At 67.4% G+C, this 50,584-nt stretch carries 46 protein-coding genes, 3 tRNA genes and 1 rRNA gene (1 of these 50 only partly in view); 25 read left to right on the top strand and 25 right to left on the bottom strand.

What is annotated here, in order from left to right:
• The 3 genes from ABC728_RS17310 to ABC728_RS17300 all read right to left on the bottom strand — a co-directional run.
• Positions 1-1,415 (bottom strand): 16S ribosomal RNA (locus tag ABC728_RS17310) (it extends 74 nt beyond the left edge of the window).
• A 1,011-nt stretch (positions 1,416-2,426) separates the two neighbouring features.
• Complete coding sequence (locus tag ABC728_RS17305) at positions 2,427-3,284, bottom strand: class I SAM-dependent methyltransferase (protein WP_416621071.1); 858 nt, start codon at positions 3,282-3,284, stop codon at positions 2,427-2,429.
• A 189-nt stretch (positions 3,285-3,473) separates the two neighbouring features.
• Positions 3,474-3,559, bottom strand: a tRNA-Leu gene (locus ABC728_RS17300).
• Positions 3,560-3,562: 3 nt separating this feature from the next.
• Between ABC728_RS17300 and ABC728_RS17295 the strand changes: the two genes are divergently transcribed.
• Entirely contained in the window at positions 3,563-4,306 is a 744-nt protein-coding gene (locus ABC728_RS17295) for a disulfide bond formation protein B (RefSeq protein WP_416621070.1), read from the top strand.
• Positions 4,303-4,938: a demethoxyubiquinone hydroxylase family protein gene (locus tag ABC728_RS17290; protein ID WP_416621069.1), complete on the top strand. Its 636-nt coding sequence runs from the start codon at positions 4,303-4,305 to the stop codon at positions 4,936-4,938. The genes ABC728_RS17295 and ABC728_RS17290 overlap by 4 nt, the downstream gene beginning before the upstream one ends.
• A 39-nt stretch (positions 4,939-4,977) precedes the next feature.
• Here ABC728_RS17290 and ABC728_RS17285 read toward each other — a convergent pair whose 3' ends face one another.
• Together ABC728_RS17285 and ABC728_RS17280 are read right to left on the bottom strand one after the other, a co-directional pair.
• Positions 4,978-5,403: a YccF domain-containing protein gene (locus ABC728_RS17285; protein ID WP_416621068.1), complete on the bottom strand. Its 426-nt coding sequence runs from the start codon at positions 5,401-5,403 to the stop codon at positions 4,978-4,980.
• A gap of 46 nt (positions 5,404-5,449) precedes the next feature.
• Positions 5,450-6,817 (bottom strand): sodium-dependent transporter, encoded by a 1,368-nt coding sequence (locus ABC728_RS17280; protein ID WP_416621067.1) that lies wholly within the window; start codon positions 6,815-6,817, stop codon positions 5,450-5,452.
• A 266-nt stretch (positions 6,818-7,083) separates the two neighbouring features.
• Between ABC728_RS17280 and ABC728_RS17275 the strand changes: the two genes are divergently transcribed.
• A complete protein-coding gene (locus ABC728_RS17275; RefSeq protein ID WP_416621066.1) occupies positions 7,084-7,314 on the top strand; it encodes a hypothetical protein in 231 nt (76 codons plus the stop codon).
• A gap of 79 nt (positions 7,315-7,393) precedes the next feature.
• On the opposite strand, the gene ABC728_RS17270 is transcribed toward ABC728_RS17275, so the two are convergent.
• Positions 7,394-8,146: a hypothetical protein gene (locus ABC728_RS17270; protein WP_445376651.1), complete on the bottom strand. Its 753-nt coding sequence runs from the start codon at positions 8,144-8,146 to the stop codon at positions 7,394-7,396.
• An 11-nt stretch (positions 8,147-8,157) separates the two neighbouring features.
• The gene (locus ABC728_RS17265) at positions 8,158-8,742 is read right to left on the bottom strand and encodes a hypothetical protein (protein ID WP_445376625.1); all 585 of its coding nucleotides are present in this window, start codon (positions 8,740-8,742) and stop codon (positions 8,158-8,160) included.
• Between the two features lie 241 nt (positions 8,743-8,983).
• On the opposite strand from ABC728_RS17265, the gene ABC728_RS17260 reads away from it, so the two are divergent.
• From ABC728_RS17260 to ispG, 12 genes are all read left to right on the top strand, one after another.
• A complete protein-coding gene (locus ABC728_RS17260; RefSeq protein ID WP_416621064.1) occupies positions 8,984-9,391 on the top strand; it encodes a TIGR02300 family protein in 408 nt (135 codons plus the stop codon).
• A gap of 122 nt (positions 9,392-9,513) precedes the next feature.
• Positions 9,514-9,589, top strand: a tRNA-Ala gene (locus ABC728_RS17255).
• 248 nt (positions 9,590-9,837) lie between these two features.
• Positions 9,838-9,913 (top strand) — tRNA-Ala (locus ABC728_RS17250).
• Between the two features lie 194 nt (positions 9,914-10,107).
• Entirely contained in the window at positions 10,108-10,233 is a 126-nt protein-coding gene (locus ABC728_RS17245; protein WP_416621063.1) for a hypothetical protein, read from the top strand.
• A complete protein-coding gene (locus ABC728_RS17240) occupies positions 10,208-10,999 on the top strand; it encodes a trypsin-like serine peptidase (RefSeq protein WP_445376624.1) in 792 nt (263 codons plus the stop codon). Before ABC728_RS17245 ends, ABC728_RS17240 begins: the two co-directional genes overlap by 26 nt.
• A gap of 105 nt (positions 11,000-11,104) precedes the next feature.
• Positions 11,105-11,407 carry a flagellar motor switch protein FliN gene (gene fliN / locus ABC728_RS17235; RefSeq protein ID WP_416621061.1) on the top strand — a complete coding sequence of 101 codons (303 nt, stop codon included), beginning with the start codon at positions 11,105-11,107 and terminating at the stop codon, positions 11,405-11,407.
• Between the two features lie 21 nt (positions 11,408-11,428).
• Entirely contained in the window at positions 11,429-12,100 is a 672-nt protein-coding gene (locus ABC728_RS17230; RefSeq protein WP_416621060.1) for a response regulator transcription factor, read from the top strand.
• Entirely contained in the window at positions 12,100-12,690 is a 591-nt protein-coding gene (locus ABC728_RS17225) for a YcbK family protein (RefSeq protein ID WP_416621059.1), read from the top strand. Before ABC728_RS17230 ends, ABC728_RS17225 begins: the two co-directional genes overlap by 1 nt.
• Entirely contained in the window at positions 12,687-13,388 is a 702-nt protein-coding gene (locus ABC728_RS17220) for a hypothetical protein (protein WP_416621058.1), read from the top strand. Before ABC728_RS17225 ends, ABC728_RS17220 begins: the two co-directional genes overlap by 4 nt.
• Before the next feature lie 177 nt (positions 13,389-13,565).
• Positions 13,566-15,869 carry a phosphoenolpyruvate--protein phosphotransferase gene (gene ptsP, locus ABC728_RS17215; RefSeq protein ID WP_416621072.1) on the top strand — a complete coding sequence of 768 codons (2,304 nt, stop codon included), beginning with the start codon at positions 13,566-13,568 and terminating at the stop codon, positions 15,867-15,869.
• A 135-nt stretch (positions 15,870-16,004) separates the two neighbouring features.
• On the top strand, positions 16,005-17,204 hold the full coding sequence (locus ABC728_RS17210) for a helix-turn-helix domain-containing protein (protein ID WP_416621057.1): 1,200 nt from the start codon (positions 16,005-16,007) through the stop codon (positions 17,202-17,204).
• 26 nt (positions 17,205-17,230) lie between these two features.
• Positions 17,231-18,352, top strand: coding sequence for a flavodoxin-dependent (E)-4-hydroxy-3-methylbut-2-enyl-diphosphate synthase (gene ispG, locus ABC728_RS17205; RefSeq protein ID WP_416621056.1), 1,122 nt, complete (start codon positions 17,231-17,233; stop codon positions 18,350-18,352).
• A gap of 108 nt (positions 18,353-18,460) precedes the next feature.
• Here ispG and ABC728_RS17200 read toward each other — a convergent pair whose 3' ends face one another.
• Positions 18,461-19,858, bottom strand: coding sequence for an NAD(P)H-dependent flavin oxidoreductase (locus ABC728_RS17200; protein ID WP_416621055.1), 1,398 nt, complete (start codon positions 19,856-19,858; stop codon positions 18,461-18,463).
• Between the two features lie 176 nt (positions 19,859-20,034).
• Here ABC728_RS17200 and ABC728_RS17195 point away from each other — a divergent pair, with 176 nt between their 5' ends.
• On the top strand, positions 20,035-20,472 hold the full coding sequence (locus ABC728_RS17195) for a VOC family protein (RefSeq protein ID WP_416621054.1): 438 nt from the start codon (positions 20,035-20,037) through the stop codon (positions 20,470-20,472).
• A gap of 17 nt (positions 20,473-20,489) precedes the next feature.
• Here the strand turns inward: ABC728_RS17195 and ABC728_RS17190 are convergent, their stop codons facing one another.
• From ABC728_RS17190 to ABC728_RS17165, 6 genes are all read right to left on the bottom strand, one after another.
• Positions 20,490-21,269, bottom strand: a complete 780-nt coding sequence (locus ABC728_RS17190) for a gamma-glutamyl-gamma-aminobutyrate hydrolase family protein (protein WP_416621053.1) — start codon at positions 21,267-21,269, stop codon at positions 20,490-20,492.
• Between the two features lie 14 nt (positions 21,270-21,283).
• On the bottom strand, positions 21,284-21,919 hold the full coding sequence (locus tag ABC728_RS17185; protein WP_416621052.1) for a LolA family protein: 636 nt from the start codon (positions 21,917-21,919) through the stop codon (positions 21,284-21,286).
• Between the two features lie 31 nt (positions 21,920-21,950).
• Positions 21,951-22,667 carry a carbonic anhydrase gene (locus ABC728_RS17180; protein WP_416621051.1) on the bottom strand — a complete coding sequence of 239 codons (717 nt, stop codon included), beginning with the start codon at positions 22,665-22,667 and terminating at the stop codon, positions 21,951-21,953.
• 246 nt (positions 22,668-22,913) lie between these two features.
• Positions 22,914-25,979: a ligand-binding sensor domain-containing diguanylate cyclase gene (locus ABC728_RS17175; RefSeq protein WP_416621050.1), complete on the bottom strand. Its 3,066-nt coding sequence runs from the start codon at positions 25,977-25,979 to the stop codon at positions 22,914-22,916.
• Positions 25,980-26,050: 71 nt separating this feature from the next.
• Entirely contained in the window at positions 26,051-26,695 is a 645-nt protein-coding gene (locus ABC728_RS17170; RefSeq protein ID WP_416621049.1) for a LysE family translocator, read from the bottom strand.
• Positions 26,692-29,022 carry a mechanosensitive ion channel domain-containing protein gene (locus tag ABC728_RS17165; RefSeq protein WP_416621048.1) on the bottom strand — a complete coding sequence of 777 codons (2,331 nt, stop codon included), beginning with the start codon at positions 29,020-29,022 and terminating at the stop codon, positions 26,692-26,694. The genes ABC728_RS17170 and ABC728_RS17165 overlap by 4 nt, the downstream gene beginning before the upstream one ends.
• 204 nt (positions 29,023-29,226) lie before the next feature.
• On the opposite strand from ABC728_RS17165, the gene ABC728_RS17160 reads away from it, so the two are divergent.
• The 5 genes from ABC728_RS17160 (at position 29,227) to leuC (ending at position 36,406) form a co-directional block, all read left to right on the top strand.
• A complete protein-coding gene (locus ABC728_RS17160; protein ID WP_416621047.1) occupies positions 29,227-29,886 on the top strand; it encodes a sulfite oxidase-like oxidoreductase in 660 nt (219 codons plus the stop codon).
• A 449-nt stretch (positions 29,887-30,335) separates the two neighbouring features.
• Positions 30,336-32,630: a ribonuclease R gene (rnr, locus tag ABC728_RS17155; protein ID WP_416621046.1), complete on the top strand. Its 2,295-nt coding sequence runs from the start codon at positions 30,336-30,338 to the stop codon at positions 32,628-32,630.
• Between the two features lie 264 nt (positions 32,631-32,894).
• On the top strand, positions 32,895-34,448 hold the full coding sequence (locus tag ABC728_RS17150) for a S41 family peptidase (RefSeq protein ID WP_416621045.1): 1,554 nt from the start codon (positions 32,895-32,897) through the stop codon (positions 34,446-34,448).
• 146 nt (positions 34,449-34,594) lie between these two features.
• On the top strand, positions 34,595-34,762 hold the full coding sequence (gene rpmG, locus ABC728_RS17145) for a 50S ribosomal protein L33 (RefSeq protein WP_029012212.1): 168 nt from the start codon (positions 34,595-34,597) through the stop codon (positions 34,760-34,762).
• 240 nt (positions 34,763-35,002) lie between these two features.
• On the top strand, positions 35,003-36,406 hold the full coding sequence (gene leuC, locus ABC728_RS17140; protein ID WP_416621044.1) for a 3-isopropylmalate dehydratase large subunit: 1,404 nt from the start codon (positions 35,003-35,005) through the stop codon (positions 36,404-36,406).
• A gap of 307 nt (positions 36,407-36,713) precedes the next feature.
• Here the strand turns inward: leuC and ABC728_RS17135 are convergent, their stop codons facing one another.
• On the bottom strand, positions 36,714-37,493 hold the full coding sequence (locus tag ABC728_RS17135; protein WP_416621043.1) for a substrate-binding periplasmic protein: 780 nt from the start codon (positions 37,491-37,493) through the stop codon (positions 36,714-36,716).
• A gap of 252 nt (positions 37,494-37,745) precedes the next feature.
• Here ABC728_RS17135 and ABC728_RS17130 point away from each other — a divergent pair, with 252 nt between their 5' ends.
• Positions 37,746-38,420 (top strand): RibD family protein, encoded by a 675-nt coding sequence (locus ABC728_RS17130; protein WP_416621042.1) that lies wholly within the window; start codon positions 37,746-37,748, stop codon positions 38,418-38,420.
• Here ABC728_RS17130 and ABC728_RS17125 read toward each other — a convergent pair.
• Positions 38,386-38,982 carry a hypothetical protein gene (locus tag ABC728_RS17125; RefSeq protein WP_416621041.1) on the bottom strand — a complete coding sequence of 199 codons (597 nt, stop codon included), beginning with the start codon at positions 38,980-38,982 and terminating at the stop codon, positions 38,386-38,388. The two genes, ABC728_RS17130 and ABC728_RS17125, sit on opposite strands and share 35 nt — an antisense overlap.
• A 190-nt stretch (positions 38,983-39,172) precedes the next feature.
• Between ABC728_RS17125 and ABC728_RS17120 the strand changes: the two genes are divergently transcribed.
• Positions 39,173-40,240: a Fe(3+) ABC transporter substrate-binding protein gene (locus ABC728_RS17120; RefSeq protein WP_416621040.1), complete on the top strand. Its 1,068-nt coding sequence runs from the start codon at positions 39,173-39,175 to the stop codon at positions 40,238-40,240.
• A gap of 26 nt (positions 40,241-40,266) precedes the next feature.
• On the opposite strand, the gene ABC728_RS17115 is transcribed toward ABC728_RS17120, so the two are convergent.
• Together ABC728_RS17115 and ABC728_RS17110 are read right to left on the bottom strand one after the other, a co-directional pair.
• Positions 40,267-40,461 carry a DUF1289 domain-containing protein gene (locus ABC728_RS17115; protein ID WP_416621039.1) on the bottom strand — a complete coding sequence of 65 codons (195 nt, stop codon included), beginning with the start codon at positions 40,459-40,461 and terminating at the stop codon, positions 40,267-40,269.
• Positions 40,455-41,483, bottom strand: a complete 1,029-nt coding sequence (locus ABC728_RS17110) for an NAD(P)/FAD-dependent oxidoreductase (protein WP_416621038.1) — start codon at positions 41,481-41,483, stop codon at positions 40,455-40,457. Before ABC728_RS17110 ends, ABC728_RS17115 begins: the two co-directional genes overlap by 7 nt.
• A 161-nt stretch (positions 41,484-41,644) precedes the next feature.
• Between ABC728_RS17110 and ABC728_RS17105 the strand changes: the two genes are divergently transcribed.
• Positions 41,645-43,147, top strand: a complete 1,503-nt coding sequence (locus tag ABC728_RS17105; protein ID WP_416621037.1) for a sensor histidine kinase — start codon at positions 41,645-41,647, stop codon at positions 43,145-43,147.
• A gap of 15 nt (positions 43,148-43,162) precedes the next feature.
• Here the strand turns inward: ABC728_RS17105 and panD are convergent, their stop codons facing one another.
• The 5 genes from panD to ABC728_RS17080 form a co-directional block, all read right to left on the bottom strand.
• A complete protein-coding gene (gene panD, locus ABC728_RS17100; protein ID WP_416621036.1) occupies positions 43,163-43,621 on the bottom strand; it encodes an aspartate 1-decarboxylase in 459 nt (152 codons plus the stop codon).
• A gap of 32 nt (positions 43,622-43,653) precedes the next feature.
• Entirely contained in the window at positions 43,654-44,976 is a 1,323-nt protein-coding gene (gene deoA, locus ABC728_RS17095) for a thymidine phosphorylase (RefSeq protein ID WP_416621035.1), read from the bottom strand.
• Between the two features lie 12 nt (positions 44,977-44,988).
• Entirely contained in the window at positions 44,989-46,017 is a 1,029-nt protein-coding gene (locus tag ABC728_RS17090; RefSeq protein WP_416621034.1) for a TAXI family TRAP transporter solute-binding subunit, read from the bottom strand.
• Between the two features lie 133 nt (positions 46,018-46,150).
• Positions 46,151-46,369, bottom strand: coding sequence for a hypothetical protein (locus ABC728_RS17085; RefSeq protein ID WP_416621033.1), 219 nt, complete (start codon positions 46,367-46,369; stop codon positions 46,151-46,153).
• 165 nt (positions 46,370-46,534) lie between these two features.
• On the bottom strand, positions 46,535-48,115 hold the full coding sequence (locus ABC728_RS17080) for a lysine--tRNA ligase (RefSeq protein ID WP_416621032.1): 1,581 nt from the start codon (positions 48,113-48,115) through the stop codon (positions 46,535-46,537).
• A gap of 165 nt (positions 48,116-48,280) precedes the next feature.
• Between ABC728_RS17080 and ABC728_RS17075 the strand changes: the two genes are divergently transcribed.
• Positions 48,281-49,129: a hypothetical protein gene (locus ABC728_RS17075; protein WP_416621031.1), complete on the top strand. Its 849-nt coding sequence runs from the start codon at positions 48,281-48,283 to the stop codon at positions 49,127-49,129.
• Here the strand turns inward: ABC728_RS17075 and ABC728_RS17070 are convergent.
• On the bottom strand, positions 49,088-49,963 hold the full coding sequence (locus ABC728_RS17070) for a sterol desaturase family protein (RefSeq protein WP_416621030.1): 876 nt from the start codon (positions 49,961-49,963) through the stop codon (positions 49,088-49,090). The two genes, ABC728_RS17075 and ABC728_RS17070, sit on opposite strands and share 42 nt — an antisense overlap.
• Positions 49,964-50,100: 137 nt before the next feature.
• Positions 50,101-50,523, bottom strand: coding sequence for a DUF4167 domain-containing protein (locus ABC728_RS17065; protein ID WP_416621029.1), 423 nt, complete (start codon positions 50,521-50,523; stop codon positions 50,101-50,103).
• Positions 50,524-50,584 lie beyond the last annotated feature (61 nt).

The following is a 50,584-nucleotide window of genomic DNA, read 5'->3' as shown; positions in this document are numbered from 1 at the left end:
TGGTCGGCTGCCTCCCGAAGGTTAGCGCACCGGCTTCAGGTAAAGCCAACTCCCATGGTGTGACGGGCGGTGTGTACAAGGCCCGGGAACGTATTCACCGCGGCGTGCTGATCCGCGATTACTAGCGATTCCAACTTCATGCACCCGAGTTGCAGAGTGCAATCCGAACTGAGATGGCTTTTGGAGATTCGCTTCCATTCGCATGGTCGCTGCCCACTGTCACCACCATTGTAGCACGTGTGTAGCCCAACCCGTAAGGGCCATGAGGACTTGACGTCATCCCCGCCTTCCTCCGGCTTGTCACCGGCAGTTCTGCTAGAGTGCCCAACTGAATGATGGCAACTAACAGTGGGGGTTGCGCTCGTTGCGGGACTTAACCCAACATCTCACGACACGAGCTGACGACAGCCATGCAGCACCTGTGTCCCGGTCCCCGAAGGGAAAACCACATCTCTGTGGCGGTCCAGGCATGTCAAGGGTTGGTAAGGTTCTGCGCGTTGCTTCGAATTAAACCACATGCTCCACCGCTTGTGCGGGCCCCCGTCAATTCCTTTGAGTTTCAACCTTGCGGCCGTACTCCCCAGGCGGTCGGCTTAATGCGTTAGCTGCGACACTGAAACCCTAAGGGCCCCAACGTCTAGCCGACATCGTTTACGGCGTGGACTACCAGGGTATCTAATCCTGTTTGCTCCCCACGCTTTCGCGCCTCAGCGTCAGTTACCGTCCAGTGGGCCGCCTTCGCCACCGGTGTTCTTCCCAATATCTACGAATTTCACCTCTACACTGGGAATTCCACCCACCTCTCCGGTACTCTAGCCTGCCAGTCTCAAGCGCAGTTCCCAGGTTAAGCCCGGGGCTTTCACGCCTGACTTGACAAGCCGCCTACGCGCCCTTTACGCCCAGTAATTCCGAACAACGCTAGCCCCCTTCGTATTACCGCGGCTGCTGGCACGAAGTTAGCCGGGGCTTCTTCTCACGTTACCGTCATCATCGTCACGTGCGAAAGAGCTTTACAACCCGAAGGCCTTCATCACTCACGCGGCATGGCTGGATCAGGCTTCCGCCCATTGTCCAATATTCCCCACTGCTGCCTCCCGTAGGAGTCTGGGCCGTGTCTCAGTCCCAGTGTGGCTGATCATCCTCTCAGACCAGCTACTGATCGTCGGCTTGGTAGGCCGTTACCCCACCAACTACCTAATCAGACGCGGGCTGCTCCTTTGGCGATAAATCTTTCCCCCACAGGGCTCATCCGGTATTAGCGTCCGTTTCCAGACGTTATTCCGAACCAAAGGGTACATTCCCACGTGTTACTCACCCGTGCGCCACTCACCAGTCCGAAGACCAATGCGTTCGACTTGCATGTGTTAGGCCTGCCGCCAGCGTTCGTTCTGAGCCAGGATCAAACTCTCAGGTTTTATGCGGCTCGCTCGCCTAAGCAAACAAACCTCGTTGACGGATACGAAAAAACGCCAAACTTCCCAATCGTCTGCCCTAACCCATCCACCATCCATAGACCCGATAAGGTCAATAGCGTGGATGGCGTATAGAGCAACATGTACCAGGATGCTCAAGCGCCATACGTATCCATACGAACCAGACCCTCCAGCTCATAAAGACCCGCCGCCTGCGCATCCCTTCTCAACAAATTCACTTGTCCAAGAACCTTGGCCGCCACAAGGCAAGCCAAACGACACCCGCCAACCGGCTCAACACCGGCCAACCAAACCCCAACATAAAGAAGAGGAAGGCATCAATGGCAGCGACCCCAAGGCCACCGCCCGACCCCTTCTCATCTAGGCCTTCCGGTCTAAACCGTCAAGCCCCAAATCCAGGGATCATTCAACCATCGCCGCCAGAGCGTCTCCGGCGCGTCGGTGGGGCGCTTTCTACTCGCTCCACCAAACCCTGTCAACCAGTCTTTTCAGCTTTTTTCGCCGCCCTTGCAGGCACCAAAAAAATCAAAAACAAACCAGCCAAATCCGACAATCAATCAGCAGTCCTTAACGAACACTGAACAATCATCAGCCAGGCGATGATCAAATCTATCTTAACTTGTCCGGCCAGCTTACTGACCAAAGAACCAACGGATACTGGAAAAATCCACCATCCAACTCCCCCTGCGCTTCAGAAGATAACCTCCAGCCCAAGCGGGAGCCGGGGTATAGGACAACACATCCTCCCAGCGCAACAGGTTTTTTGCGCCCAAATCTCACTTTCTTGAAAACAACCATCCCTGGTGCCAGCACAAACAACATATGGGGCTCGCCACCCAGCCACCGGGCAACAAAAAGCCCCGGTCCAACGGGACCGGGGCTTCACAGGGGGAAGAGAACCTATCTCGTCGCTTCGAGGAAATCGTTGGCCTTGTCGTCCGTGACGATAAATCCGCGGACCACATCCATCCCGCGTTCTTTGGGCGGCGGCGATCAGTCGGCCGGCTTCACGAAGCGCAGGGTCATGCGATCGCTTTCGCCAATGGCCTGATACTTGTCGCGGTCCTGGTCCTTCAAGCCCAGGGTCGGGGGCAGGGTCCAGACGCCACGCGGATGGTCCTTCGTGTCCCGGGGATTGGCATTGATCTCCGACAGGGCCACCAGCTTGAAGCCGGCGTCAGTGGCCAGCTTGATCACATGATCCTCGCGGACATAGCCGGAGGCGGCCTTGGGGTCCTGCGGCTGGTCCTTGGAAGCGCGATGTTCCACCACCCCCAGAACACCGCCGGGCTTCAGTGCCTTGAACATGGCCTTGAACGCATCTTCCGCCCAGCCGGCGGCCATCCAGTTATGGACATTGCGGAAGGTCAGCACCCGATCCGCACTGCCTTCCGGCACGACATCCAGGGCGCGGGGGCCGAAAGCCGCCAGCTCCGCCTTGCCATAGAGATCGGGATTGGCGGCCAGCTTGTCCTTGAAACGCTGAATGCCAGCCAGCATGTTCTCCGACGCGCCATTCGGATCAGCCGCCGCGGCGATGTAACGGCCTTCCCCATTCAGCAGCGGAGCCAGCACCTCTGTATACCAGCCGCCGCCGGGTGAGATCTCCACCACGGTCATTCCCGGCTCCACGCCGAAAAATTCAAGCGTTTCAACCGGACGGCGCCAGACATCGCGGGCCTTGTTCGCATCCGACCGGTGAGCCCCCGACAGAATCGGCCCCAACCGGTCCGACAGGGACGGGCCGGCAGCCTGCGCGACCTGGTTGTCGGCGGCAACGGCCGGCGTCAGGGGAGCGGCCATCACGGCTGCCAGCAACAGCGCCTTCAGGATGGTGGCGTCTTTCTTCATGGGGCATTTCCTTCCGGGGTAAGCGGGATGGCGCCGCAAAGGGCGGCTTTGGGTCCGGAAGGCTACCCATGACAACAGCCGGCGCCAAGACGCCGGTTCGGCCTATGAAAGACGGACCATGCCGGAACAACGGCTTTTGCCGGACCTGTCCGCCACACGAATATTGAGATGTCAGTATTGAAGATAAATTGGTGCCCCCGGTCGGACTCGAACCAACACGCCCTTTCGGGCAACAGATTTTGAGTCTGCCGCGTCTACCATTCCGCCACGGAGGCACCGTGCGTTTGAACGCGAGGCGGCACTATAATGATGCCGGGAGGCCGGTCAATGAAATCCTGCGGGCTGCCGGCGAAAAGCTGAGCGCCACGATCCGCTGCACCATCGGGCCGCTGCACCATCGGGCCGCTGCACCGTCGGGCGGCGACCCGGTGCCCTTGCCATGGTGCCCTTGCGGCATGGTGGGCCTTTCCGGCCGCACGGGCCGGGCCTATAGTCGGGGGATGAAGACGGATACCCCATCGCCCCTGCACAGGCTGGCCACCGGCCGGCGGTTGCCATCCATCCTGCTGGTCCTGGCATCGCTGGGAGCGCTGGGGACGGCGTTTGCGTCCCAATATTGGGGCGGGCTTCCGCCCTGCGAGATGTGCTGGTGGCAGCGATATGCCTATATGGCAGCCATCGTACCGCTTCTGCCTTCCGCCCTGCTGCGGCTGGATCGGGCCTGGCGGCGCATCAGCCTGCTGACGGGCGGCCTGGTCTTTCTGGTCGGGGCCGGTATCTCCGTCTTCCATGCCGGTGTGGAGCAGAAATGGTGGCAGGGGTTCACGGCCTGCACGGCCCCGCTGGCCAGCGGCAGCCTGGAGGATCTCCGCGCTGCCATCCTGGCGGCGCCCGTCGTGCGCTGCGACGAGATCCCCTGGTCACTGTTCGGCATCTCCATCGCCGGCTTAAGCGCCATTGCCAGCCTGATGCTGGCCCTTTACGCCGTGAAGGCCGCCTTTTCAACGGAGTCGACGCGATGAGCCCCCACCAGCCCGGCATGCAAGCCCACCTTCTGTCCCCGCGGCCGCTGAAGGACGGTCCCGCAGTGCAGCCGGCCGGCGACCAGTCCGGACCAGGCCGGCCGCGGCACCTGCCGGGGGATCCCATTGCCCCGCTGGAACGGATGATCCGCGTCGATCAGGCCGGCGAATATGGCGCGGCCCGCATCTATGCCGGTCAGTTGGCCGTGCTGGGCAAGGGTGAAAAGGGGCCGATGATCCGTCACATGGCCCAGCAGGAGCAGGAACATCTGGACACGTTCAACCGGTTGGCGCGAGAGCGTGGCGTGCGGCCCACGGCGCTGCAGCCCTTCTGGCATCTGGCCGGCTGGGCCCTGGGTGCCGGCACGGCGGCCATGGGCAGCCGTGCCGCCATGGCCTGCACCGTAGCCGTGGAAGAGGTGATCGACCAGCATTATGCCGAGCAGGCCGCCAGGCTGGGGCCGGAGGAGGAGGCGTTGAAGGCCACGATCGAGAAATTCCGCGCCGAGGAGCTGGAACACCGCGATATCGGCCTGGCCCATGAGGCGGAACTCGCCACGGGCTATCCCGTGCTGTCCGCCCTGATCAAGGCCGGATCCCGCACGGCTATCTGGCTGTCGGAACGCCTTTGAAGGCCGCCGGGCCGGGCCAAGAGCCCGGCCGGCCCGGTGTCAGCGATAGCGCATGGCGTCGGCAATTTCGCGGTCCACGATGGTCTTGCCGATGGGGGCGAAGGCCAGGCCAGCGAACTTGAAGTGCTGCAGGCCGAACGGGATGCCGATGATGGTCAGGCAGAAGCCCAGGCCCAGCAGCAGATGGCCCAGGCCCAGCCAGATGCCGCCGAACAGGAACCAGATCACGTTTCCGATGAAGCCCAGCGGGCTGGTGCCGATATCTTCCCGCCCGGTCAGCGCTTCCCGGTCGATGGCGATCCGGCCGAACGGCCAGAGCATGAAGATCGCGATGTTCACGGCCGCCCGCGCCCAGGGAATCCCGACGATCGAGATGACCATGATGATGGCCGCCCCCAGCCAGCCCAGCGCCGCGGTCCATCCAAACAGGATCAGCCACAGGATATTCATCAGCAGGTTGATCATGGCAGCGCCTCCACCGGGTCCTTAATGACAAGGGCATTATCACCCGTCAGGCGATATTGGAAATGACCGTTACGACCACGCCGATTGGTGCCACTACGCGCACCAGCAGGTGCCAGAGGCGATAAAGCAGCGGGTTTCTGAAGCCCAGCGCCTGCACCGAGTCGGCCCGCGTGACGATCCAGCCCGCGAACAGGGCCAGCAGCACCCCGCCGACCGGCAGCAGGATGTTGGAGGTCAGGTAGTCGATCCAGTCGAACCATGTGCGGGTCCCGCCCAGCGGATGCACATCCGACCAGATGTTGAAGGAAAACAGCGTCAGGAAGCCAAGGGCCCAGGTGACGAGGCCGCCCGTCCAGGCCAGCGCCGTCCGTGAAAGGCGCGTCCGGCTGGCAAAGGCCGCCACGATGGGTTCCAGCAGCGATACCGACGAGGTCAGCGCCGCAATGGCCAGCAGCATGAAGAACACCGTCCCGACCAGCGCCCCGCCCGGCATGGCGCCGAAGGCCACGGGCAGGGTCACGAACACCAGCCCTGGTCCTTCCGACGGGTTCAGGCCATTGGCGAAGACGATCGGGAAGATGGCGCCGCCGGCCAGCACCGCCGTGAGGATGGCGGCGAAGACGATGACGACGGAAGTGCGGGGGATGGAGACATGCCCCGGCAGATAGGCACCATAGGCCAGCATGGTGCCGAGCCCCACCGACAGGGAGAAGAAAGCCTGCCCCGTGGCGGCCAGCACCACATCCATGGTGATGGCCTCGAAATCCGGCTTGAACAGATAGACCATCCCGGCCGCGAAATCCCCTTCCACCGCGGCATAGAGCACCAGGAAGACCAGCAGGGCAAACAGCAGCGGCATCATCCAGACCACAGCCTTTTCAATACCGGCCTGGATGCCGCGTGCAACGGGGATGATGGTCAGCAGCATGAACAGCGCATGCCAGAATGCCAGCGCCCAGGGGTCGGCCAGCAGCGCGCCGAAGGTGGCGGCCGTCTGCTCCCCCGAGAGGCCCGACATCTGCCCCGTCAGCAGTTTGGGGATATAGGCCAGCGACCAGCCGGCCACAACGGAATAGAAGGACAGGATCAGCACCGCGGCCAGCACGCCCAGACAGGCGATGGCCCCCCAGCCGGCCTTGCCGGTATAACGGCGCCCCAGGGATACCAGCGTATCGATCGGGCCCTGCCGCCCCATGCGCCCCAGCGCCAGTTCAGCCATCAGGATGGGCAGGCCCACCGCCATGACGCAGGTGAGATAGACCAGCATGAAGGCCGACCCACCGCTCGTGCCGATCATGTAGGGGAACTTCCAGATATTCCCCAGCCCGACCGACGACCCGATGGCCGCCATCAGAAAGGCGAAACGCGACGACCATTGCCCGGCGGGAACGCCGGCATTCTGCGCAGATTGCAAGTGCCCTTACCCCTGTTCCGCGGTCCTTGGCGTCCGTCCGGGCGGTATGGACCGTCATTCTGTCCGATGGGCAAGCAATAAACCCTGATCTTGCCCAACAGCAAGGACAAGTGTCCGCCGCCGGCTCCGTCCGACCGGCACCGGCGCACGGCCCTTGCAAAACCGCTCCTTGCGCAGTGCATGACGCACGGTTCCGCCCTGCGCGCCGATCCATTGACGGCCGGTGGTGCTTGGGCGTAATTTAGCGACAACAAGTGAGGTGTGTGATGGCCATCAGCGGCGTTTCCGCTTACAGCTCCGTGTTTCAGACTCCGGGCGTCCGTCCGGCCGATACCGCGCGGGTGCAGCCCGTGCCGCCGGCCGAACAGGAAGCGCAGCAGGCTGCCACCACCCAGCAGGAAAATCAGCAGACCAACACAAACCCGACCGATAACGAGCGTCAGGAGGCGTTGACCGCCGGCCGGACGCGCGGAAGTTTTGTCAATATCACCGCCTGATCCTCCCGGAACAGGTTGAAACCTGCATGAAGGCGTAGCCCCCAGGGGCTGCGCCTTTTTTGTTGGGGGTATCACCGGCTCAACCGGCGCCCACCGCATCCATTGCGGTATCGATCCGGGCGCCAGCACCGTTCAGGGCCGCGACAGCCGCCGCCAGCCGGTCGCAGGATGGCACCTGCGTCACCCGCCCGCCGGCCCGGCATCCGCCGCCGAACACCGACAGCGCCAGCGCCAGGCCGGCGTCGCCATGGGCCGGCAGGTCGATGCCACCCCGCACCGGCCCGCCCGCGCCGTCGATCACCAGCCGGGCACCGGTGCGCAGCACGCCGACGCCGGCCGCCGCCAGCGCCTGTTCCAGGCAGGCCAGCCGGCGGATGATATCGGCTGGCAACCGGTCCAGCCCGTCCAGGACGCTGCGCCCGGTCGCAAAGGCGGCGGCAACCAGAAGGGCCGGCAGGTCCGGGGCCACCGCCCCCACCTGGTCGGCGGACAGGGCCGTGCCGCGCAGGCCGCCGCCCTGGATCGAAAGGTCGGCCGCCAGGCCATCCGGTCCCCCCACGCCGATCCGCGCGCCCATGCTTTCCAGCGCCGGCAACAGACCCGCGCGCAAGCGCGGTCCCCCAGCCCCCGGCAATGACAGCCGGCTGTCGGGCCGCAGCAGGGCGGCGACCAGCACGGAACCCGCCGGAAAGGCATCGGCCGGCACGCAAAGGGCGCCTCCGGCCAGATCGGCATGGCCGGTGATGCTGGTGGCGCGGCTGCCATCACGGCAATGGCTGTCCACCGCCGCGCCGAAACGGCGCAGCAGACGGGGCATGGAGCCTTCCGCCATCCCCAATTCGGTTACGCTGGTGCGCCCGGCGATATTGGCACCGGCCAGAAGCAGGGCCGCCGCGGTCCAGTCCTCCCCCGGCGGCATGGTGTGCAGGGCCGGCAGGGGAAAGGCCGTTCCCTGCACCATGCCGGGCAGGCGATCCATCGACCGCAGCACCGTCTTCGCCCCGATTCGGGCCAGGGACCGTGGCAGGGATGGTGGCAGGGCGCCCCCCTCCCCCCCGACCCGCCCAAGGTGGCGGCGAAGGCATGCGTGGCGACCGACCCGGCCAGCAGGGCGGCGACGGCGACACTGCCGCCGGGGTCCAGTACCCGGTCCGGCTCGGCCAGCCCGCCGGTGCCACGCCCGGTCACCTGCCAGCCATCCTCCCCCGTCCGCGTGACGCGGGCCCCCAAGGCGGTCAGCGCGGTCGCCAGTGACGAGACCGCCGGCACGGCGGGCAGGCCGTCGATCTGTGTCTCGCCCAGGGACTGGGCAGCCACGGCCAGCGCACACAGGCCGAAATCCACATCCGCCGGCAGGCGCAGGTCACCCGCCAGCCTGTCGGCCGGTGCGATGGTGAGGGTGTGGGAGGGCTGGGCGGCAACCGGCATGGATCGGACCCGTTGGGGCGGAAAAGGCGGTCGGGCCGCCCTGATGGCGACATAGCATGGACCGGCCAGGGAGCGGAAGGGAAGGTCCCTGGCAGGCCGCCCGCCGCCCGCCGTGACGGAGCCTTGACACGGATAAGGGGACAGGTATCGCTACTTCCGTTTGACAGGGGGCGCCCGTCATGGCAGATGCGGCCGGACTGCGGCGCGATTCATGGGCGCGCGCGATTGATGGAGGATTGCCATGGCCAAACCCGAATGGGGTATCAAGCGCATTTGCCCCAGCTGTGGCTCGCGCTATTACGACATGAAGAAGGAGCCGCCGGTCTGCCCGTCCTGCGGCACCGTTTTCGATCCTGAAGCCTTGTTGAAGTCGCGGCGCGCCCGGCCCATGCCGGCGGAGGACACCAAGAAGGCAGTGCCCAAGCGCGATAGCGAAGAGGCGCTGGATACCGAGAACGAAGAGGAACTGGACGGCAACACGGAAGAGATCGACGAAGGCGATGTCGATGTCTCCGACGATCTGGATTCCGATGATGTGGATGACAGCGTCGGCGAGGATGAGGACGTCCTGCTGGAGGATGCCGACGAGCTTGACGATGGCGACGACATGGGCGAAGTCGTCGATGTCGAAGGCGACGACGAGCGCTGAGCACCGGAAAGGGCGTCCGCGGAAAAAAACGTGACCGCCCTATTTTCCGCTTGCATCCGGGACGGAGTTTCTAGATAAACCCGCCCACGGCGCTGACGACCCAGACAGCGACGACAGGTTTCGGGGCCATAGCTCAGCTGGGAGAGCGCTACAATGGCATTGTAGAGGTCAGCGGTTCGATCCCGCTTGGCTCCACCAAATCGAAAAGGGCTCCGCCGGGAACGGCGGGGCCCTTTGTCGTTTCCGGCCTCCATACGGTACGTGTTGCATGCGTTGCGTGTTGCCGGTTCTGTCCGGCGCATATGGCCCGCCTGCGTCCGCCGGCATGCATCCATCGGCATGCCTGCCTTGTCCGCAACGGCGATCTCCGGGCTTGCAACCGGCCCCGGGTTTGTCCATAAAGCCGCCCACCGCGACGGCGACCCAGACGACGTGGACAGGGTTTCGGGGCCATAGCTCAGCTGGGAGAGCGCTACAATGGCATTGTAGAGGTCAGCGGTTCGATCCCGCTTGGCTCCACCAAATCGAAAAGGGCTCCGCCGGGAACGGCGGGGCCCTTTGTCGTTTCCGCTCCCTCCGGGATAGGCCTGCCCCGCCGCCCCCCTGTCCTTGCGCGTCGATTTATCCGATGACAAGCGGGACGGATCGGCGTAGCAGCAGCAATGACGCGGGCATCGCCGGATGGACGGCCCCGCATTCTGCGCGCAGGGTGTGCGATGTATGTGATCTATATGCTGCTGGGCCTGGTGGTCGGGCTGCCCTTTGCGGGCGCGTTCTATTACGTGATGTGGATGTTCCTGACCGGGGGTGATCCGGGTGGCGGCGACAACAATCCGTTCTGATATCCGTTCAGGCCGCCGGTGGCCGGTCCTGGCGGTGGCCTGGCTGTGGCTGGCCCTGCTGGCGTTTCCGGTCGCCGGTGCCGCCGGCACACCCAGGGCGCCCGGCGTGGCCGATGACGACCGGCGGCAGGTCGTTGATATCACCACGCCACCCTGGAACAGCATGGCGCGGGTGCAGACCAATATCGGCGGCAAATGCACCGGCACGGTGATCGCCCGGCGCCTTGTCCTGACAGCAGCCCACTGCCTGTACAATAGCCGCACCCGCCGCCTGCTGGCGCCGCAATCGCTGCACGTGCTGCTGGGCTATGAACGCGGCGACTACAAGACCCACCTGACGGTCGCGGATTTGCGCGTTTCCCCCCTTTATGACGGCACACGGCCGGGTGAGAGCCTGCACCATGACTGGGCCTTGCTGCGCCTGTCGGCCCCTGCCGGGGTGCCGGCCCTGCCGCTAGCGACCGCCCCGGCCGCGCCGGGCGACAGGGTGGCCGTCGCAGGCTACAGCCAGGACCGGGTCCATATGCTGATGGCCGACCGGCAATGTGCCGTGAAGACGGCGCTGCCGGCCCCGTCACCGGAAGCGGCCCTGCTGCTGCATGATTGTTCGGCCAGCCGGGGGACCAGCGGCGGGCCGCTGCTGGTGGAACGCAACGGCACCTGGAGCGTGGGCGGCATCAATATCGGCATCATGGGCGGGGCCGGCAACCTGGCGCTCTGGCCCGACGGGCTGGCGGCGGCCGTCGCGGCGCTGTCCGGCCCGTGACGGGCAGCCCTGCCGGTGCGGGGCCTTTCCCCCCCGCCCCGGAATGCCTTATAGTCTGGCCCCACATGTTCCCCCGTTGGTTTTCGTTGGAAAGAGCCCCTGCGCATGGCCGACCCGATGTCCGGCGACGATCTGGACCGTTCTTCCATCCTGTCCGTTCCGGTGCAGGTGTCGGTGCGGCTGGGCCGGCGGCGGCTGCGCATCAGCCAGTTGCTGCGCATGGGACCGGGCGACATCGTGGATCTGGAACGGGTTGTCGGCGACCCCGTCGATGTCTTCGTCAATGACCGCATGGTGGCGCGTGGCGAACTGGTCGTCGTGGACGGCCGCCTGGGCCTGACCATCGTGGAACTGATGCCCCAGGCGACGCGCGGACGCGAACCGCTCGGCCCCGGCCCCGGCGAATAAGACCGGCGGGCGGTGCCGGGAATGCGGACAGGGGGCAAATCCATCCTGCTGGTCGATGCCGACGACGCGCTGCGCCGGTCGCTGGCCGAACTGCTGGCCGGCCAGGGCGGTCTGACGGTGGTGGAAGCCGGAACGGCCGCCGGCGCGCTGGCCGGCCTGCCCGTGCCCCCCCCGGATGCCGCCCTGGTGGATGCCACCCTGCCCGACATGGCGGGGGGCGACCTGTGCCGGGTACTGCGCGCGGCCGGGCTGGAGGGGCCCCTGTTCCTGCTGCTGTCGCCGGGTATGCCTGCCCCGCCACCCGATCCGGACGGGGCCGGGGAACATGTCGCCAAGCCCATCCGTTTGAGTGCCCTGCTGGCACGGCTGGGGGAAAAGCTGTCGCGGGTCCCGGGGGGCGGTGTGGCCATCGGCCCCTACCGTTTCGACGCCGCCGCCAAGCGCCTGGAAACGACCGATGGCCGTCGCATCCGCCTGACGGAGAAGGAGACCCGCATCCTGGACCATCTTCACCGCCACGATGCCCCGGTCCCGCGCGAAGCCCTGCTGGATGCTGTCTGGGGCTATGGCGCGGGCATCGACACGCATACGCTGGAGACGCACATCTATCGCCTGCGCCGCAAGATCGAGCCGGACCCCGACCAATCCCGCCTGCTGGTCACGGTGGCCGGCGGCTACCGGCTGGTGCCGTGATGGGACCCCGGTTGCCCGTCCCCCGGCGCCGGCTGCTGGCGGTGGCCCTGCTGGCGCCGCTGGCCGCCTGCGCCAGCCGGCCGCCCCCCATCCCGGAGGAGCCGCCGCCGCCGCCCCTGCCCCCGCTGCCCGACGTGCGGCGCATCGTCCTTATCCATCCGCGCAGTGGGGAGAAGGCCGATGTGATCTATTATCACAACGGCGCCTACGACCCCCGCGCCATGCAGAAGATCGAACTGCTGCTGCGCGACCGGCGGACGGGGCAGGTGGGCAGGATCGACCCGCTGCTGATGGATTTCATGTTCGACCTTCTTCAGCGCACCGGCCTTCCCCCCTCCACGGAAGTGCATGTCAGCGACGGCTTCCGCTCCCCCGGCACCAACGCCGATCTGGTGCGCAACAATGCCAACGCCGCACGGGAAAGCTACCACCTGACCGGCCGCGCCATGGATTTCAAGGTGCCGCTCCTGCCCGGCGCGGCACTGGGCGAAATCGCCAAGACCATGCAGCGCGGCGGGGCGGCCTATTATCCTTCCACCGGCCATACCCATATCGATACCGGTCCCAACCGCACCTGGAAAACGCGATGAACATCCGGGCGGCCTGCCTGCTGGTCCTGTCGCTGCCGCTGCTGGCAGGGTGCCGGCCCGTGCTGACCGCCCATGTGCCGGTCCTGCCCACGGGCCAGGCGCTGCCCGACGGTGTGCTGCCCCGCGACCTGCCGACCGGCACGGGCGACACGCTGACCGTCACGGAGGAGGTGATGCGCATCGGCGCGCGCTATGTTGTCAGCGCCCCGTCGGGCCGGGTGGGCAGCATTGCGTTCCAGCCCGTGCAGAACATTCCGCTGGGCCGCATACAGGTGCCGGGCGGGGAGGCGCGGGCCATCTATCTGGCCCAGGGCCGCGTCACGGCCGCGGGGCTGGAACGGCTGCTGCGCGGCACACGCCATGCCAAGCGGCTGGCCGAAAGCCTGGCGAGCCAGGGCGAAGATGGCAGCGACGAGGAGCGCTATCTTTTCGCCTTTTTCGCGCTGATGCGGCAGGGCACGGACGCGCCGCGCCTGGCGCTGGTCCAGTGCGGACCCAGCCATTCAGGCCAGGAACCCATTGCCGACGCCGTGCGGTCGCGCGCCGCGCGCCGCGGCGTGCGGCTGGACGGGCGGGGCGAGCTGCGCCGCCTGCCGGGGCGCGACCTCGTGCTGGAGGTGCTGGCCGACGGGCTGCGCGACGCCGTGGCGGCCGGCACCTGCCGGGCCGACATGCCCCTGCAGCTTCCCGACCTTTGAAGCCGGCATCCGCGCATCGGCGCGGGGCGCAAGCCTACTCCATAATCGGCACCCGTGATGGGCATTAAGTCCGGTGTGGCGGACCGCTTCATGTGGTAGGGATATCCCGTCCGGTCGCCCATTCATGGGGGCCGGTGCTGGTGCTTCGCGAATGGAACTGGACTGGCGATGACGATGATGAGCGGCACCCCGACGATCCTGCCGGAAACGGGGCGCAGTCCCGACCCGGCGGCGGGTGCGCGGCGCCTGCTGGCGCGGTTGCGCGACGTCATGGCCGGCAGCGGATCGGCCCAGGACCGGCTGGACAAGATCGTCATGACCATCGCCCACGAAATGTCGGCCGATGTCTGCTCCTGCTACGTCATGCGCGCGGGCGAGGTGCTGGAACTGTTCGCCACCATCGGTCTGAACCCCGACGCCGTCCACAAGACCCGCATGCGCGTGGGCGAGGGTCTGATCGGTGACGTGGCGGCCCATGCCCGGCCCGTGGCCCTGGCCAACGCCCCCAGCCATCCCAATTTCGCCTACCGGCCGGAAACGGGGGAAGACCCGTTCAACGGCTTCCTGGCGGTGCCCATCCTGCGCGGGGGCCGCGTGCGCGGCGTGCTGGCCATCCAGCACAAGGACCGCCGCGACTATGACGAGCAGGAGGTCGAGACCCTCCAGACCATCGCCATGATCGTGGCCGAACTGATCGTGGCGGGCGAACTGGTCGACAGCCGCGAACTGTCGATGGTCAACGACCTGGTCCTGCTGCCGTCGCGCGTGGAGGGCACCAGCCTGAACCGTGGCGTGGGCATGGGCGTGGCCGTGCTGCACCGGCCGCAACTGACCATCCGCCAGATGGTGGCCGACGATCCGGAAACGGAACTGGCCCGGCTGAAGGAAGCCGTGACCAGCATGCATTCGTCCATCGACCAGATGCTGATCGCAGTCGGCGAGTCGGACAGCGAGCATGCGGAGATCATGCAGACCTACCGCATGGTGGCCGCCGACCGCGGCTGGCTGAACCGCATCCGCGAGGCCATCCGGTCCGGCTTGACGGCGGAGGCCGCCGTGCAGCGGGTGCAGGACGACAATTCGGCCCGCATGGCCCAGGTGGCCGATCCCTATCTGCGCGATCGGCTTCTGGACCTGAACGACATCACCAACCGGCTTTTGCAGCATCTGGCGGGCAAGCCGGCGGAGGCGGTGGGCGGCACCCTGCCCGACGAGTTCATCCTGGTGGCCCGCAACCTGGGGCCGGCCGAACTGCTGGATTATGACCGCCGCCGGCTGCGCGGGCTGGTGCTGGAGGAGGGATCGGCCTACAGCCATGTCGCCATCGTGGCGCGTGCGCTGGACATTCCCGTCGTGGGCCAGGCGGCCGATATCCTGCGCCGCGTGGAACCGCTGGATTTCCTGATCGTCGATGGCGACAATGGCCAGGTCTTCGTGCGGCCCGCCGACGATATCCAGGCCGTCTTCGCCGCCAGCCTGGCCGCCCGCCAGCGGCGGCAGGCCGAATATGCCAAGCTGCGCGACCTGCCCGCCATCACGATTGACGGGCGGCAGATCACCTTGATGCTGAATTGCGGCCTGCTGATCGACCTGCCGCATCTGACCGCCACGGGGGCCGACGGCGTCGGCCTCTACCGCACGGAAATCCCCTTCATGGTCCGCCCCTCCTATCCGGATGTGGCGACCCAGCTCGACAATTACATCAAGGTGCTGGACGAGGCGGACGGCAAGCCCGTGAATTTCCGCACCCTGGATGTCGGCGGTGACAAGACCCTGCCCTATTTCCCCGAACTGGGGGAAGAAAACCCGGCCCTGGGCTGGCGCGCCATCCGCATCGGGCTGGACCGGCCGGCCATGCTGCGCAAGCAGTTGCGCGCCATGCTGCTGGCCGGGGCCGGGCGGCATCTGCGCATCATGTTCCCCATGATCGCCACGGTGGCGGAGTTCATCCAGGCCCGGCGCATCCTGGACCTGGAGGTGGGGCGCCTGCGGCAGGGCGGCACCCCCGGCCCGGCCAGCCTGAAGGTCGGCGTCATGATGGAAGTGCCGGCCCTGCTGTTCCAACTGGACGCGCTGCTGCCGCTGGTCGATTTCATGTCGGTCGGGTCGAACGACATGCTGCAATACCTGTTCGCCAGCGACCGCGGCAATCCCATGCTGAACAACCGCTACGACCTTTTGTCGCCGGCCCTGCTGCGCGTGCTGAAGATGCTGGTCGAGAAGTGCGGGGAGGCGGGCGTCACCCTGTCGCTGTGCGGGGAGATGGCCAGCAAGCCGCTGGACGCCATGGCCCTGCTGGGCGTGGGCCTGCGCCACCTGTCCATGTCGGCGCCCGCCTTCTTCGAGGTGAAGAGCATGCTGCGGTCCCTGCATGCGGCGGACCTGGCCGCCTATATGGACCGGCTCTACCACCTGCCGGTGCGCACCCTGCGTCCCTATCTGCGGGCCTATGCCGCCGACCATGGGGTGCGGCTGGGATAGGGCAAGGGGACGGGGCAAGGGGACGGGGCAAGGGGACGGGGCGGCGCGGCCGCGGGCGCCTGTCCGCGGGTTGCACCCCGTGACCTTGGTTGTTAAGACTGGCCTTTACGGCACAGGCCAATCCGGCGGGGAGCCATGGCGGATCAGAACGGACGGCACCAGGATATGCGCGATATGCGCCAGCAGGCGGGAGCGGCCTCGGCGGAAGCGCCGGCCGCCCCCACCGGCCCCCGTCATGTGGGCGAGGCACTGAAGGCACGGCGGGAGGCACTGGGCTATGCCCTGCCCGACCTGGCGGCCAACCTGCGCATCCGCGCCGCCTTCCTGGAAGCGATCGAGGAGGGGCGCTGGGGCGACCTGCCCGGCCATGCCTACAGTACGGGGTTCCTGCGCTCCTATGCCCAGGTGGTCGGACTGGACCCCACGGCCGTGCTGATGCGCTTCAAGCAGGATGCCGCCGGCCATGAACCACCGACGGAGCTTTATTTCCCCGAACCCGTGAATGAAAGCCGCGTCCCCGGCGGGGCCGTTCTGCTGATCGCGGGCCTGCTGGCCGTGGGGATCTATGGCGGCTGGTACGCATTGTCGGCCGCCGACCGGTCGGTGAGGGATCTGGTTCCCGAATTGCCGGAACGGCTGTCCAAGCTGATCTATGGTGACGGCACGGTGGAATTGCCGGACCCGTCCCCCACCCCCGTGCTGGAACCGGGACAGGTGGAAGCGCTGGTCGAAGGCGCACCGCCCTCGGCACCGGAAGTGGGGACCGCCACGGCGGGCCTGCCGGCTGCCCTGCCCCTGCCCGGCGGAAGGCCCGGCGCGGACACGGCCGCCCTTCCCGCCACCGATACCAGCCCGGCCGCCCCCGTCGCCGCGGGGGAGGAGGAGAGCGAGGTTCCGCAACTGCCCGACCTGGGCCAGGGCCAGGCCCCGGCCGCCGTGGTGGAGCCGGCGACCCCCGACGTGGAGCCCGTTGCCGCCGGGGAGGTGCCGGGCGCGCCGACCGTGCCGGCCAATCAGGCCCCCCCCGCCGCCGAACAGGTCCCTGCCACGGGCCGCGTCTTTGGCCAGGCCCAGGGCGATGTGCGGGTGGTCATCCGCGCTGTGGAGGATAGCTGGATCGAGGTGCGCGACGGCAAGGGGACCCTGTGGGCTTCCCGCGTACTGCGCCGCGGCGACGTGTTCCGCGCGCCCGACGCCCAGGGTCTGGTGATGCAGACGGGCAATGCCGGTGGTCTGGTCGTCAGCCTGGACGGCCGGGACCTTGCCCCGCTGGGTCCGAAATCCCAGGTGATGCGCAACATTTCCCTGGCCCCCGACGCGCTTTCCGCGCGCTGAGGCCTTTTCAGGACAGTCCATCCATCATGACCGCCGAACACGATCCCGCCGCCCATCGTCCCTGGCGCCAGATTCAGCGCCGCAAGTCCCGTCAGGTGCGGGTCGGATCGGTGCTGGTGGGGGGCGACGCGCCGATCAGCGTGCAGACCATGACCAATACCGTCACGGCCGACGCCAAGGCGACGATCGAACAGATCCGCCGTGCGGAGGAGGCCGGGGCCGACATCGTCCGCGTCTCCTGCCCCGACGAGGAAAGCACGGCGGCGCTAGCCGAGATCGTGCGCGCCGCCCAGGTGCCTATCGTGGCCGACATTCATTTCCATTACCGCCGGGCCATCGAGGCGGCGCGGGCGGGTGCGGCGTGCCTGCGCATCAACCCCGGCAATATCGGGTCGGCCGACCGCGTGCGCGAGGTGGTCGCCGCCGCGAAGGACCATGGCTGTTCCATGCGCATCGGCGTCAATGCCGGCAGCCTGGAGCGCGAGCTGCTGGAGCGCTATGGGGAGCCCTGTCCCGATGCGCTGGTGGAAAGCGCGCTGACCCATGCCCGTATCCTGGAAGACCATGATTTCCTGGATTTCAAGATTTCCGTGAAGGCATCCGACGTCTTCATGGCCGTGGCCGCCTATCAGGGACTGGCGGAGGCCTGCGACTACCCGCTGCATATCGGCATCACCGAAGCCGGCGGCCTGCGGGCCGGCACGGTGAAATCATCCATCGGGCTGGGCATGCTGCTCTGGTCCGGCATCGGCGACACGATCCGCGTTTCCCTGTCCGCCGATCCGGTGGAGGAGGTGAAGGTCGGGTACGAGATGCTGAAAAGCCTGGGCCTGCGGCGCCGCGGCGTGACCGTCATCTCCTGCCCGTCCTGCGCCCGCCAGCAGTTCGACGTCATCAAGACGGTGGAGGTGCTGGAGGAACGGCTGGCCCACATCACGACCCCGCTGACGGTATCCGTCATCGGCTGCGTCGTGAACGGGCCGGGTGAGGCCACCATGACCGATATCGGCTTCACCGGCGGCGGCAAGGGCACGCACCAGGTCTATCTGGGTGGTGTGCCGGCCCACCGGCTGAAGGACGAGGGGATCGTCGATCATCTGGTCAAGCTGGTCGAGGCCAAGGCCGCCGAGATCGCTGCCAAGGGCTGATATTCAGGAGGCATGGATCATGCCTCCTGGCTTTTTATACCAATCCGCCGAAGGTTTGACCTTTGGCGGATTGGAGGCCGGCGACTGCCGGCCCCGCGTTGAGGGGCATTACTGACCCGTCGCGATCCGGTCGACAAGCTGCTTCACACTGGGCACGAACCCGTCCCGGTACCAGGGGTCCTGGGCGAAGCGATAGGCATTGTGGCCGGCGAACATCAACTGGTGTTCGCAATCTTCCGAATGGCTGATGTTCTGCAAGGTCTTCTGGATGCAGAAGGAACGCGGATCGGCACGGCGGCCCGTCGTGCCCTCCTCATTCTGCGACCAGTTGGAAAAGGCGCAGGCCGACAGGCAGCCCATGCAGTCCACCTGATCCTTCAGGATGGCGCGGGCATTCTCCGGCGTCACGAAGACCAGCGTCGTGTCGGGTGTCTTCAGCGCCGTCGTAAAGCCCTGGGTCATCCAGCCTTCGGCATGTTCCTTGTCGGCCCTGGTCAGATAGACGGGCCGGCCGCGCGGGCCGATGGCGAATTCCTCGGTCAGCTCGCCCACCGGCTCTGTCGCGAAGGCGACCTGCCGTTCGGAACGCAGGCGCAGATCCTCCAGGAACGGGTTGCGCACCGCCGACGAATAGAAGCCCGTTGGCGAGAACCGGTTCAGATAGACATCGCCGGGCTGAAGGGTGAGCAGCTTGCGCTTCCAGGCGTCGGAGATGGGGCTTTCCTGGGTCAGCAGCGGGCGCGTGCCGAACTGGAAGGCGACGGGACCGATCTCCGGATTGTCCAGCCAATGCTCCCATTCCGACAGCCACCAGACACCGCCGGCCATGATGATGGGCGTCTGCGACAGGCCGAAGCTGTTCATCATCTGGCGCAGGGCCGCGACGCGGGGATAGGGGTCTTCCGGCGTCTGCGGGTCCTCGCTGTTGGACAGTCCGTTATGGCCGCCGGCCAGCCAGGGGTCCTCATAGACCACGCCGCCCAGCAGGTCGGCATGCTTGTTGTAGGCGCGCAGCCACAGGGCGCGGAAGGCGCGGGCCGAACTGACGATCGGGTAATAATAGATACCGTGGCGGACCGCGATCTCCGCCACGCGGTACGGCATGCCGGCACCGCAGGTCACGCCGTGGACCAGGCCCTTCGCCCCTTCCAGGATGCCTTCCAGGATCGGTTCCGCCCCGCCCATCTCCCACAGCACATTGACATGCAGGCGGCCCTGGCCGTTGGACGTCTCGTGCGCGATGCGGGCCTGGGTGATGCCGCCCTGAATGCCATAGGCGATCAGTTCCTCGTGCCGTTCCCGCCGGGTGCGGGTGCGATAGACCTGCGGAACGGGGTTGCCGTCCGCGTCATACGTGTCGGCATTCACGCCGGAAAAGGTACCCACGCCGCCGGCCGCCGCCCAGGCGCCGGAGCTTTGTCCGTTCGATACAGCGATGCCCTTGCCGCCTTCGACCAGGGGCAGCACTTCCTTGCCGGACATGAGCAGGGGCTTCAGCGCCTTCACCGTACTTCCTCCGAAAGACCGAACGATACCTTCCCGCAACCGGCAAGCCGCGCGGGTTCCCATCGGGTGCATATAGGAAAAGATATCGGAGCGAAAGAGGGGTAGCCCCCGCCGTCGCATTATGTTGACGTAGCGGAAGCCCGGAAAGGGCCATGAACCGTGGGGAGAAGGCGGGGATGCCAGGATCGGATGGGGCGGCCGGGAACCGTAACGGGCAGGTCACGCCCTGCCTGCGCTACAGGGACGCAAGGGCTGCCATCGCCTGGCTGTCCCGCACCATCGGCTTCGTCGAACAACTTGTGGTGCCCGACGCCGGGGATGGTATCACCCATGCCCAGCTTGTCCTGGGCAGCGGCATGGTGATGCTGGGCAGCGACCGCAAGGACCAGTACGGTTTCCGTGCGCCGGGCCCCGACGGGGCCGGTGCGGCCCTGAACTGCTTCATCATCACCGATCTGGATACGCTGTACGCCCGTGCCGTGGCGGCGGGGGCAACGGCGCTGGAGGGCGGCATCGTGGAGACCGGCTATGGTTCCCGCGCCTTCACCCTGCGCGATCCCGAAGGCCATCTGTGGCATTTCGGAACCTACGATCCCTGGCAGGCGCCCTTATAGGCGTCCTGCCGCACCCGTCAGGGCCGGCTGCCGCGTGCCACATGGGCCCGCACGGCATCGCCGAAGGCGGAAAGCAGGGCGGCATAGGCCGGGTTTTCCCAGAAATGCCATTCGGGATGCCACTGCACCCCGATGGCAAAGCCCGGTCCGCCGATGAAGCGCACGCCCTCGATCTGGCCGTCGGGCGCCGTCGCCTCCACCGCCAGCGTGTCGGCCAGCCGGTCGATCCCCTGCTGGTGCAGGGAATTGACCATCATTTCCCGCTCACCGGTGATGCGCGCGAACTCCCCCCCCTCGGCCAGGGTCACGGGGTGGACGGGAGCATACTGCACCTCCACGGGTGCATCCTTGGGCTCCCGGTGGTCCATGCGGCCCGGGACATCCTGCACACGCGGGTGAAGCGTGCCGCCCAGTGCGACGTTCATTTCCTGAAAGCCGCGGCAGACGGCGAAGACCGGCACGCCACGGGCGAGGGCCGCCTTCAGCAGCGGTAGGGTCGTGGCATCGCGCGCCGGGTCCAGCGGCGGGGTGATCATGTCGTCCGGCAGGCCGTAATGGCCCGGATGCAGGTTGCTGGGGCTGCCGGTCAGGAACAGGCCGTCCAGCCCGTCCAGCAGCGCATCCACATCCCACCAGTCGCCCAGCGCCGGGATCAGCAGGGGCTGGCAGCCGGCCCCATGGCTGACGGCGCGGATATATTTGTCGCCCACGACATGAAACGGATGCGCCCCCAGTTCACGCGCGTCGCAGGGCAGGCCGACCAGCGGTTTGCGGGCGGCGGGCACGGGCTGGGTCATGTCTCGGGCTCCCGTCAGTCGCGGCCGCGGCGGCGGCCGGGGTCACGGAAATAGAACTGGTCCTTGTCCAGGCTGACGCCGAATTGCGGGTTCTGCAAGGCCACCTGCGTGGTACGCCCCTGCGCATCCAGCACCCGCCATTTGCGCAGGCCGAAGGGCTTTTCCTCGAACACCAGGGTCAGGCTGCCAAGACCGGGATCCTTGGTCTGTACCAGGGTCAGTTCCAGCAGACCATCTTCCTGTTCCAGGCGGGTGACCGTGACATCACCCGACAGGCTGATCCGTTCCCGCAGCAGGAAATCGGCCAGCGTGCTGCCGATCGGGGCATTCTGCTGCTCCCGCACCTCCGCATCCCAGAAATAGACGAAGCGGCCGTCGGCCACGATGAAATTGGCGTTGGGCGGGTCGTAATCGATGCGCATCCGTCCCGGCCGCAGAAGCTGGAACGTGCCGGCGGCCATGGGGCCGCCATCGTCGCTGGACTGGATGAACTGCGATTTCAGGCTGCGGATGCTGTTCAGATAGGCTTCCACGGCAGGCAGGCGCGCCTTTGCCTCTGCCGAAAGCGGCGGCGGCGCCCCCTTGGCGGCGGCGGCGGACGGAACGGCGAAGGCAATGGCGGCCAGCAGGGCCAGGATGGAAAAGCGCATGGGACCTGTCTAGCCGCCGATCATGGCTGGATTATGTATGCGCCGTGTCATCGCCGCGGCGCTGGTCCACGGCAGCCACCGTCGTGGAGGACAGGGAGGCATGGAAGCGCGGACGCGGGGTCGGGGGTGACGCCGGCTGGAACAGCCCCGTCTCCCCGTCCAGGACGTACAGTTCGGCATCCGCCACGTCGAACAGCATGCCGCACAGCAGCAGCCGGCCTTCCTGCTCCGCCTCCCGGATCCAGGGGAAGGTACGCAGATTCTCCAGGGACAGGCGGACCACAGCCCTTTCCAGTTCCGACAGGTCGAGCTGCGCGCCCTCCGGCATGTCGGCGCGGACCTTGGCCAGGGCCGGATCGGCGATGGACACCCATTCGGTGACGAAGTCGTAGGTCTGGTTGCTGCGGTCCTGCGGCAACGCGGCAACGCCGCCGCACTGCGAATGGCCCATGACCACCAGCAACTGCACGCCCAGTTCCTTCACGGCGAATTCCAGCGCAGCGCTGGTGCCGTGGAAGTCCTTGTTGGGCTGGTAGGGGGGAACCAGATTGGCGACGTTGCGGACGACGAACAGATCGCCCGGCTGCGCCGCGAAGATCAGGGTCGGGTCGACCCGGCTGTCGCAACAGGTGATCAGCGCCGCCTTGGGCTTCTGCCCTGCCCAGGCCAGGGTGCGGAACAGGCCGCGCTGCTGCTTGAAATTGGTCCGCCGGAACTCCCGGAAGCCTTCGATCAGATCCTTCAGCATGGAGCGCCCCATTTCTACGGAAGGTCAGTAGACCGGAATTTTGCGCCTGCACCATGACGGGCCGGCCCGCAACTGTCCAGATGGCCAATGACATTTCCATGTCATGGGGGGCCTGCGGTGATGCCGGGTCATACCAGGGGCATGAACTTATGACTCATGCCCCTGGTATGACCCGGCATCACCGCAGGCCCGGCGCTTGAGGTGCCGAAAACCTTGACCATCGGTCAAGATTTTCGGCCGCTGGTATCAGTCTGGGGCAGCCGCCACGATCACCTTGTTGCGCCCGCTGTTCTTCGCGGCGTAGAGCGCCGTGTCGGCCCGGTGCAGCAGGCTGTCCAGGCTTTCCGACGCGCCGCGCCACCCGGCCACGCCCAGGCTGGCCGTAACACCCACCTCAACGCCGTCCAGAACGGTGCGGGCCGCCGCCAGGGACAGGCGCAGCCGTTCGGCCAGTTCGGCGGCACCGGCCAGTCCCGTTTCCGGCAGCAGGATAACCAGTTCCTCCCCGCCGAAGCGGGCGGCCAGGTCCGGCCCGCGCCGTCCGGCCTCCAGCGTGTCGGCCGCGGTGCGCAGCACGGCGTCGCCCATGCGGTGGCCATGGCTGTCATTGACCTGCTTGAAATGGTCCAGGTCGATCAGGATGACGCTGAGCGGCCGGCCATAGCGGCAGGCCCGCATATGCTCGTGCAGGGCCAGTTCCATGAAACGGCGGCGGTTCAGCAGGCCCGTCAGCGGGTCGGTGCTGGCCAGCATGTCCAGCCGGGCATTGGCGGCCATCAGGTCGCGTGTCCGGGCCGTCACCTCCGCCTCCAGGTGCCCGCGCTGCCGGCGCAGGGCGCGGGTGCGGGCCTGGACGATGGCCGCGACCAGTACCATCACCACCAGCAATCCGCCGATCCGTGCCCACAGCGTCTCGTACCAGAACGGAGCCACGGTGACCGACAGCCGCATCTCGCCCGCCAGCGCATCGGGCCCCTCGGTCAGGGCCTGCACGACCAGAACATAATCGCCGGGCGGCAGGTTGGTGTAGCTGGCGCCCGGTGCGCGCGGCGGGCTGTCCACCCAGCCGGCATCGAACCCTTCCAGCCGATGACGATAGCGCAGGTCGGCGGCCGATCGGAAATCCAGCAGCGCGAAATCCAGCGCCAGCGTGCGTTCCAGCGCCGACAGCCGGAGCACCCCGCCCGCCGCCGGCAGAAAGGAGGGCAGACGCCGCTGGTGGTTGACCGACAGGCCCGTCAATTGCAGCCGGCCGGGCGGCGGCGGATCGGCGGCCCCGTCGGTATCCAGGATGGCCAGCCCGCCCAGCCCGCCCAGCAGCAGGCTGCCATCGGGCCCCCAGGCCAGGGCCCGCAGGACATAGTATTTCATGGTCGCCCCGTCACGGGCACCCAGAAGGGTGAAGCGGCCGGTGGGCGGGTCCAGCATGCCGATGCGCGACGGGGTGGTGAACCAGATGCGGCCCCGCCCGTCCACCCCCACCCCGCCGACATTGTCGTGCGGCAGGCCGTTGCCCCGGCGCATGGCGCGGAACCGCGGCGTGCCGGCCATATCCTCCACATCCGTGACGACCAGGCCACCCCCGGCCGTGGACAGCCACAGCCGGCCATGTCCATCCAGGGCCAGCCCCGTCACGAAGCCGTGCGGCAGGGTACCCGGGACCGCCGGATCGGGCCTGAAATTGCGAAACCGTCCCGAGCCGTCGCCGACGCTGAGCCCCGCGGCGGTGGCCACGGCAACGCGCCCGTCGGGCAGGCGCAGCACGGCGCGCACATGGTCGCTGACCAAACTGTCTGGACGGGCGGCGTCATGGCGGTGGACGGTGCATTCCCCCGTGGCGGGACTGTAGCGCAGCAGCCCGTCGTAACTGCCCAGCCAGACGGTGCCGCCATCCACGGCCATGTCCACGATGATGCGGCCTTCGGCGCAGGGAACGGCGCCGGGGGTGATCGCCAGGCTCGCGGGGTCGATGGCCACGACGCCGCGGCCACCGGCCAGCAGCGTCCCGTCCTCCAGTCGCCGCAGCACCTGCACGTCGCGCCCATTGTGCGGCGCCGGCATGCGCAGCCGGTGGATGCGCCGGGCCGGCAGGTCCAGCACATCGATGGCACCATCGGCCAGCCCCACCCAGACCCGCCCGCGGCCGTCATCCAGGGCGGAGAACACCTCCCCATTGGACAGGGTCATGGGATTGAGGGGGGAGGATGGCACGATGCGGACACGCGCGGCATGGGGATCGTGCCGTTCCAGCCCCTGGCTGGTCACCAGCCAGATATTGCCCGACCGGTCCACCATGCTGGCCCGCATGCGGTCGCTGCCGATGCTGCCGGGCAGCACGGGATCGTGGCGGACCGCGCGGGTGCTGCCCGTGCGCGGATCATGGATCAGCAGGCCGGCCCCGTCGGTCGCGATCCAGATATCGCCGCCCGGCACCTCGGTGAAACCGCGGACGGTACGCCGCCCGGCCAGCCCGTCCGGCCCCGAAAGACCGGCGACGACCCGCGGCTTGCCGTCGGCGGGATGCAGATAGGCCAGTCCCGCGTCGCCCGACCCGACCCAAAGGCGGCCCGCACTGTCGCGCAGGATGGCCCAGATGTCGCCCGCCAGCACGGCCGCCGCCGCCCCCTGGCCGCGGATGCGGGTGAAATGTGCCTGACCGGCACGCCGGTGCAGCAGCCCCGCGACACCGCCCAGCCAGAGATCGCCGTTGGCATCCTCGAACACGGTGAACAGGCGCGGGTTGGCCGCGCTGCCGTCGGCCAGGCGGATATCGACATGCCGCAGCCCGGGCTCTCCCGCCTGCCACTGGAACAGCCCGTCATCGGTGGCGATCCAGGCGCTGTCACCCCCGGCGGTGCGGCTGGGCTCGATCGCCAGGACGCGGCCCGAATCGCCATCGGGGGGCAGCAGCCGGATGAACTGGTCCCGCCACGGATCGTACCGGGCAACCCCGCCGGCGCCCGTGCCGACCAGCATGCCGCCATCCGCCAGGGGCAGCAGGGCCCGGATATAATTGTCGGGCAGGCTGCCGGGCCGGCCGGGATCGGCTTCCCAGCGCTGCATGCGGTAACCGTCGTACCGCGCCAGTCCCGCCTGCGTGCCGACCCACAGCAGCCCGTCACGATCCTGGGCCACAGCGCTGACCGTATCGTGCGGCAGCCCGTCGGCTGTTGTCAGTCGGGAAAAGGAAAGGGCCGGAAAATCACCCCAGATGTCCCCGTCGCCGGCCGCACGGGAGGGCATGCACAGCACCAGGAGCGCCAGCATCAGCCCGAGGGCGGGAAAGGTGCGCGCAAGGGAGGGCGAGGGCATGGGGATTTGGCATCGGTCGGCGTTCATCCACTATGCCGTGCGCCCCCCGGCAAGGGAAGGGCCACCCGCCATCAAAGCGAGGTCATGGCGAGCAGCAGCCCGGCCCCGATCAGCAGGGCGCCCGTCATGCGGTTCAGCCAGCGCTGGGATGACGGTCCGGACAGGCGCAGGGCCAGCCCCCTGCCCCCGATGGCATAGGTCATGATCCAGCCGAACTCGATCACCAGCATGCCGGCGACCAGGATGGAAAGCTGCGGGGCCAGCGCCCGCTGCGGATCGATGAATTGCGGGAAGAAGGCTGCCATGAAGATCAGCGCCTTGGGATTGGACAGGGTGATCAGCAGCCCCTGGCCGAAAAGCCCCGCCAGCCCCCGCCGCCGCGCCGACCGGGCCTGCACCGCGGCCTCGGCCAGCGCCGCCGGGGGTGCTGGAACCGCCCGCCAGGCCTGCACGCCCAGCCAGGTGAGATAGGCGACCCCGGCCCATTTGAAGATGGAGAACGCCAGCGGCGACGCCTTCAGCAGCAGGCCCAGCCCCAGGGCCGACAAGGCGGCCAGCCCGCCCAGCGACAGGCACATGCCGATCCCGCCCCAGGCGGCCCCCGCCAGTCCATGGCGCATGCCCATGGACAGCGCGGACAGCATGTTGGGGCCAGGCGTCGCCGACAGGAAAAAGCAGGTCGTCAGGAACATGACGAGCGTCTGCGTGGAAATCATGATGGGTCGGTCCTGTCTTCCGGTGCGCCGGACCCACCCATGTCCGGGCCGGATGCGGGCATGGCCGGGCTGCCGGAGGTGATATGCAGCACGCGCTGCGGGAAGGGAATGGAAATCCCCTCGGCATCGAACCGCTTCTTCATGCGGCGGTTGAATTCCCGCCCCATGGCCGATTGCTGCCCGGCCCGGGTCTTAAGCCGGCCCTTGATCAGCACCGCGCTGTCCTGGAAGGCATCGACGCCGGCGATTTCGACCGGCCCCAGGATATTGGCGGCCAGCGCCGGCTCGGCCTGCATCTCCGCCCCCAGTTCCTGGAGAATGCGGACCACCTGGTCGGTGTCGGCGGCGTAATCGACGGTCACGTTCAGGACGTAATAGCTGAAATCCTTGGTGCTGTTGGTGACGGTCCCGACGGAGCTGAACGGGATGGTATGGACGGCTCCGTCATAGCCGCGCAGCCGCAGGGACCGGATGGACATCGCCTCCACCCCGCCCGTCAGACCGGCCACGGTCACCACGTCGCCCACGCTGACTGTATCCTCGATCAGCATGAAAAGGCCGGTGATCACGTCCTTGACCAGGGTCTGCGCGCCGAAGCCGATGGCCAGGCCGATGACACCGGCACCGGCCAGCAGCGGGGCGATGTTGACCCCCATCTCCGACAGCACGATCAGCACCACCAGCGTGGCCAGGAACACCGTCAGCACATTGCGCAGCAGCGGCAGCAGGGTGCGCATGCGCGCGCTTCGCATCAGGCGCACCCCCTGATCGTCGGTGGCCAGCAGGTAGCGCTGGATGGCGCCGTTGACCATCTCCCACACAACCAGGGCCAGCGCCAGGACGATGGTGATGGTGATCGCCGACGCGCCGATGCGCTGGCCGATGCCGCTGCCCAGCCAGGCCGCGACATTGGCACCCCACGCCTGCGCCAGCAGCAGCAGGGTGAACAGCACCAGCGCCCCCTGGGCCAGCCGGCTCAGCAATGGCAGATAGCGGTTGACCCTTTCCTCCAGCCCCGGATAGGCGGATTTCAGGTCTGCCGGCACCTCCAGCCCGCGCAGGACGAGCCGGTTCAGCCCTTCCGACAGCAGGCGCGACACGATCAGGATGGCGCCCGTCACCAGCGTGGCGCGCAGCACGAAATCGAATCCGCCGGCGATATCCAGAACCCAGATCAGATAGACGGCACCGATATAGAGGATGGCCAGGATGTGCCAGACATCGGCCAGCCGCTGCCGCACCAGCCGCAGGACCACCTGCCGGCGGACCGGCGCACCGGATGCCGCCGTTCCGGCCGCCTGCATCTCCCCCTCTCCTTCACCGGCCAGCAGCGCGCGCAGCGCCTCGCCGGGATCGGTGCCGGGCAACGGTTCCGGCCGGCCGCGCAAGGCATCTGCCACCGGTTGCCGGTTCTGAAGGATCAGGATGACGATCATGGCCGTGACCAGCAGGCCGACGAATTTCAGCCACGCCGCCAGCGGTGTGGGAGGCAGACCCAGCACCTCCATCGCCTCGCCGATGAAATAGCCGTAAACGGCGACGATCACGACGCGCCGCACCCAGATCAGCAGATAGTGCGCCGTTTCGTCGCCCAGCGCGCCCAGCCGCAGATTGGCCGTCGCGGGCGACAGAAGGAAACGGGTCAGCGCCAGGACACCCTGCACGATCAGGCTGGCATTCAGGATGGTCAGCGATGCCAGCCGCACCGCGTGCGGTGCGTCGGTGACGGCCAGCAGGCCGAAACCGGCCAGGGCGAAGGCCGCGAGCGGCAGCAGGTCCAGCAGCAGACGGGCCGCCAGCAGCAGCAGCTTCATCATCAGACCGCCGGCCGGGCGGGCACCCAGCGACGCGCGCGGCCGGGCCAGCAGCCAGATGGTCAGGAACCGCGCGGCATACCCGCCGCCGATGATGCCGGCCAGATGCAGGCCCAAGGCCACCCAGCCATCACGGCGGACCGGATCCGTGACCTGCTGATGCAGCCAGCGCAGGGCGTGCGGCGCGTCGATCAGCGCCTGCCCGGCCGCCGCGACCTGCGCGCTCAACTGCTCCACACGGTCGGACAGGGTTGCCAGCACGCGCCCGCCCATCGTGTCCGGTTCCGCCGCCGCCGGCGGAGCCTCCACAGCCCGCAGCGCCTTCAGCCGTGCCAGCAGCGCATCACGGCTGGCCGGGTCCTCCAGCGTGGCGATCAGAGCATCCATCTCCGCCGCGCGGGGGGCGTCCGTGTCGGGCGTCGCGGCGGATTGGGCCCATGCGGGCACCCCCGCCAGGACAAGCAGGACGAACAGCAGGCCGGTCAGCCAGGAACGGATCGGATATGGCCGCATGGGCAACGGGACCTTCTTCCGGTGCGAGGGGGGCACCGCCCCGGACAAGGCGCATACCCCGCGGGTTCAGCAATGTCAGGTGCAACATAGCAGTTCTGGCGTGCCGCGCCATGTGCGCGCGCTGCACCGGTCCCCCTCGCCCCGCAGGGACCGCCGCGCTATGTGTCAAGGACAGCCGCCAACCACCCGGATGGATTCTCCCCCATGGCCGACGATACGCCCGAACACCCCGCCAACGCGAAGCTGATCGCGTCCAAGCAGCAATGGGCCCGCGACGGCCGGCTGCTGACCGGCGCCGCCGCACCGCGTGCCCAGCGCCTGCCACCCGGCCAGCGGGAGGTCCGGAACTGGCCCGTGCTGGATCTGGGCGTTCAGCCGCAGGTTCCGGCCGACCGGTGGGAATTGCGCATCGACGGGCTGGTGGAACACCCGACAACCTGGAACTGGGCTGATTTCCGGCGCCAGCCGCCCTTCCAGGACGTCTCCGACATCCATTGCGTCACATCCTGGTCACGCTATGACAATCATTGGGAAGGCGTGTCGGCCCGGCATATCCTGGAAGTGGTCAGGCCGCTGCCCGAGGCCAGGCATGTCATCTTCCATTCCTATGACGGGTACACGACAAACGTGGCCCTTCCGGTGTTCGATGATGCCGACGTGCTGCTGGCCCATGGCTGGGAAGGCGAGCCCATCACGACCGACCATGGCGGGCCGGTGCGGGTGATCATCCCGAAATTCTATTTCTGGAAATCCGCCAAATGGGTGAACCGCATCGAGTTCGTGGCGGAGGACCGGCCCGGCTTCTGGGAAGAACGCGGTTACCACAATGAGGGCGATCCCTGGACCGAACAGCGCTATAGCTGAAGCGTGGTAATCGATTCGGTCCGTTGCCAGACGACGGCGGCGGGCTTATATTCGAGAAGGTTGCCGGGGCAGTTGACGCTGCCCCGGCGCCCCCTTGGAACCGGATCACAAGGCGCATGCCGAAGCCGAAGCCTTATGAATACCAGTTCCATGGAACGGGGTTGCTTAGTTTCGGTAAGCATCCTTCTCGCTCCTGTTGTGGCGGGGGTGGCCTATCCGCCCCCTATGACACCAAGAGGCATGGAGAATGCCCCTTGGTATCCGCACCGACGGGCGTGGCGGCCCGTGCCGCCGAAGCCTTTGATCTCGATGATGTCGAGATCAAAGGCACATGGTATGACACCACGAGGAATAGATTAGGCGAACGCTGATTCCTCTTGAAGGAACCTATCGGCGTCTCGCCTATTTTTTTGCCTTCAGATCATCTTGTGCATGTGGACATCATCTCCTTGAAAAATCCCAAGAAAGAAGCCCCCTTCCCCACCAAGGATCAAGTCCTGGAATTCATCCGGGAAAGCCCCTACCCGGTCGGCAAGCGGGAGATTGCACGCGCCTTTCACATCAGCGGCGATGACCGTGTCGCGCTGAAGGAACTGCTGCGCGATCTGGAAGGGGATGGGGCGATCGAGAAGGGCGGGCGGCGCCGTCTGGCCCCGCCGGCCAGCCTGCCGCCCGTGGGCGTGGTGATCGTCACCGGTGTGGATGTGGACGGGGAACTGATTGCCCGGCCGCTGAACTGGTCCGATCCGGACCGGGAACCGCCGCGCATCATCATGAAGCCGGAACGGCGTGGCAGCCCGGCCTTGGGCGAGGGCGACCGCGCGCTGGCGCGGCTGGCCCGCATCCGTGACGACCTGTATGAGGGCCGCACCATCAAGAAGCTGGGCGGCGACCAGACGGCGCAGATGGTGGGCGTCTATGAGCTGGGCCCCGATGGCGGTCGCCTGCGCCCCGCCGACCGCCGGGCCAAGGCCGATTTCATCATCCTGCCGCAGAATGCCATGGATGCCGCCCCCGGTGATCTGGTGGTGGCCGAGGTCCTGCCTTCCTCCCGCCATGGCCTGAAACAGGCGCGCGTGGTGGAGGTGCTGGGCGGGATCGACCAGCCCAAGGCCATCAGCCTGATCGCCATTCACCAGCATGGCATCCCGGTCCATTTCCCACCCGCCGCCATCGAGCAGGCCGAGGCGGCAACGGAGCCGACCCTGGCCGGCCGCACCGACCTGCGCGATATCCCGCTGGTGACCATCGACGGGGCCGATGCGCGCGATTTCGACGATGCCGTCTTTGCCGAACCCGATACGGACCCCAACAATGCGGGTGGCTGGCACCTGCTGGTCGCCATTGCCGACGTGTCCGCCTATGTCACGCCGGGCAGCCCGCTGGACAAGGCCGCACTGGACCGCGGCAATAGCTGCTATTTCCCCGACCGCGTCGTGCCCATGCTGCCCGAGGCGCTGTCGAACGAGCTGTGCAGCCTGAAGCCCGGCGTCAACCGCGCCTGTCTGGCCGTCCATATCTGGATCGACGCGGCGGGCCGGATCAAGCGGCACCGGTTCGTGCGCGGGCTGATGCGCTCTGCCGCACGCCTGACCTATGAACAGGTGCAGGCGGCGTTCGACGGCGCGCCCGATGACCTGACAGGGCCGCTGCTGGACCCCGTCATTCGCCCCCTCTATGGCGCTTATGACGTGCTGGCCCATGCACGGTCGCGGCGCGGCACGCTGGAACTGGACCTGCCGGAACGCAAGGTGCGGATCGGGGAGGATGGCAAGGTGGCGGAGATCGGGGTGCGCACCCGCCTGGACAGCCACCGCCTGATCGAGGAATTCATGATCGCCGCCAATGTCGCGGCGGCCGAAGCGCTGGAGGCGCGCGATACCCCCCTGCTCTACCGTGTCCACGCCGAACCGGCGCTGGACAAGCTGGAACCGCTGCGCGAGTTCCTGAAGACCATGGGCTACAATCTGGCCAGGGGAACGGCGATGCGGCCCGCCGCCTTCACCAACATCCTGGACAAGGCCAGGGACACGCCCGAATCGGAACTGATCAGCACCGTCATCCTGCGATCCCAGGCACAGGCCGTGTATCAGCCTGACAATATCGGCCATTTCGGGCTGGCGCTGGAACGCTATGCCCATTTCACCAGCCCCATCCGCCGCTATGCCGACCTGATCGTCCACCGCGCCCTGGTCCGCGCCTGGCATCTGGGCGATGGCGGGTTGAGCGACGAGGAGATGGGCAGGCTGGACAAGATCGGGGAACTGATATCGGCCACCGAACGGCGCGCGGCGGATGCAGAGCGCGACGCGCTGGACCGCTATGTCGCCGCCTATCTGTCAGACCGGGTGGGGGCGACCTTCAGCGGCAAGATCAGCGGCGTGTCGAATTTCGGTCTGTTCGTGACGCTGGATGAAACCGGGGCCGACGGGATCGTGCCCATTTCCACCCTGCCCGATGATTTCTATGACCATGACGAGGCGCATCACTGCCTGTTGGGCCGCCGGCACCGCCGTGTCTTCCGGCTGGGCGAACGGGTGAAGGCAAGGTTGCTGGAGGCCGATGCCATCACCGGGTCCATGGTCTTCCGGCTGCTGAACCCCGATGGCAGCGAGATGCCGGCCGGCCGTGGATCGGGAACCGGCGCGGGTCATCGCGGCCGGCCGGAACGCCGGCGGGAACGGGAACGGGATGAGGCGCCACCCAGCATCGACGCCCCCAGGCCGCCGCGCCGAAGACGGTGACACGGACGATGGCTGCCCGCCGCCACGGCCAAAGCCGGCAGGCAGCCCCCACGACCGGCCAAAGCCGGCAGGCAGCCCCCACGACCGGCCAAAGCCGGCAGGCAGCCCCCACGACCGGCCAAAGCCGGTCGATGCCATGCGCGAATATGCAGGCTCCTGACCTTTCGTGTGCGTCCGTGGCCTTTACGGCCCCGCCCGCCTGCGGCACAGTGCCACTGCAAGGTGCGGCGGCAAAGACCGCACCCGTCACAGGGGGAAATGTGCATGGCGTCACGGCTGGTATCGGGTCTGCTGGTCCTTGGTCTTCTGACCGGGCCCGTCCTGGCACGTGATGAACAGCAGATCCCGGTTGCCGCCGCCAATGTCACCACGGAACATCTGTTCTCCGTTGCCTTCCGACCCATCACGGAAAACCTGCTGAAGCCCGTCTTCATGCCCACGCTGCTGGCCGACGGGTTGCGCCGGGTGGTGGCCGTCGATCGGCGGCTTGCCATTGCGGAGGCACCCGGCCGGCTGATCCTGCAGCGTGACGGCATGGAACTGGCCCAGGTGGCGCTGCCCGCCGACAATGTGCCGGAACGCTGGGCCCAGGTGACGGCGGACATGCTGCGCGCCGTGGAGGCCGCGGCCCCCGCCATCGCGGCCAGGGAACGGGAAACCGTGTGGCGCGACATGTTCGACGGGATGATGGCGGACATGGACGGCTATTCCCGCTATGCCGAGCCCAACCGGGCCCAGACCGAGCGCAGCCAGCGCGAGGGATATGACGGGATCGGCATCGGTGTGCGCCAGCGTGACGGCCTGTACGAGGTGGCCAGCCTGGTGCCCGAGGGGCCGGCGGCGGCAGCCGGCATCAAGGTGGGCGACCGTATCTATGAAGTGGCCGGCGTGCGGGCCGCCGGGCTGGCCTATGAGCGGCTGACGGCCTTGATCCAGGGGCCGGAGGGAAGCTGGGTGGAGATGCGGGTCGGCGCATCGGAAGGACTTGCGCAGCGGCTGACGGTGCGGCGCAGGCACCTGGTGCCCAACACGGTCCGCGCCAGCCTGGATGACGGCATCGCCACGATCCGAATCGAGCGGTTCAATAACGCCACGCAGGACAATGTCCGCCAGGCCCTGTTGCGCTATCAGGAAAAAGCCCCCCTGCGCGGCGCCGTGCTGGACCTGCGCGGCAATCCCGGCGGGGTCATGGTGCAGGCCGTGGGGGTGGTCAACCTGTTCGTGCAGCAGGGCCGTATCATCACCACGCGCGGCCGCCACCCCAGTTCGGTGCAATGGTTTGAGGCGCAGCGCCCGACGACCGCCTTCCCCGACCTGCCGCTGATCGTGCTGATCGACGGGCAGACCGCCTCTTCGGCCGAAATCGTGGCTGCGGCGCTGCAGGATGCGGGGCGCGCCCTGCTGATCGGCGCTTCCACCTTTGGCAAGGGCAGCGTGCAGCATGTGACCCAACTGCCCAACGGTGCCGAGCTTTTCATCACCTGGAGCCGTATCTATGCGCCCAGCGGCTACAGTTTCGACAAGCAGGGTGTCCAGCCCAGCCTTTGCACCAGCCGCGACGGTGCCAGCGTGGACCGGCTGCTGTCGGAAGCCGCCCTGGCCGATGGCGGCGCCCTGACCGCCCTGGCCCGCTACCGGCTGGCCGCCCCCGATGATGCCGACGCCGTCGCGCAGTTGCGCGCGGCCTGCCCTGCCAAGGCCGCCGACGGTTCCGCCGCGGCAACGATGGGGGAACAGTTGGCCCGCACGCTGCTGGGCAATCCGGTGCTCTATCGCCAAGCCCTATCGTCCCGGCACATCAACGTTGCGGAGCGGTAGGGTCTTTGTCCTTGACAGATGGGGGCGGATGGGTAGATTCCGCCGCTGTGCCGCCCGGGGTCCGTCTCCGGGCGTGACCGTTTTTATTATCGAACCGGCCGCGCGTCCTTGCGGTGGCCGCAAGTCAGACGCAGGTAGGATGTATCATGGCTAAGCAGAACACCGTGCTGATCAAGTTGGTGAGCACCGCCGACACGGGCTACTTCTATGTGAAGAAGAAGAACCCGCGCAAGACGACCGAGAAGCTGGAATTCAACAAGTATGATCCGGTCGCGCGCAAGCACGTTGCCTTCAAGGAATCCAAGATGAAGTGATCGTCCCCGACGATCACTTCCGGCCTTCCAGGCATGAGAGAACCCGCCGGCCCCCGCTGGCGGGTTTTTTTATTACCCGCCCATGCGCCACCCTTGACGCTGCGTTGCATACAAGGCCCCGCACGGCGCGCAAGGCCGCTTGTGATGGCGGGTCGGTGCCGCTATGCTCCGGCCACGTAACAAAGTGACCGGAAAGACACCCCCTTCTTTCCGGTTCGGTCCCGACCCCAGGTGAGCAGCATGGCCCGTACCCTCTACGACAAGATCTTCGACAGCCACACCGTCCATCGCCAGGAGGACGGCACGTCCGTGCTGTATATCGATCTGCATCTGGTTCACGAGGTGACGAGCCCGCAGGCCTTCGAGGGCCTGCGCATTGCCGGGCGCAAGCTGCGTCAGCCGGGCAAGACGCTGGCCGTGGCCGACCATAACGTGCCCACCAGCAAGGACCGCCTGGCCGGCATCAAGAACGAGGAAAGCCGCGTCCAGGTGGAACAGCTTGGCATCAACGCCAAGGAATTCGGCGTCGAATATTTCGACATGTCGGATATACGCCAGGGCATCGTGCATGTCGTCGGCCCCGAGCAGGGCGTGACCCAGCCCGGCATGACCATCGTCTGCGGCGACAGCCACACGGCCACGCATGGTGCCTTCGGCGCGCTGGCCTTCGGCATCGGCACGTCGGATGTGGAGCATGTGCTGGCCACCCAGACGCTGCTGATCAAGAAATCCAAGAACATGCTGGTGAAGGTCGATGGCGATCTGCCGCCGGGCGTCACCGCCAAGGACCTGACGCTGGCCGTCATCGGCCGGCTGGGCACCGCGGGCGGCACCGGCTATGTCATCGAATATGCCGGCAAGGCTTTCCGCGACCTGTCCATCGAAGGCCGCATGACGGTCTGCAACATGGCCATCGAGGCCGGGGCCCGCGCCGGCCTGATCGCCCCGGACGAGAAGACCTTCGAATACCTGCGTGGCCGCCCCCGCAGCCCGCAGGGTGCCGATTTCGACCGCGCCGTCGACTATTGGAAGAGCCTGCCCAGCGACGAGGGCGCGGTCTATGACAAGGTCGTGGAACTGAACGCGGCCGACATCGTGCCGCTGGTCACCTGGGGCACCAGCCCGGAAGACGTGGCCCCGATCACCGCCAACGTGCCCAGCCCGGCCGATTTCAAGGACCCGCACAAGGCCAAGGCGGTGGAACGCTCGCTTGCCTATATGGGCCTGACGCCGGGCACGCCCCTGTCGCAGGTGCCGGTGCAGAAGGTGTTCATCGGTTCCTGCACCAACAGCCGCATCGAGGATCTGCGCGCCGCCGCCGACGTGGCCCGGGGCCGCAAGGTGGCCGAGGGCGTCTATGCCATGGTCGTCCCCGGTTCGGGTCTGGTGAAGAAGCAGGCCGAGGAAGAAGGCCTGCACACGATCTTCACCGACGCCGGGTTCGACTGGCGCGAGCCCGGCTGTTCCATGTGCCTGGCCATGAACGACGACAAGCTGAAGCCCGGCGAGCGTTGCGCCAGCACGTCCAACCGCAATTTCGAAAGCCGCCAGGGCCCCGGTGGCCGTACCCATCTGGTCAGCCCCGCCATGGCCGCCGCCGCCGCCATCAAGGGCCACCTGACGGACGTGCGCGCCCTGTCCTGATACTATTTTGTGGTGATCAGAACCTATAGGTTCTGATCACCACCCTCAATTGCCGGCGCCAACATCCGTTGGCTTGGCTGCGCCGCACGAGCGGCGCGGCGGCAGTCGCCGCCGGACCAACTTGCGGTGAGTTGAACTCTTCGCAACTTGGTTGGCGCGTTGAGCGTCCGCGCGCCCATGCGCGCGTGAGCCCAAGCCGCCGGATGGCGGCGCCCGGTGCATGAGGGATGCATTGATCAGGACCGTAGGGTCTGATCAATGCAGATACGGATAATCGTTGCAGGCGGACAGGAAGGGATCGCGCCCGTCAGCGCTGCCAGTCCTTCATGCCGTAACGGGCCAGGATGGTGGCCAGTTCGCCCGATTTGCGCAGGTCCGCAAGCCGGCTGTCGATCAGGGCGACATAGGTCCGGCTGTTCGGGTCCTTGGGCGAAAAGCCGATGGAAACCGGCGTCTCCTGCCCCAGCGCATGATAATTGACCAGGTTGCGATAACCCTTCAGTTCCAACAGGTAATCCACGACATTGCTGTCTTCGACCAGGGCATCGATCTTACCCTCGATCAGCATGTTCACCAGATCCTCGGTGACGTTGTCGCCCGACACCTGGACCAGGTTGGGAGAATCCTTGTTGGCATCGATGAAGGCATTCACCTCATCACTATAGAAATAATCCTTGATCGACCCGAAGCGCAGGCCCTTCAGCGACTCCAGATCCGTAACCTTGAAGCCCGACACGTCGCGGCTCTTGCGGATGACAAGGGTGGGACGCGACAGGCCCAGCGGGTGCGTGGGATAGATCAGGTCGGCCGCCTCATCCGCCGTAGCGCCGACGGCGCCGGTCACCGTGCCGGCCGAGGCCGCAGCCAGCGTCTCGGTCCAGGGCATCAGGGCGTAATCCACCTTGTGACCGGCAGGCTCCAGCGCGGCGCGGGCGATTTCCACCAGATAGCCGGGGCGCATGCCTGGCTCGCAATTATAGGGACACCAATTGTCCGCCCGCAGCAACACATCCCCTGCCAGGGCCGGCAACGCCGCCATCACGGCCAGCACGGCGCCGATACCGCCTGCTTTCCACCCGCCTTTCATCCGTTCTTCCTTCTACGCCATCAACACGAGATGAGGCTTGGTAATCAACACTTCCCTCAATGTCAATTCAACCCGATCCCGGGCCGATCGCGAATTTCCCGGCCTCCGGGCATGGCGGGACTGGACAGCCCCGCCACCACGACCCACCCTCATTCCGTTGGCACGGGGGCGCATGGGGGCCGCAAGGGAACATCCGTGTCCCGTGGACGGTTACGACGTGCGGATCAAGGCTGGAAAGCGGGAATGGGGCGCATGGAACAGGTGCATCTGTCGGTCTGCATGTCGTTGGACGGCCATATCGACGCCTTGGGCTGCCGGCCGCTGGTGCTGTCCAGCGAGGAGGATTGCCACGACATGCACGCCCTGCGGGCCGAATGCGACGCCATCCTGGTCGGCGCGGCGACAGCGCGGCGCGATCAGCCCCGCCTGACCGTCCGGTACGAGGAATTGCTGCACCGGCGGCGGGAACGGGGGCTGCCCGACCATCCGCTGAAGGTCGTGGTGACACATACGGGCGCGCTTGACCCCGCCTCCGGCTTCTTCACCTGCGGCGGTGATCGTGTCGTGCTGTGCAACGAACATGTCCTGGCCGACACCCGTGACCGGCTGGGCCGCGTGGCGACGGTGATGGGGCTGGACCATGGGTCTGGTGCTCCCGGCATCCTGGCCCGTCTGTCCACCCTGGGCGTGCGCCGGCTGCTGGTGGAGGGGGGCAGCCAGATCCTGACGCAGTTCCTGGCGGCCGGGGCGTTCCATCACCTGCGGATGGCCATCGCCCCTTTCCTGGTGGGGCAGGAGGCAGCCCCCCGTCTGGCGGGGCCGGGCCTGTTCCCCCATGGACCCGACAACCGGCTGGAAATCCGGTCCACCCGGCTTCTGGGCAATATCTGCGTCATCGATATGCACAATCCCGCACCCCGCCTGTAACCGGGTCTGTGACCGGCGGCAGGGCAAAGGGGCGGGCGGGCAGCATGGGCGGGGCCGCATGAAGCGGCATCTGCACCCCTGCCATCGACAGGCTGGTCGCCAGGGCGAGCAGTGACGGCAGCAGGTCGCGGCGTCCGGCTGGCGGCACCAGCCGGGCCAGCAACAGCCCCGGCGACAGCCTGCCCTGGCCCGGCCGCTGCAAGGTGGCCACCAGCGTCAGCAGCGTGCGTTCATCCGCCGACAGGCTGGACCGGCAACCATTGCCGATATCGGGGCGGGAAGCAGGATAATGGTGCAGCTGCTCCATCACCTCTTCCCAGGCCAGCAGGGCATCGGCCCAGATGCCCGGCAATTGCCGGCGAAACTCCATCTCCACCTGATCCCAGCGGAAACGGCCGTGCCGCCAGCGCCGCGCGGACCAGAGCAGCAATTGCTCAACCCGCGACAGGGTGAAGACCGTTCCGCCGGCCATGGCGGCGGCCACGGCCTGCGCCCGGCCTTCATGCGTGCCGGGGCCGCCGGCCGCTGCCAGATCCGGCCACCATAGCGGTTCACCATTCATTGCCGCCTCCATGCATTGGGTCGATGCCGGAATCCTATTGCGAGTCACTCGCAATTGCAAGTCATTCGCACGGCCATGCACGGATCAATTTGCGAATCGCTCTCAATGGCATCTTGACAGGAGGAGGAGAGCCGCCAACATAACGGCCGTTCACCGGTCCCAGCGGGCCGGCCCTTTCTTTCAGGAGCCGATGATGAAATCCTTCGCCCGCCGCGCCTTCTTCCGTTCGCTGGCCAGGCCCCTGCTGGGCGCCGGCCTGGGCATGGCATTGATGGCGATGCCGGCGGCCACGGCCGCAGCCGCGTCGGGCGAAGTGAATATCTACTCCTCCCGCCATTACGATGCCGACAAGCTGCTGTTCGCGGCGTTCGAGAAAGAGACGGGCATCCGGGTCAACGTCATCGAGGGCAAGGACGACGAACTGATCGAACGCCTGAAGGCCGAAGGCCGCAACAGCCCGGCCGACATCCTGCTGGCCGTCGATGCCGGACGCATGTGGCGCGCCCAGAATGCCGGTGTGCTCCAGCCCCTGAAAAGCGCCACGCTGGAAAAGCTGGTGCCCGCCGCCTACCGCGAGAAGGATGGCCATTGGTTCGGCCTGTCGGCCCGGGCCCGTGTCATCATCTACAACAAGGACAGCGTGAAGCCGTCGGAACTGTCCACCTATGAGGATCTGGCCGACCCGAAATGGAAGGGTCGCCTGCTGGTTCGCAGTTCCACGAATGTCTACAACCAGTCGCTGACCGGCTCCATTCTGGCCGCGCACGGGCCGGAGCAGACGGAAGCCTGGGCCAAGGGCCTGGCCGCCAATTTCGCCCGCCGGCCGCAGGGCGGGGATACCGACCAGATCAAGGCCGTGGCAGCCGGCGAAGGCGACGTCGCCATCTCCAACACCTATTATTTCGCCCGCATGCTGAATTCCAGCAACGCGGCGGAAAAGGCGGCAGCGGAGAAGGTCGGCATCTTCTTCCCCAACCAGGGCGACCGCGGCGCGCATGTGAATATTTCCGGGGCCGGCCTCGTGAAATACGCGCCCAACCGTGACAATGCCGTCCGCTTCATCGAGTTCCTGGCCACCCCGCAGGCCCAGAAGATCTTCGCGGAAGCCAATTACGAGTTCCCCGTGGTCCCCGGCATCCCCGCCCATCCGGTCGTCGCCGCCTGGGGCGACTTCAAGCGCGACAGCCTGAATGCCGCCATCTATGGTGCCAACAATGCCGAAGCGCTGATGATCATGGACCGCGCCGGCTGGAAGTGACGCCAAGGCCAGCGCCGGGGTCCGGATCAATCCGGCCCCGTACCTGGCACGGGCCGGCCCAGCCTTTTCCAGACGGCCCGGCGTTCATCCGGACCCATCCCGCCCCAGCGGACGATCTCGTCCAGGCTGCGGTCGCAGCCCGTGCAATATTCCCGGCGCCGGTCCAGCACGCATTTGCGCTGGCAGGGGCTGGGCACGTAATCATCGGGTCCGGTCAGCATGTGGCCATCATGGCCATGGCCAGGGCCCGGCCGCTGACAAAAGCCGCTTCGGCCCGGGCTTCCAGACACCAGTCGCCACAGACCCCGATCCCCGCCTCCCCGTCCAGCAGGAAGCCGCCGGCCAGCGGCCGCGTCGGCAGGGCATAACGCCAGCGATGCAGATCCAGGAACAACGGTTCCGCGCCGATCCCCGTCACCGCGCGGAAAGCCGCCAGCAGAACAGGCATCAGCGTCGCGGGCGGCGCCTCCAGATGGCGGGCGGACCAGTCGGGGGCGGCATGCGCGACGAAACTGGCGGTTCCCCCACGCCCCGGCTTGCTTCCATCACGCGCGATCCAGGAAAGCGGCCGGCCCGGCCCGCCGGCACCAGCGATGAAGGCCCCGTCCCAGGCGGGCAGATCGCCCACCGCATCAAACGCCAGCATCAGCGCCCAGCAGGGCGCCATAACGGCCCCGTCCGCCTGCCCCGCCAGGGTTGGCGCCACGGGACGCAGCAGGTCGGCCGCCTGCGGCGCGGGCAGGGCCAGGACAAGCCGGCGATAATGGCCCAGCCCCCTTCCTTCCGCATCATCCAGCCGCCAGTTCCCCGGACCGCCCCCGATGCCGGCCACACGGCAGGAAAGGCGCGGCCTGGCATCGGGCGGCAGCCGCGCCGCAAGCCCGTGGGCCAGCCCGCTCATGCCCGGCAGGCCGACGAACCGGTCCACGCGGTGCCGCTCCATCCGCCCATCGGGATGCAGGCGCACCACATGGCCGTCCCAGGGGGCGGCATGCCCGGCATCGACCAGTTCCTCAATGATCCTGCGCAGGCCCGCATCGCGTACCGTCAGATACTGCCCCCCGTGATCGAAGCGGTGATCCCCGGCCCGGCGGGTGGACAGCCGCCCGCCGGCACCGCGCGCCTTGTCGAACAGATGGACCGTATGTCCCTGCGCCGACAGGGCCAGGGCCGCCGACAGGCCGGCCAGGCCGGCACCGATGATGGCAAAATCCGCATCGGCGGACGGGGTCTGACGGGGCATGGCGCTTTCCGGCGCAAAGAAACGGGAGGTGCAAAGGTAGGATGGCGATGGCCATTGTCCAGCCCCGCCTTTGGGCCGGGCAGCCACCATGCTAGCGCGTCATGACACCGGTCGCGGGGGATGGTAACAATCCGATAGATTTTCCTGGCCGCGAGCAGGCGATGGACGACAAGAACCACGCAGGACGGCCCCACCCCCGGAAGACCCGCGGCCTCACCCGGCGCGGCCCGGCATCCTCGTGGCTGGCCCTGCTGCTGGCCGGCGCCGGCCTGCTGTCGATCCTGGCCATCCTGCTGCGCCCCGACGCGGTCCTGCCCGTGGGTATCGACCCGTCGCAGCCGGCCTTCATCGCCTGTTCGCTGCTGGCCACACTGATCCTGTTGAGCGTCGCCATCCATGCGCTGCGCCAGCAGGGGCGGGACCGGGATGCGGCCATCGCGGAATTGTCGACGGCCAATGCCGCCCTGGTGGCGCAGGTGGGCCGCCAGCAGGCGGCGCTGGAGCGGCTAGGCCAATCGGAACGCAAGTACCGGGAAATTTATGAGACGGCCATGGAGGGGATGTTCACCCTGGACATCCAGGGCCGCTTCCTGTCGGCCAACCCCGCCCTGCTGAAGCTGCTGGCCTATGACAGCGAGGCGCAGCTCCAGGCCGAAATCCATGATGTGCCCGGCCAGATCTATGTCGACCAGCAGAACCGGGACGCCATAACCCAATCCCTGCTGGGACAGGCGGAGGTGGGCAGCGCGCCCGTGGAAATCCGCCGGCGTGACGGCGCCACCCTGTGGGTGGCCATTTCGGCGCGCATCATCCGCGACGGCCAGGGCCGCGCCATCGCCTTCCAGGGCAGCGTGCGCGACATCACGCAATGGCGCCGCGACCGGCTGGCCATGGAACAGGCCGTGAAGACGGCCGACATGGCCAATCGCGCCAAGTCGGAATTCCTGGCCAACATGACGCACGAGCTGCGGACCCCGCTGAACGCCGTCATCGGCTTTTCGGAGATCATCGCGACGGAGGCCCTGGGGCCGCTGGGCAACCGCGCCTACCGCGAATATGCCCACGACATCCATGACAGCGGGCAGATGCTGCTGTCGCTGATCAACGACATCCTGGACCTGTCCAAGATACAGGCGGGGCGCAAGGAACTGTCGGAGAAGCTGGTCGATGTGCCGCGACTGATCCGTTCCAGCATGCGGATGGTGGCGGAACAGGCCGACAAGGGCGGCGTGCTGCTGGAAACGGAGATGGAAGCCGACCTGCCACCCGTGCGGGCCGACGAGGTGGCCCTGAAACAGATTCTGTCCAACCTGCTGTCCAACGCCGTGAAGTTCACCCCGGCGGACGGCAAGGTTGTCTGCGGCGCGAGGGTGGAGGGTGACGGCGCCCTGTCGCTGTTCGTCCGCGATACCGGCATCGGCATCCGGGAGGAGGATATCGCCACCGCCATGCAGCCTTTCCGCCAGATCGAAGGCAGCCTGACCCGCAATGCCGGCGGCGTGGGGCTGGGCCTGCCGCTGGTGCTGGCGCTGGCCGAGCTGCATGGCGGCACGGCACGGCTGGAAAGCCGCATCAGCGCCGGTACGACCGTTACGGTCACCCTGCCCGCCGGCCGCGTGCAATCCGCCCCGCTGGCCCTGCTGCGCAGCCTGACGCAGGGGTGAGGGGCGGGGGCAACATCAGGACCGGATCGGCACCGCCAGTTCGACCGCGGCGTCACGGCCGTCGGTGATGTCCAGGGTCCGGAAGTCGAAATCGCGTTCCGGCCCCTTGAACACGTCATATTCCAGCACGCGGTCCACCGAATTGTCGGGATGATAGGTCAGGACCTTGGGCTTGATGGCATAAAGCTGGTCGGGCGTGATGCTGGCGGACGCCGCGATGATCACCTCGTCCCCCTTCTGGCAGGTGCGGGCCGCCGCCCCGTTCAGCACGCAGCATTTCGACCCCGCCTCCCCGTAGATGACATAGGTGGAGATGCGGGCCCCGCTGTTCTTGTTCCAGATTTCCACGAATTCAAGCGGATAGATACCCGCCAGGGCGCATTGCTCCGGGTCCAGCGTGATGGAGCCGTGATAATTCAGGTCTGCGCCCGTGACGCGGATACCGTGAAGCTTGGCGCGGACAATCGTGATCATCGGGGTTCCTCCGGTCCTGAACGCTGGTCCTCTCATCCGCCGATCTGTTCGGCCACGGGGTCCGCGGCCGCCGGGGCGGTGTCGGCTATCACATAAGCGTTCCGGATCAGCGGGACCACCGCTTCCGCCGCAGCCCTGTCCGCCGCATGCAGGAAGCACAGCGGCCGGTCGGCCCCCACGGGCGTGCCGACGGCGGCCATGCCGGCCAGCCCGACACGCGGGTCGACAGTATCCTGCGGCCGGGTCCGCCCGCCGCCCAGCGTCACGACGGCCAGCCCCAGGGCCCGCGCATCCTGCGCCACCACCACCCCCGGGCGCAGGGGTGGGACGGGTACGATGACGGGTGCCGCCGGCAAGTGGCGGTCCGGCCGCTCGATCAGGTCCGGCGGGCCGCCCAGCACGGCAACCATGCGGGCGAACCGGTCGGCCGCCGCCCCCGTCGCCAGCGCCTGATCGACCAGGGCACCAGCCGACGCCGCTGTGCCCGCCAGTCCCGACAGCAGCAGAATCTCCACGCACAGGGCGCGCGTCACGCGCCACAGCCGGCCATCAGCGGCACCCCCGGCCAGGATGGCCAGGCATTCCCGCAGTTCCAGGGCATTGCCCGCACTGGTGCCCAGCACCTGGTCCATGTCGGTCAACAGGGCGCGGGTGGGCAATCCGGCCTGCGTGGCGGTGCGGACCAGCACGACCGCCAGCTCGCGGGCCAGATCGCGACAGGGCATGAAGGCACCGGACCCGAACTTCACGTCCAGCACCAGCGCATCCAGCCCGGCGGCCAGCTTCTTGGACAGGATGGATGCGGTGATCAGGTCGATGCTTTCCACCGTCGCCGTCACGTCGCGAATGGCGTAAAGACGGCGGTCGGCCGGCGCGATATCGTCGGTGGCCCCCACGATGGCGCACCCCACCCGCCGCACCACGCCCTTCAGCCGGTGCAGGTCGGGCTGGCCCTGGTAACCGGGGATGGCACCCATCTTGTCCAGCGTGCCACCGGTATGCCCCAGCCCCCGGCCGGAGATCATCGGCACATACCCGCCACAGGCCGCGATGACGGGGGCCAGCAGCAGGCTGACCTTGTCGCCCACCCCGCCAGTGGAATGCTTATCCAGCACCGGGCCGCCCAGCGCCTCCCGCGACCAGTCCAGAACCGTGCCCGACCCGGTCATGGCCCGCAGCAGGGCCACACGCTCGGCATTGTCCAGCTTGCGGAAGAAGACGGCCATCGCGAAGGCTGCCGCCTGGCCTTCCGACACCGACCCGTCGGTCAGGCCGGCGATGAACTGCGCGATTTCGGTTTGGGACAGGGTTTGCCCGTCCCGTTTGCGGCGGATGGTCTCCTGCGGCAGGAACATGTCTTCCGTTCGTCAGCGCGGCTTCTGGCCCGGACAGGCCATGGTGATCGGGTCGATACCATAGCGCGAATCGGCCGCCGGGTGCAGGGGGGCCGACATGCGGAAGGCCGCCGGGCGCAGCAGCACGATATCCGGGTCCTGCCGGTGCAGCAGGTCGCGGTTGGGCCGGCTGGCCAGCGCCGTGATCAGTTGCTGTGCCAGGGCGGGGTCAAGCGCCGGACCGGCGATCCAGGCCACGGGCTGCATCATGGTGGCGATGGCAGGCTGGTCGGCACCATAGATCCCGGCTTCGATCGCATCCGGCGCCCCGAACGGGTGCAGGCCCGAAAGCCGGCCGGCAGCCTCCCCCGTGACAGGGACCAGCCGCGCGCCGGCATCGATGACCGTCGCGATGGCAGGATCGGGCGCCGCAGCGATGCGGAACAGGGCGTCGATCCGGCCCTCGGCCAGGGCCTGAAGCGCCGCCGCGCCGCCGGTCTCCACGCCACGCACGGTCTGGCGCCGGAGCCCGTGGGCCGACAGGATGCGCTCGGCCAGCCGCCTTTCATCCGATCCGGCCACACCAATGGCCACCCGCCGGCCCTTCAGCGCGGCGGGGTCGGTGATGTCCAGACCCGGCCGCACCAGCACATGCAGCGCCTCGGCATAAATCTCGCCCAGGATGGTCAGATCGGCGGGACGGGCACCGGGGGCGGGCTGGCAGCGGGCCGCATAGATCCGGTCGGCCGGGGCCAGGCCGGTTTCGATGGCGCCGGCCGCCACGGCATCGACAATGTCGGTGCGGCCCGGCAGGCTCTGCGTCAGGGCGATGAGACCCGGCACCCCACAGGCGCGGTCACCACCGCAGGCCGGCATGCCCGGCGGGCGCGACAGCATGGCGGCCAGCGCCGTCCCCACATCGAATCCCCGCTCCCCCGACGGGTCGGCGGCGATGCGCAGGTAGCGCATGCCCGGTTCGGTACCGGCCGGAGCGCGGCCAAGGGCCAGCACGCCCAGAAGCGGGACGGCCAACAGGGGAAGGAGCCAGTATTTGCGGGACATCGAACGACTGCACCAGCCGGGGTTGGGATCAATCACCCCTTTGGCATGCGCAAGTCAAATGCGCAGCCACCATGGCAGACCGCTATTTTCACGGCTGTTGCCATGTTGATAAATGCCTTTCGGACGGGTGCGTCTAGCGGCCCTGGTCCGACAGCATGCGGACGAGGGCTTCCGCCTTCACCATGCCGGCATCGACGCTGGCGACAGGCATGCGGCGGTCGGGCTTGGCCGACCCCGCCGCGACGCCCGCCATGACCAACAGCAGGGCCGTGGTCAGCACCAGACCCATGGCCGACAGCTTCTGCCGGTCGACGCGGGAAAGGGTCTGGTCCAGGGTCTTGCTGCGGATCATGGCGTTGTCCTCGTCGAAGGAGCGCCGCCGTCACCGGCCCATGGGGCGGAGAGCCGATCGGCGACAGGCACAGGACAACAGCCGCCAGCGGCGGTGTTGGGACGGGATTGGGGCGTTTTGGCGGCGAAGCTGGCGCCGGATCGCGGCACCAGCCCCCGGACGGGATCAGCGCGCCAGGGCCGCGTCGATCATGGCCACCGTCTCCTTCACGCCGTAAAGCGCGATGAAGCCGCCCATGCGCGGGCCCGTGCTCTGGCCCAGCAGGACCTCGTACATGGCCAGGAACCAGGCCCGCAGTTCGGTGAAGCCATGTTTCTTGCCGATCTCATAGACCAGATTCTGCAGGGCTTCCGCACTGGCATCGGCCGGCGTGCCGTCCAGCGTGTCGCGCAGATCGGCCAACGCCGCCCGTTCCTGTTCCGACGGCGCACGGTACTGTTTCGTGGGCTTCACGAAATCCTGGTAATAGGTGACGGCATAACCGACCAGCCTGTCCAGGAAGGGTGCCGTCTCCGGGCTGGCACCCGGCGCATAGCGGCGGATGAAGCCCCACATCACGTCGGCGCTTTCCGCGTTCGCGGCGCCGGCCAGGTTGAGCAGCAGGCCAAAGGACAGGCCCGCCGTGCCCTTCACATCGTTCGGCACCACCCCGTCATGGATGTGGTGGACGGGGCTTTCCAGCTTCTGCGCCGGCTCGGCCGCATCGAACTTCTCCACGAAGGTCAGGTAATCATCCACGGCGCGCGGGATCACGTCGAAATAAAGCTTCTTGGCCGCCCGCGGCTTGTTGAACATGTAGAGCGCCAGGCTTTCCGGCGGGGCATAGCGCAGCCATTCCTCCATCGTCAGGCCATTGCCCTTCGACTTGGAAATCTTCTGCCCCTTCTCGTCCAGGAACAGTTCATAATTGAAGCCGTCGGGCGGGGTGCCGCCCAGGATCTTCACGATCTTGCCGGCCAGTTCCACCGAGGGGATCAGGTCTTTGCCGGCCATTTCGTAATCCACGCCCAGCGCGAACCAGCGCATGGCCCAGTCGGGCTTCCATTGCAGCTTGACGGCCCCGCCCGTGACCGGGGTTTCCACCTTCGTCCCGTCCTCGTCCTCATAGACGATGGTCCCGGCATCGGCGTTGCGCTCCAGGATCGGCACCTGCAGCACGCGGCCCGTCGATGGGCTGATGGGCAGGAACGGGCTGTAGGTCGCCTGGCGTTCGGCGCCCAGGGTGGGCAGCATCACGGCCATCACCGCCTCGTAATGGCGCAGAACAGCCAACAATGCGTTATCGAAACGACCAGACTTGTACCAGTCGGTGGCCGACTGGAATTCATACTGGAATCCGAAACGATCCAGGAAATCCCGCAACATGGCGTTGTTATGATGCCCGAAGCTCTCGAACTTGCCGAACGGATCGGGCACCTTGGTCAGGGGCTTGCCCAGATGCAGGGCCAGCAGTTCCCGGTTGGGCACATTGTCCGGCACCTTGCGCAGGCCGTCCATGTCGTCGGAAAAGGCGAACAGGCGCGTGGGAACGCCCGGCATCAGCCGTTCGAAGGCGCGGCGGACCATGGTGGTACGCGCCACCTCCCCGAAGGTGCCGATATGCGGCAGGCCCGACGGGCCGTAGCCCGTCTCGAACAGGACATAGCCTTTGGGCGGGGCTTTGCCGCCAAGGCGCGCGACCAGCTTGCGCGCCTCCTCAAACGGCCAGGCCTTCGCCGCAAACGCCATTTCCTGTTCGGTGCTCATCGCGTTATCACCAGATAGAGAAAAACAAGGCCGCAAAACTAGGACCAAGGCCAGGAACGGTCAACGCCCGCCCCCGTTGGGACGGGCATGCGGGCACGCGGGCGCCCGCCATCGCAAACGGGGGGACGGGACGGGACGGTTCCGGCCCGCAGCCAAGGAGATGCCATGTCCCCGACCATCCGCGCGCGTCTGCGCCACAGCCTGATCCTGGCCTTCATCGCCGTCATCGGCGCCGTCGGCCTTTTCGACCGGGCGGAGCGCACGCTGCTGCCCGACACGCTGGCCAGCGCCAGCCAGCAGGCGCTGCAGGCCAATCTGGTCCAGGCCACGGCCGTGTTCGCCACGGCCCGGCTGATCGATGCGGCCATTTCCGTGGCCCAGACGGTGGAAGTGTCGGCCGGCATCGGCGTGCAGCCGGGCCAGGTGCTGGACCCCGTGAATGATCTGGTCGAGCGGTTTTCCACCATGATGCTGGGGGCGACCGTGGTGCTGGGCGGGGCCACGCTGCTGGTCAGCGCCGGCGATGTGATCGGCCTGTCGCTGCTGCTGCCCGCCGCCCTGCTGCTGCTGGCCGTGACGGCCTGGCTGCCGGGGACCCTGTCCCTGTTCGCGCACCGGCTGGGCGGCTTCCTGCTGTTCGCGGCGCTGATCCTGAAGATCGGGGTGCCGCTGGTCGTGCTGGGGTCCGACGCGCTGGCCGATCATCTGCTGGCCCCGGCCATCGCCGACGCGCAGGCCCGGCTGGATGCCCTGTCGCTGGAAGCGGCCCCCGTGGCCGAAGCCAGGGGCGAGGGCATGATGGAAAGGCTGCGCGCCCTGGGCGACATGGCGGGCAGCGTGTCCAAGCTGGTGGCTGCCATGGGCGACCTGGCCGATATCCTGATCGACCTGACCGTGGCCTATGTTGCCAAGATCGTGCTGCTGCCGCTGCTGCTGTTCTGGCTGCTGGGCCGGATGGCCGAACTGGCCGTATCAAGCCTGACCGCGCGGCCGGCCGATATCCAGGGAGGATGACGGCCGGGATGCCGATCCGGCCGCCCCGAAATGGAACCGTTCCGTCGCATCGGGCCGGACCAGCGTGCCGAACAGCCGGTCCCACACGGCCAGCGCCGTGCCGAAATTGCGGTCCCGATGCTCCAGCGCCATGGAATGGTGCAACTGATGCATATGGGGGGAGATCAGCCACCCCGACAGCCAGCGGGGGTAGGGCATGGGCACGGGACTGTGCCGCAGATGGGTGAAGCCCGCCCCCCAGGCCAGGGCGAAGATATTCACGCCCAGCAGGGTCAGGGGCGTGATGCCGGCGCCGAACAGCCCGGCCGACAGGCCCAGCGCCAGCCCCTGGGCCAGCATGTTGGCCGACATGTGCATCGCCTGTTCCCACGGCCAGAACCGGTAGGCCGTCAACGGCGTCAGCACGGGTGGGGCATGATGCAGCCGGTGCGCCTTCCACAGGATCGGGACGGCATGGAACAGCCGGTGGGTGCCGTAAAGCGCCAGATCACCGGCCACAAAGGCCAGACCGGCACAGAATAGCAGCAGGGGCCAGCCCGGCGCGTCCAGGGGCGGCACGCCGGTCAGTGCCGTGGCCAGGCCGGCGCCAACACGGCTGGCGGCCAGGCCCAGGGCGAAGAAGAAGGGGGCCAGCAGGAAAGGCAGGGTGGAATTGGCCAGGAAGCACCCGGCATCGACAGGCAGTTCGCGCCAGTAATCACGCGACCGGCCCCACAGGCGCCGGTCGCGGCCGAACCAGACGGCACCGGCCAGGGCCAGCAGCAATCCCGGCCACCAGAAGGCCGATTCCGGCGCGCTGAACAGGCCGGTCAGCGACGAGAACCAGTCTTCCACCGCCTTTTCCCATGCTTGCCGTATCCCGGCCGTCACCGCCACCCCCTCCTGCCTGTCATCCCTCACGCCCCCGACGGGCGGAGGCAGCGGCAGGCAAGGAAGGCACCGGTCCGGCCGGGACCACCCGCACGCAGGCGTCAGGCCGCGGGCTGGTCGCTTTCGGCATCCACGGGCTCGGAACCGCCATCCTCGCCGCCTTCGGCATCGTCGCCATCGAAACCGTTGCCATCCTGGCGCGGCACATGCTGGCGGGCGCGGCCTTCCTGTTCATTGATCTGGCAGATGATGCGGTAATAATGTTCCGCGTGCTGCAGATAATTCTCCGCGGCGATGCGATCGCCCGAAGCGTTCGCATCACGGGCCAGCGCCTGGTACTTTTCATAGACCTGGAAGGCATTGCCGCGGATGCGCACATCCGGGCCGTTGCTGTCATAATTCTGATGGCGCAGCGGTACGTTCTGGCGGCGATTGCCACCCCCGTTGCCGTTGTTGCCACCGCCATTGTTGCCGCCACTGCCACCGCGGCCACGACCACGCCGTTGATTGGGTCCCTGTCTCATTCGCTATATGCTCGGCCCCTGGTTTCCCGAGCCCACGGACATCCCGAAGCGTCCTGTCTTT

It is taken from the genome of Niveispirillum fermenti, from assembly GCF_052474395.1.
Note: the sequence above shows the minus strand (reverse complement) of the source record. Positions and strands in the feature narration are given on the sequence as shown.

Excerpts from the sequence above, each read along its gene's own strand:
- ABC728_RS17305 (WP_416621071.1), bottom strand. The coding sequence starts at position 3,284 with ATGAAGAAAGACGCCACCATCCTGAAGGCGCTGTTGCTGGCAGCCGTG.
- ABC728_RS17290 (WP_416621069.1), top strand. The coding sequence starts at position 4,303 with ATGAGCCCCCACCAGCCCGGCATGCAAGCCCACCTTCTGTCCCCGCGG.
- ABC728_RS17285 (WP_416621068.1), bottom strand. The coding sequence starts at position 5,403 with ATGATCAACCTGCTGATGAATATCCTGTGGCTGATCCTGTTTGGATGG.
- ABC728_RS17275 (WP_416621066.1), top strand. The coding sequence starts at position 7,084 with ATGGCCATCAGCGGCGTTTCCGCTTACAGCTCCGTGTTTCAGACTCCG.
- ABC728_RS17270 (WP_445376651.1), bottom strand. The coding sequence starts at position 8,146 with ATGGCGGAAGGCTCCATGCCCCGTCTGCTGCGCCGTTTCGGCGCGGCG.
- ABC728_RS17265 (WP_445376625.1), bottom strand. The coding sequence starts at position 8,742 with ATGCCGGTTGCCGCCCAGCCCTCCCACACCCTCACCATCGCACCGGCC.
- ABC728_RS17260 (WP_416621064.1), top strand. The coding sequence starts at position 8,984 with ATGGCCAAACCCGAATGGGGTATCAAGCGCATTTGCCCCAGCTGTGGC.
- ABC728_RS17245 (WP_416621063.1), top strand. The coding sequence starts at position 10,108 with ATGTATGTGATCTATATGCTGCTGGGCCTGGTGGTCGGGCTGCCCTTT.
- fliN (WP_416621061.1), top strand. The coding sequence starts at position 11,105 with ATGGCCGACCCGATGTCCGGCGACGATCTGGACCGTTCTTCCATCCTG.
- ABC728_RS17230 (WP_416621060.1), top strand. The coding sequence starts at position 11,429 with ATGCGGACAGGGGGCAAATCCATCCTGCTGGTCGATGCCGACGACGCG.
- ABC728_RS17225 (WP_416621059.1), top strand. The coding sequence starts at position 12,100 with ATGGGACCCCGGTTGCCCGTCCCCCGGCGCCGGCTGCTGGCGGTGGCC.
- ABC728_RS17220 (WP_416621058.1), top strand. The coding sequence starts at position 12,687 with ATGAACATCCGGGCGGCCTGCCTGCTGGTCCTGTCGCTGCCGCTGCTG.
- ptsP (WP_416621072.1), top strand. The coding sequence starts at position 13,566 with ATGAGCGGCACCCCGACGATCCTGCCGGAAACGGGGCGCAGTCCCGAC.
- ABC728_RS17210 (WP_416621057.1), top strand. The coding sequence starts at position 16,005 with ATGGCGGATCAGAACGGACGGCACCAGGATATGCGCGATATGCGCCAG.
- ispG (WP_416621056.1), top strand. The coding sequence starts at position 17,231 with ATGACCGCCGAACACGATCCCGCCGCCCATCGTCCCTGGCGCCAGATT.
- ABC728_RS17195 (WP_416621054.1), top strand. The coding sequence starts at position 20,035 with ATGCCAGGATCGGATGGGGCGGCCGGGAACCGTAACGGGCAGGTCACG.
- ABC728_RS17190 (WP_416621053.1), bottom strand. The coding sequence starts at position 21,269 with ATGACCCAGCCCGTGCCCGCCGCCCGCAAACCGCTGGTCGGCCTGCCC.
- ABC728_RS17185 (WP_416621052.1), bottom strand. The coding sequence starts at position 21,919 with ATGCGCTTTTCCATCCTGGCCCTGCTGGCCGCCATTGCCTTCGCCGTT.
- ABC728_RS17180 (WP_416621051.1), bottom strand. The coding sequence starts at position 22,667 with ATGCTGAAGGATCTGATCGAAGGCTTCCGGGAGTTCCGGCGGACCAAT.
- ABC728_RS17175 (WP_416621050.1), bottom strand. The coding sequence starts at position 25,979 with ATGCCCTCGCCCTCCCTTGCGCGCACCTTTCCCGCCCTCGGGCTGATG.
- ABC728_RS17170 (WP_416621049.1), bottom strand. The coding sequence starts at position 26,695 with ATGATTTCCACGCAGACGCTCGTCATGTTCCTGACGACCTGCTTTTTC.
- ABC728_RS17165 (WP_416621048.1), bottom strand. The coding sequence starts at position 29,022 with ATGCGGCCATATCCGATCCGTTCCTGGCTGACCGGCCTGCTGTTCGTC.
- ABC728_RS17160 (WP_416621047.1), top strand. The coding sequence starts at position 29,227 with ATGGCCGACGATACGCCCGAACACCCCGCCAACGCGAAGCTGATCGCG.
- ABC728_RS17150 (WP_416621045.1), top strand. The coding sequence starts at position 32,895 with ATGGCGTCACGGCTGGTATCGGGTCTGCTGGTCCTTGGTCTTCTGACC.
- rpmG (WP_029012212.1), top strand. The coding sequence starts at position 34,595 with ATGGCTAAGCAGAACACCGTGCTGATCAAGTTGGTGAGCACCGCCGAC.
- leuC (WP_416621044.1), top strand. The coding sequence starts at position 35,003 with ATGGCCCGTACCCTCTACGACAAGATCTTCGACAGCCACACCGTCCAT.
- ABC728_RS17135 (WP_416621043.1), bottom strand. The coding sequence starts at position 37,493 with ATGAAAGGCGGGTGGAAAGCAGGCGGTATCGGCGCCGTGCTGGCCGTG.
- ABC728_RS17130 (WP_416621042.1), top strand. The coding sequence starts at position 37,746 with ATGGAACAGGTGCATCTGTCGGTCTGCATGTCGTTGGACGGCCATATC.
- ABC728_RS17125 (WP_416621041.1), bottom strand. The coding sequence starts at position 38,982 with ATGAATGGTGAACCGCTATGGTGGCCGGATCTGGCAGCGGCCGGCGGC.
- ABC728_RS17120 (WP_416621040.1), top strand. The coding sequence starts at position 39,173 with ATGATGAAATCCTTCGCCCGCCGCGCCTTCTTCCGTTCGCTGGCCAGG.
- ABC728_RS17115 (WP_416621039.1), bottom strand. The coding sequence starts at position 40,461 with ATGCTGACCGGACCCGATGATTACGTGCCCAGCCCCTGCCAGCGCAAA.
- ABC728_RS17110 (WP_416621038.1), bottom strand. The coding sequence starts at position 41,483 with ATGCCCCGTCAGACCCCGTCCGCCGATGCGGATTTTGCCATCATCGGT.
- ABC728_RS17105 (WP_416621037.1), top strand. The coding sequence starts at position 41,645 with ATGGACGACAAGAACCACGCAGGACGGCCCCACCCCCGGAAGACCCGC.
- panD (WP_416621036.1), bottom strand. The coding sequence starts at position 43,621 with ATGATCACGATTGTCCGCGCCAAGCTTCACGGTATCCGCGTCACGGGC.
- deoA (WP_416621035.1), bottom strand. The coding sequence starts at position 44,976 with ATGTTCCTGCCGCAGGAGACCATCCGCCGCAAACGGGACGGGCAAACC.
- ABC728_RS17090 (WP_416621034.1), bottom strand. The coding sequence starts at position 46,017 with ATGTCCCGCAAATACTGGCTCCTTCCCCTGTTGGCCGTCCCGCTTCTG.
- ABC728_RS17085 (WP_416621033.1), bottom strand. The coding sequence starts at position 46,369 with ATGATCCGCAGCAAGACCCTGGACCAGACCCTTTCCCGCGTCGACCGG.
- ABC728_RS17080 (WP_416621032.1), bottom strand. The coding sequence starts at position 48,115 with ATGAGCACCGAACAGGAAATGGCGTTTGCGGCGAAGGCCTGGCCGTTT.
- ABC728_RS17075 (WP_416621031.1), top strand. The coding sequence starts at position 48,281 with ATGTCCCCGACCATCCGCGCGCGTCTGCGCCACAGCCTGATCCTGGCC.
- ABC728_RS17065 (WP_416621029.1), bottom strand. The coding sequence starts at position 50,523 with ATGAGACAGGGACCCAATCAACGGCGTGGTCGTGGCCGCGGTGGCAGT.